A 56,562-nucleotide genomic window follows, 5' to 3' on the forward strand; every position below is an offset into this window, starting at 1 on the left:
TCGGCGCGCTGCCGCTGGTGCATGCCGAAAACGGCGACGTCGTTGCCTCCATGTCGGCAAAGCTGCTGGCTGAGGGAAATAACGGCCCCGAGGCGCATGCCTACTCCCGCCCCGCCGAAGTGGAGGGCGAGGCCACCAACCGCGCCATCATGATCGCCGACATGGCCGGCTGCCCGGTCTATATCGTCCATACCTCCTGCGAGCAGGCACACGAAGCGATCCGCCGCGCCCGCGCCAAGGGCATGCGCGTCTATGGCGAGCCGCTGATCCAGCACCTGACGCTCGACGAGAGCGAATATTCCAACCCAGACTGGGATCACGCCGCCCGCCGCGTCATGTCACCGCCCTTCCGCAACAAGCAGCATCAGGATAGCCTCTGGGCCGGCCTTGCCTCCGGCTCGCTGCAGGTGGTCGCGACCGACCATTGCGCCTTCACGACGGCGCAGAAACGTTCTGGCGTAGGCGACTTCACCAAGATCCCGAATGGCACCGGCGGCCTCGAAGACCGCATGCCGATGCTCTGGACGCATGGCGTCAATACCGGCCGGCTGACGATGAACGAATTCGTCGCGGTCACCTCGACCAACATCGCCAAGATTCTCAACATCTACCCGAAGAAGGGCGCGATCCTGGTCGGCGCCGATGCGGATATCGTCGTCTGGGATCCGAAGCGTTCCAAGATCATCTCGTCCAAGGCACAGCAGTCGGCGATCGACTACAACGTCTTCGAAGGCAAGGAAGTTACCGGCCTGCCGCGCTACACGCTGACGCGCGGTGTGGTCGCAATCGAGGAAAGCACGGTCAAGACCCGCGAGGGCCATGGTGAATTCGTCCGGCGCGAACCGGTGACGGCCGTCAGCAAGGCGCTGTCCACCTGGAAGGAGATTACCTCTCCGCGCAGGGTGGAACGCACGGGCATCCCGGCAAGCGGCGTGTGACGATGGCTCCTGACGATACGGCCATCAACTACGGACCGATGCCCCCATGCGGATGACGTCACGCAGGCACCAGCGCGTCCAAATCAGGCAGAAGCACGACGCTTTCCTGCTCGTGCGGATCGGTGCGGGCGATGACCGCCGTGCATGGAGTGCTGCTGAGGTTCGCCGGCATATGCGGCACGCCGGCCGGGATATAGAACAGTTCGCCGGCATGAGTGATGGCGTGATGCTCCAGCCGGTCGCCATACCATGTATGGGCCTCGCCGGAGAGCACGTAGATCGCCGTTTCGTGCGCCTCGTGCAAATGCGCCTTCGCGCGCACGCCGGGCGGGATCGTCAGGAGGTGCATGCAGATGCCCTTGGCGCCGACCGTCTCGGCCGCGATCCCTTCGAAATAGCTGAGCCCCTGCTTGCCGTTATAGGCGTGATTGGGGCGAACGATGTGGCAGGTGGGCTGTGATGTCGCGTCCATTCTTTTCCTCCATGAATTGTGCCGCCGGCAGGGCCTGCGGCGATGGTAGCACGCAAACCGCCTTCCGGCGGCGAAAACAAGATCGGTCGCATTGATGCAAGCACCCTCCGTCGTATCCGCCAAGGAACTCTGTCTTACCTACCAGGCGAATGACGCCCCGGTGCGTGCACTGAGCGATGTCAATCTCGATGTTCGCAAGGGCGATTTCGTCTCTTTCATCGGCCCGTCCGGCTGCGGCAAGACGACCTTCCTGCGCGTCATCGCCGATCTCGAAAAGAGCACCTCGGGCGAGATCCTGATCAACGGTATGACACCAGAGGAAGCCCGCAAGGCCCGCGCCTACGGCTATGTCTTCCAGGCGCCGGCGCTCTATCCCTGGCGCACCATCGAAAACAATATCGCCCTGCCGCTGGAGATCATGGGCTATTCCAGCGCCGACCGCACGAGGCGTATCGCCGAAGCCCTCGATCTCGTCAGCCTTTCCGGTTTCGAGAAGAAATTTCCCTGGCAGCTTTCCGGCGGCATGCAGCAGCGCGCCTCGATCGCCCGCGCGCTTGCCTTCGACGCCGACCTGCTGCTGATGGACGAGCCCTTCGGCGCGCTCGACGAGATCGTCCGCGACCATCTGAACGAAGAACTGCTGAAGCTCTGGGCGCGCACCAACAAGACGATCTGTTTCGTCACTCATTCCATCCCGGAAGCGGTCTATCTCTCCACCAAGATCGTGGTCATGTCGCCGCGCCCGGGCCGCGTCACCGACGTGATCGACTCGCCCCTGCCGGCCGAACGCCCGCTCGACATCCGGGACACCCCGGAATTCCTGGAAATCGCCCATCGCGTCCGCGAGGGGCTGAGGACGGGGCATAGTCATGAGGTTTAGGCGGTTGAGTTCCAAGGCCACCCCCCTCTGCGCTGCCGGGCATCTCCCCCACAAAGGGGGAGATCAGCAGGTGGCGAAGGCTCCTGCAAACAAGATCAAGGGAGCAACTCCCTACAGAGACAACCGGGAACGACCCGCCATCCTCTTGCCGATCTCCCCCCTTGTGGGGGAGATGCCCGGCAGGGCAGAGGGGGGTAACCGCCCACTCGGCGCCGATACATGGGAGCAATCCCTTTGAAACCAGACACCTTCAAAGGCAAGATCATCCCCGTTACCACGATCCTGCTGGCCCTTATCGCCATCTGGTATGCCGCCGCCGTCCTGATGAACGCGCCGTTTCAGCGTGACATGGACAGCCGCGCCGGCGTCGCGCCCACAACGATGGAATTCATCGGCAAAACGCTCGCGCAGCCGAAGCCGATCCTGCCGGCGCCGCATCAGGTGGCGCAGAACGTCTATGAGAACACATTTCTGCGCAGCCTTTCGAGCAATCGCAGCCTCGTCTATCACAGCTGGGTGACGCTCTCCTCGACCCTGCTCGGCTTTGGCTTCGGCATGCTGCTCGGCATCCTTCTTGCGGTGCTGATCGTGCACAACCGTGCCATGGACCGCTCGCTGATGCCCTGGCTCGTGGCGAGCCAGACCATACCGATCCTCGCGATCGCCCCGATGATCGTCATTATCTCCTACAATGTGCTGACCGGCGACAATGCGATCGCCCATTTGCTGAACCTCGATTCCGACGCTTCCCGTCTCGTCTCCAAGGCACTGATCTCCACCTACCTCTCCTTCTTTCCCGTTGCCGTCGGCATGGTGAAGGGATTGCGGTCGCCTGAGATCATGCATCTCGACCTGATGCGCACATACTATGCAAGCCCGACGCAGACTTTCTGGAAGCTGCGTGTTCCGGCCTCGATCCCCTTTCTCTTCACCTCGATGAAGGTCGCGATCGCCGCCAGCCTCGTCGGCGCCATCGTTGGCGAGTTGCCGACAGGCGCCGTTGCCGGCATCGGCTCGAAGCTGCTTGCCGGCTCCTATTACAGCCAGACCATCGATATCTGGGCAGCCCTCGTCGCCGGATCGTTGCTGGCGGGCATCCTGGTTGCGATTGTCGGCATTGCCGCAAAGATCGTCGACCGTGCCATGGGCGGGAGGCCGGCATGAGACATCTGAGCTCTTCCTGGCAGGGCCTGACCGCTCTCCTCCTCTGCCTGGCGGCGCGGATCAGCCTGCCGCTGCTGGCCGAGGGGGCTTCACGGCCGCTCACCGACGGCACGGCCAGCCTCGTCTTCATCATCGTCATCGCGGCCGCCCTGCTGTCTTTCGCGCCGCAACCGCCGGCCTACCGCGCCACCGTGCTGTTCATCGGCGCGCATGGCGCCGCTTGGATGCTGCTTTCCGCTCTCTCCGGCAACGAGGGCATGGCGACACGGGCTTTCTTCCTGCTGCTCTTTGCCTGCTGGCTGCTGGCCTGGCGATGCGTGACGGAGCTCTCAAAACTGCAGCCCGTCACTACCTTCGGCAAATCGATACTCCAGCTGCTGATCCCGGCAATCTTCGGTGCCTGGATCCTCATCCTTTGGGAAGCGGTCACGCGCGGCGGCGGCATCCCGTTCATCATCTTGCCGCCGCCGAGCGCCATCGGCACCCGCATCATGGCCTCCCTGCCGATCCTCGGCGCGGACGTCAGGCAGACGATCTTCAAGGCGGTGCTGATCGGTTACATCGTCGGCTGCCTCAGCGGCTTTGTCGTCGCGGTGCTGGCCGACCGCGTCGTCTTCCTGCGCCGAGGCCTGCTGCCGATCGGCAACATGGTGTCGGCCCTGCCGATCATCGGTGTCGCCCCCGTGATGGTCATGTGGTTCGGCTTCGACTGGCCGTCCAAGGCCGCCGTCGTCATCATCATGACCTTCTTCCCGATGCTGGTGAACACCGTCGCCGGCCTTGCCGCCTCCGGCAGCATGGAGCGCGATCTGATGCGCACCTATGCCTCAAGCGACTGGCAGACGCTGCTGAAGCTCAAGCTTCCGGCAGCCATGCCCTTCATCTTCAACGCACTGAAGATCAACTCGACGCTGGCGCTGATTGGTGCCATCGTTGCCGAATTCTTCGGAACGCCGATCGTCGGCATGGGCTTCCGCATCTCTACCGAGATCGGCCGCATGAATGTCGACATGGTCTGGGCGGAAATTGCCGTCGCAGCGCTGGCCGGCTCGATTTTTTATGGCATCATCGCCCTGACCGAACGGGCGGTGACGTTCTGGCATCCGTCTATCCGTGGTGGCTAGGCGCGCACGGGGTTCGGAAATGAGCCCGGGCATAACTTCAGAGGGTAAGGATAAGAAAATGAGAAAGTTGATGGTTGCAATGATGGCAAGCGCGATGTCGCTTGCAGCAGCCCATGCGATGGCCGCCGATAAGGTCGTGCTGCAGCTGAAATGGGTCACGCAGGGCCAGTTCGGCGGTTATTACGTCGCCAAGGACAAGGGCTTCTACAAGGAAGAAGGCCTCGACGTCGACATCAAGCCGGGCGGCCCCGATATCGCTCCCGAGCAGGTGATCGCCGGCGGCGGCGCCGATGTCATCGTCGACTGGATGGGCGGCGCGCTGGTTGCCCGCGAAAAGGGCGTTCCGCTCGTCAACATCGCCCAGCCCTACCAGAAGTCGGGCCTGGAAATGATTTGCCGCAAGGATGGCCCGGTCAAGACCGAAGCCGACTTCAAGGGTCACACGCTCGGCGTCTGGTTCTTCGGCAACGAATATCCTTTCTTCGCCTGGATGAACAAGCTGGGCCTGTCCACTGAAGGCGGCGCCAACGGCGTCACCGTGCTGAAGCAGAGCTTCGACGTGCAGCCGCTCGTACAGAAGCAGGCCGACTGCATCTCGGTGATGACCTACAATGAATACTGGCAGGCGATCGATGCCGGCTTCAAGCCGGAAGAACTGACGGTGTTCAACTACACCGAGATGGGCAATGACCTTCTCGAAGACGGCCTCTATGCGATGCAAGACAAGCTGAAGGATCCGGCCTTCAAGGAGAAGATGGTCAAATTCGTCCGCGCTTCGATGAAGGGCTGGAAATATGCGACCGAAAACCCCGACGAAGCCGCCGAGATCGTCATGGACAACGGCGGCCAGGACGAGAACCACCAGAAGCGAATGATGGGCGAAGTCGCAAAGCTGGTCGGCGACGGCTCGGGCAAGCTTGACGAGGCGCTCTATGCCCGCACGGCAAAGGCGTTGCTCGACCAGAAGATCATCAGCAAGGAGCCCTCGGGCGCCTGGACGCATGACATCACGGACGCGGCGGCCAAGTAATCGCCGCGATATTCCAAACCGAAACGCGCGGAAGATTTTCCGCGCGTTTCTTTTTTCAAGTCGATGAAAAAAATGCCTTGCAACTGTCGCATTTATCGGGCGTCAAACGTCATTGGGGTAGAAGCGCAATCAATCATCGTCATGTTCACATAACCTTGCGGTGATTGATTCAGGTTCTGATGGTAATTATTATCGGCTCATGGGGAATTGTTTTCTGCCGGGCTTGCATATCGAGCAAATCGATACCAACTAGAAGCCGATTTGCCGGCGAGGGACAAGACGGCAATGATGTGTGGATACCCCTGAGAATGCAGGAAAGGCAGTGGCCTGGTCGCGAGCTGAGTGGCAGACGCGCGAGTTCGGCTAAGCTTGTTACAAGATTGGACGAAAACGCATGGCACGCAAGCCGATTGGAATTCTAGGCGCCGCTACTCTTTTTGCCGCGGCTCTTGCCGCATCCACTGCATTTTCGCAGGAAAAGCCGGTTGAAAAGCCGCAACAAAATCTGCCGGCAATCGTCGTCACCAAGGCTGTCAACCGCACCCTCGTCGACCGTGTCATCGGTACGGGAACGGTCAAGCCCGTCGAGGAAGTCTATATCCAGCCGCAGGTCGAGGGCCTGTCGATCCGCGCGCTGAAGGCCGATATCGGCGACAGGGTTCAGGCGGAAAGCACTTTGGCGACGCTCAACGATGATGCGCTGGTGCTGGAGAAAAGCCAGATGATGGCGACGAAAGCCAAGGGCGAGGCAAGCCTGGCCCAGTTGCGCGCCCAGCTCATCGAGGCGCAGGCCAATGCTGAACAGGCCAGGCAGCAGCAGGCCCGCTCCCAGGAAATGGGCAAGAAGGGCACGGTTTCCACTGCCCAGGTCGAACAGGCCGATGCGACCGCCGCCGCCGCCAATGCTCGCGTCGTCTCAGCCGAACAGGCGATCGAGGTCGCCGAAGCCGATCTCAAGGTCTTCGACAGCCAGATCGCCGATGCGGATCTGAAGCTGGCGCGCACCGATGTGAAGACGCCAGTGGCCGGCACGGTCTCGGCAAAGAACGCCAAGGTCGGCGCCATTGCCGCCGGCAACGGCGACCCGCTGTTCACCCTCATCCGCGACGGCGATGTCGAGCTTGTCGCAGAGGTCGCCGAAAGCGACATTGTCAGGGTCGTGGCCGGCCAGAAGGCGGCGATCTCGCTTTCCGGCAGCCGCGAGAAGCTTTCCGGCGCCGTGCGCCTGGTATCGCCGACCGTCGATCCCACCACCCGCCTCGGTCTCGTCCATATTTCGATCGACGATGACAGCAAGGCGCGTTCGGGCATGTATGGCAGCGCCGAGATCATCGTCCGCGAGACCGAAGGCGTATCGCTTCCGCTGACCGCCGTGCTCACCGGCAACGAAGGCTCGTCCGCCCGCAAGGTCGAGGATGGCGTGGTGAAATTCGCCAAGGTCGAGACCGGCATCCAGGACGGCGCCTATGTCGAGATCGTCGATGGATTGAAGACCGGCGACGAGGTCGTGGCCAAGGCGGGCGCTTATGTCCGTGACGGCGACCACATCACGCCGGTGCGTGAACAGCCCCCGGCTTCCAACTAAAGAGACCATCCGATGAATTTTTCAGCCTGGTCCATTCGAAACCCAATCGCGCCGCTCCTGGCCTTCTGCCTGTTGATCTTCATCGGCATGCAGTCCTTCAACAAGCTGCCGATCACGCGCTTCCCGAACATCGACGTGCCGCTGGTTTCGATCAGCGTGACGCAGAGCGGTGCTTCGCCGGCCGAACTCGAAATGCAGGTGACCAAGGAGATCGAAGATGCGATCGCCTCCATCACCGGCATCGACGAAATCCAGTCGACGGTGACCGACGGCAGCTCGCAGACCAACGTCATGTTCCGAATGGAAGTGCCGACGGAACAGGCGGTACAGGACGTCAAGGACGCGATCGATCGCATCCGCAGCGATTTGCCGGCAACCGCCGAAGCACCGATTGTCACCAAGGTCGATGTCGAAGGCCAAGCGATCCAGACCTTCGCCGTTTCCTCGCCTGATATGTCGCTGGAAGAGCTTTCCTGGTTTGTCGACGATACGGTCAAGCGGGCGCTCCAGGGCCAGGCCGGCATCGGCCGCGTCGACCGCTACGGCGGCGCGGAACGCGAAGTGCGTATCGAACTCACTCCCGGCAAGCTCGATGCCTATGGCATCACCGCCGCAAGCGTGAACCAGCAGCTGCGCGGCACCAACATCGACCTCGGCTCGGGCCGCGGCCAGGTGGCCGGCAGCGAACAGGCGATCCGCGTTCTGGGCGACGCCCGAAATGTCGCCGAACTCGCCGACACCACGATCGCGCTGCCGAATGGCCGCTTCGTCAAGCTGTCCGATCTCGGTGTCATCAAGGACACCTATGAGGAGCCCAAATCCTTCTCGCGCTTCGACGCCACGCCCGTTGTCACCTTCGGCGTCTTCCGCTCGAAGGGCGCCAGCGAAGTGAGCGTCGCCGAGACCGTGGCTCAGAGTCTGGACAAGGTCCGGACTGAAAACCCGAACGTGAAGATCGAACTCATCGACGATTCGGTCTATTTCACCTATGGCAACTACGAAGCCGCCATCCACACGCTGCTTGAAGGCGCCTTGCTCGCAGTCATCGTCGTCTTCCTGTTCCTGAGGAATTGGCGCGCGACGCTGATTTCTGCAATCGCCCTTCCGCTGTCTGCGATCCCGACCTTCTGGATCATGGACATGATGGGCTTCTCGCTGAACCTCGTCAGCTTCCTTGCCTTGACGCTCGCGACCGGCATCCTCGTCGACGATGCGATCGTCGAAATCGAAAACATCGCCCGTCACATCAAGATGGGCAAGACGCCTTATCGGGCGGCGATCGAGGCGGCGGATGAAATCGGCCTTGCCGTCATCGCCACCACCTTCACCATCATCGCCGTCTTCGTGCCGGTTTCTTTCATGCCGGGCATTCCGGGCCAATACTTCATCCAGTTCGGCCTGACCGTCGCCTTCTCGGTCTTCTTCTCGTTGATGGTCGCGCGCCTCATCACCCCGATGATGGCCGCCTATCTCATGCGTGCAGAAGACGGCGTCGACGATCATCACGACAATGATAGCCTGCTGATGCGTGGATACACACGCCTCATACGCGGCACGACCGGGCGCTGGTACACGCGTTACGCGACGCTGCTTGTCGCGTTCGGCTTTTTGGCCGGCTCCATTATGCTGCTGATGCAGGTTCCGGGCAGCTTCCTGCCGCCCGAAGACGCCTCGCGCATCGTGCTCTCCGTCGAACTGCCGCCGAATGCACGGCTTGACGATACCGAAAAGACGACGGATGCGATCTATGACAGGGTCAAGGATATCAACGGTGTTGAAAGCGTCTTCGTGCTCGGCGGCGCATCGCCGAAGGGCGATCTCGAATTGCGCCGCGCGACCATCACGTTGGCACTTCACAAGCTGGACCAATCACTGATTAAGAAGATGGTCAATGACGGGCTCGGCCGTATCCCGGTCATCGGTCCGATGCTGCCGAAGGTGGAAGTCCACGGACGTGAACGTCCGCAATGGGATATCGAAAAGGAAGTCTTCGCCAAGCTGCGCGACATTCCGGACGTCCGTATCCTGAAGCTCAACGACCGCGGCGAACGCGACCTCGCCTTCAACTTCCTCTCCAAGAACGAGAAGGATCTGAACGACGCTGTCGGCGTTCTGGAATCCAAGCTCCGCGCCGATCCGCTACTGGCCAATGTCAGCGCAGACGGCGCCCTGCCCCGTCCGGAACTGCAGGTTTATCCGCGCAAGGACGAAGCCGCACGCCTCGGCATCACGCCGCAGCAGATCTCCGAGACGATCCGTGTCGCCACTATCGGCGATGTCGATGCGGCACTTGCGAAGATCTCGCTCGACGATCGCCAGATCCCGATCCGCGTCCAGGCGGCGGTCGACATGCGCCGAGATCTCTCAGCCATCCGCGCACTGAAGATCCAAACCGCCAGCGGCGGCACCGTTCCGCTCGCAAGCGTCGCCAATATCGACTATTCGGAAGGCGTAAGCTCGATCAAGCGCAACAACCGTTACCGCGTCGTCTCGATCGGCTCCGACCTGCCGCAGGGCGTGGCGCTCGACACGGCTTCGGCGCGCTTCCGCGAGATCGTCAAGGAGGCCAACATTCCGGCTTCGGTGCACCTTGCCGAAAGCGGCGACACCAAGGTGCAAAGCGAGATGCAGCAGAGCTTCGTCAACGCCATGCTGATGGGCCTGCTGCTGGTGCTGACAGTTCTGATCCTGCTCTTCAAGGACGTGATCCAGCCCTTCACCATCCTGTTCTCGCTGCCGCTCGCCATCGGCGGCGTCGCGGCGGCTCTGATCATCACTAGCAATCCGCTGTCGATGCCTGTGATGATCGGCATCCTGATGCTGATGGGTGTCGTCACCAAGAACGCCATCCTGCTCGTCGATTTCGCCATCGAGATGCGCCACCAGGGCATGGCTCGCGTCGAAGCCATGGTCGAAGCCGGCCGCAAGCGCGCCCGGCCGATCATCATGACCTCGATCGCCATGTCGGCGGGCATGCTGCCCTCGGCGCTCGGCGTCGGCGAAGGCGGCTCGTTCCGCGCGCCGATGGCAATCGCGGTGATCGGCGGCATTATCGTCTCGACGGTACTCTCGCTTGTCGTCGTGCCCTCCTTCTTCCTGATCATGGACGACCTGTCGCGCCTGATCGGCTGGGCGTTCGGTCGCCTGGTCGGCAAGAAGGACGAGGAGGAACTGCCGCTGTCGCGTGAGGATCTCACCCGCGTTAGCCGCGAAAACCGCAACGATATCGACTCGCTGGACGAGCGCCTGACGGCGATCGAAAAGCCGGCAGACAAACGCAAGAAGGCCAACGACACCAACGTGCTCCGCCTGCCGCCTTTTGCGGCGGAGTGAGCAATGGCTCACGAAATCAAAAGGGCCGGGAGCGATCTCCCGGCCCTTTTTGCTTTACCGATTGTCGCCCAGCCGTGAGCGACTTCAGCTGCGGCGGGCTGCCCCTCAAAGCCCGCCCTGTTCTCTCAGAAAACTGACGATCGAGTTGACGCCGTCGCCGCGTTTCATGTCGGAGAAGACGAAGGGACGTTGGGCGCGCATACGCGTGGCATCCCGGTCCATCACCTCGAGATCGGCGCCGACATAGGGCGCCAGATCCTTCTTGTTGATGACCAGCAGGTCCGACCGGGTGATGCCGGGCCCGCCCTTGCGCGGGATTTCCTCGCCCTGACAGACGGAGATGACATAGATAGTGATATCGGCAAGATCGGGCGAAAAGGTCGCCGCCAGATTGTCGCCGCCAGACTCGATGAAGACCACGTCGAGATCGGGAATCCGCGCGTTGAGGCCGGCGATCGCCTGAAGATTGATGGTCGCATCCTCGCGAATGGCGGTATGCGGGCAGCCGCCGGTCTCCACACCTACGATACGGTCGGAAGGCAGTGCCTGCATGCGCACCAGCGCTTCGGCATCCTCTGTCGTGTAGATGTCGTTGGTAACGACCGCGACAGAATAGTCATCGCGCATCGCCTTGCAGAGCTTTTCGGTCAGCGCCGTTTTGCCCGAGCCGACCGGCCCGCCGATGCCGACGCGCAGAGGTCCGTTTCTTGACTTCATCTGTTTTACTCCAATCGAAGGGCGATGATAGCGACCTGACCGGCGCGCGCCACCGTCAAATGACGCAGTTCCCGCCGATAATTTTTCACGAGCGGAACAGCCGCGTCGCCTGCGTTTCATGACGCAGACTGGCAATATCGGCTTGCACCGTCGCCGAACCCAGATCGTCGAGCGTCGAGGCCGCCGCCCGCCGGGCGACCTCCGTGAGGCTCTGCTCCAGGCCGGCAAGCACGGCAACGCCATCCTTCTGGCCGGCGACACCGAGACGGATGCCGGATGACACCGCTTGCGAGGCATAAGCATGCAGGAAGGCGGCGAGCGCCTTTTCGAGCCCTATGCCATGCGCACCGGTTACTGCCCCGACCGCGATGGGATAGGCGGCCTGCTTAGGCAGCCTCTCGAACACATCGTCCGGCCAGGCCCGCGCCGCGGCCAGGAAGGCCTCGCCGAGCAACATGGTCTCCTGGTGGCGCTCGCGCGATCCGGCAAGTGCAGCGGCAAGTGCAGCGATCTCAGCAAGCTGCGCAGCATCCGCCTGGTGCCTGTAACTTTGAGCCAGAAGCACCGCATCGTTCCAGACCGAACCATCGCCGGTCAGTGTGCCGATCCAGGCCGCAAGCGAACTCGCATCCGTGACGAGCCCGTCGGCCACGGCCCGCTCCAGCCCGCCCGAATAGGCAAAGCTGCCGATCGGAAAGGCCGGCGAGAGCCATGCCGTCAGGCGCAGCAATGCCTGCAGCTCAGGGTCCCCAGTCATCGCGCCTCAGTCGTGCTTGTGGCCGTGATGGCCGTGGTCATGGTCGTGTTCATGGTTGCATCCTGGCCCATGCACGTGCTCGTGGCCGTGATCATGTTTGTGTCCATGGTCATGATGGTGATCGTGGTCGTGTCCACGGTCGTGAGCCGCATGTCCATGATCATGCGAATGTCCACCATGGGAATGATAGGCTCCGCGCGCCGGCTGGAAGGGCTCGTCGATATCGAGGACGGTGGCGCCGAGCCCCTGCAGCATCGTGCGGATAACGTGATCGCGCAGGATAACGATGCGGTCTTCCTCGATCTGGGCCGCGAGATGACGGTTGCCGAGATGCCAGGCTAGCTCGACGAGATGTGTGCGGTCACGGCCGCGAATCTCGAAGAGCTTCTCATCGGCCGCGAGGATCTCGATCAGTTCGCCGTCGTCGCGCACCAGCAGGTCACCATTGGCGAAAAGCACCGGGTCCTTGAGATCGAGCATGACCATCTCGCCATTTTCCAGATGCAGCAGCTTGCGGCGCAGATGGCGCAGGTCATGCGGCAGCTTGACCTGGGCGGTCGGATGGGAGGAAGGGGTTCCGGCGGGCAGATAGGAGGTAACGCGCTGCATGATATGTCCGTTTTGCTGAGGCGACGACCATGCAAAATAGCCTCTCCCGATGCAAGCACCAATGGCCTTTTGCTCGGAACGGGGCTTTATATTCCGTATGCCTGCATCACGTTGTCGCTCTCAACTCCCCGGCCCTTAGCATCGAGGCCATTGTCGACGAGCCCGTGCCAGGCGTGATGCAAACCTTCCCGCTCATGTACGACGCGATTGCGCCCGAGTGCCTTGGCTAGATAGAGCGCCCGGTCCGCCGAAGCATAGACCGCCTGCTTGCCGCGCCCGGCGGCGAGATCGGCAACACCGCCGGAAACGGTAATGCGGATATCGTGTTCCTCGGCCGCGATGGCGCCGCTTGCGATCCGGGCCCGGACAGCTTCGATGCGCTCCATCCGCGCTTCCAGCGGCTCGCCGGAGATGATGACGCCGAACTCCTCCCCACCCAGCCGTGCAACGACGGACATTTCGTCGAAGGCGGATGTGAGCATGGCGGAGACCGCGGTGATGACGGCATCGCCGCAGGCATGGCCGAAGCGATCGTTGATCGCCTTGAAGCGGTCGACATCGAATATAACAAGCGAGGCGTTGCCCTCGGTATTCTCGAGCGCCTCTGCGAAGGCACGCCGGTTCAACAGGCCCGAAAGCGTGTCGGTGCGGCTGAGCTTTTCGAACTCCGCTCGCGACAGTGTCAATTCGTGCAGGGCAAAACCGGCTGCCAGCGACAGCATACCGGAAACCGTGCCGCCGACGAGCCAGGAAAAAATGGCGCCGAAACCGATCGCATGCGCAAGCGTCACCGGCAGCAGCCCGAAAAAGCCGAGCGGCGGTATCGTCAGCGCCATGATGACGCCGGAGAAAAGGACTGCAAGAAAGCTCATCTTCAACGCAAAGAGATAGACGTTCCTGCGATATTGAAAATTGCCGAAATCGGCCTGCAGCGACATCCAGCTTCTCATGAGAATCGACCTTCCTGCCCGGCGTTTCAAGGCATTGATAGGAGCCCAATTGCTGCGGGTGTCTTAATCGACTCGTTAAAATTGAACGGTTTCCGACGATTCGATGGACAGATTTTTTCTAGCAGGAGATGCAGCATCGCAATCCCTGAATCGCACACCACAGAGGGACACCTAGGCGATTGATTTAAAACGGCTTTGTCAGACAAGATAGTAGGGCTGTTCCAGAATGGTCTAACTGGAAAAAATACCAGCTTCTCCACTGATTTTTACAACCGAATGGAGAGTGTCGTTCACAATTCACAGGAAGAGCTGCCCGGCGTGCGGCTGCTTCAATTGTAGACACTCATGGACAATCGCAATGATTGTGGAAACGGGTTCCATAAGCCGGTCCGAAGCCCCGCCGAGCGGAGCGCAGCGGCCGTCCAGGTGTTGCAGCCGAAGAGGGCGTTGAAATATCCCTTGGCCTCGAAGAACCGATCGATCTCGCCGTAACCGGCATCGGAAATCGGCGCCACCACGCCCGTGTCGCGAACGAAGCTGTCCGAGATAAAATTGCGCAGCCGCCTCATTTGATCGCCGCCGATATCGAATGCCGCAATGCTGGGCTGCGGCTCGGTGATGTGACCGGCAAGGTCCACATGCATCACCGAACGGTCGATCGTGAGTGCCCGCAGCACCGGCAGCGGCTTCAGTTCCCCCCAGGTCGGAGTTTCCAAATAGAAAGAGCGGCCGCCCCAGCCGACGATGAGCCATTCAGCATTCGGATGGCCGAGCGGAAAACCAGGATCGTCGAGAAACGAAAAAGCAGCCCGCGTCTCCTCGTCCAGCGGAATGGCAATATCGGTATGGATCGGGCCCGACAGCAGGAGAATCCGATGTGTTGCCGCCGCAGACGACGCCTTGACCGGGGCAATCAGCGGCCGGGGAATGAAGGTCCCGAATGCCACTGAAAGCACCAGCAGAACCAAAACCCGCAAGAGCCAGCGGAAACCTGTCCTCATCGAAACGACCAGTGACGCATCGAACGAAGCGGGCTTAGAACAGGAAATAGCGCTGCGCCATCGGCAGCACCGTCGCCGGCTCGCATGTCAGTAATTCGCCGTTCGCCCTGACCTCATAGGTTTCCGGGTCGACCTCGATCTCGGGTGTCAGATCGTTGTGGATCATCGACGCCTTGGAGATGCCGCCGCGCGTATTCTTCACCGCCACCAGTTCCTTGGCGACGCCGAGCCGGCCCTTCAACCCGGCATCGAGTGAAGCCTGGCTGACGAAGGTGACGGAGGAATTGGTGAGGCTCCTGCCATAGGAGGCAAACATCGGCCGGTAATGCACCGGCTGCGGTGTCGGGATCGAGGCATTAGGGTCGCCCATCGGGGCCGCCGCGATCGAGCCGCCGAGCAGCACCATGTCGGGTTTCACGCCGAAGAAGGCCGGGTTCCAGAGCACGAGGTCGGCGCGCTTGCCGATCTCCACCGAGCCGATCTCGTGGCTGAGACCATGAGCGATCGCCGGATTGATCGTGTATTTGGCGATATAGCGGCGGACTCGGAAATTGTCGTTGTCGCCTTTTTCCTCCTTCAGCCGGCCGCGCTGGCGTTTCATCTTGTCGGCCGTCTGCCAGGTGCGGATCGCCACCTCGCCGACGCGGCCCATTGCCTGGCTGTCGGACGAGATGATCGAGAAGGCGCCGATATCGTGCAGAATGTCTTCCGCTGCGATCGTCTCCTTGCGGATGCGACTTTCGGCAAAGGCGATATCCTCGGGGATCGACGGCGACAGGTGATGGCAGACCATCAGCATGTCCAGATGCTCGGCGATGGTGTTGACCGTATAGGGCCGCGTCGGATTGGTCGACGACGGGATGACGTTCGGCTGGCCGCAGATCTTGATGATATCGGGCGCATGCCCGCCGCCCGCCCCTTCCGTGTGGAAGGCGTGGATGGTGCGGCCCTTGATGGCGCCGATCGTATCCTCGACGAAGCCGCTTTCGTTCAGCGTATCGGTGTGGATCATCACCTGCACGTCGTATTCGTCGGCGACCGACAGGCAGCAGTCGATGGCGCCGGGTGTCGTACCCCAGTCCTCGTGCAGCTTCAGCGAGGTGGCGCCGGCCAGCACCATTTCGGTCAGCGCCCCCGGCAGCGAGGCATTGCCCTTGCCGGCGAAGGCGAGGTTCATCGGGAAGGCATCGGCCGCTTCGATCATGCGCGCGAGATGCCAGGGACCGGGCGTGCAGGTGGTGGCAAGCGTGCCGTGCGCCGGCCCCGTGCCGCCGCCGAGCATGCAGGTCATGCCTGACATCAGCGCCTCTTCGATCTGCTGCGGCGCGATGAAGTGGATATGGCTGTCCATGCCGCCAGCAGTGACGATCTTGCCTTCGGCGGCGATCGCCTCCGTGCCCGGGCCGACGATGATATTGACGCCGGGCTGCATATCGGGGTTACCGGCCTTGCCAATCGCAACGATGCGCCCGTTCTTCAGGCCGATATCGGCCTTGTAGATCCCCGAATGGTCGACGATCACCGCATTGGTGATGACGGTATCGACCGCGCCGTCCGCCCGCGTCACCTGGCTCTGGCCCATGCCGTCGCGGATCACCTTGCCGCCGCCGAACTTCACCTCCTCGCCATAGGTGGTGAAATCCTTCTCGATCTCGATGAAGAGCTCCGTATCGGCAAGGCGTACCTTGTCGCCGGTGGTCGGTCCGAACATGCCGGCATAGGCGGCGCGCGAGATCTTATAGGGCATCCATCAGGCTCCGTGGGAGGAAGAGACAAGTGTTTTTCCGCCGAGCCGCCTGAGGCGGCCGGCGGCAATATAGCGATCGACAAGCTGTCGTTCGGCTGCAAACGGGTGCCATTCCCAGCCGACGTGACCAAAGCCGGCCAGCATCACCTCGGCATCGGCATATGCGTTCAGCACCTTGGCAATGACGATCATACCGCTGCTTGGCACGACATAGGGCGGAGGCGCAAAGGCCGAAAGCGCGGCATCGACCGCCTCATGAATCGACTTGTCGATCACGACATGCGTCTTGCCGGTATCAGCGCAGAAGGCGATGAACGCGTCCGTGTAGTCGTCGCAGAAATCATCGAGATCAGGATGCGAGACGGCAAGCGGCGCCCGCATCGCGGCGAATTTCTCCGGATCGCGCACGCTCCAGATTTCGCCGGTCGAAACGACGCCGGGATGAACGCGCCACTCAGGCGAACCGAGCATCGCCTTTGCCGGCCGGCCGGTGTTGCAAACCGCGACGGCATCCGTCCGGCTGCCGCTGGCGCCATAGGAGCGGCAATCGTTGAAGCGGATGACGAAATCGGCGGCATCGATGATGCCTGCCTCCGCGTCTGCGACCTCGCCATTGCCGACGATCACGATCTTCACCTTAGTTGCTCATCGTGTCTTCGAGCTCTTTCAGCTCTTTGGTGCGTTTGTCGGTGATATTGGCGAGGCACCCGGCGACCAGCATCGGCTCCATCGTGCCGCCACGGGCCTGGAAGCCGAAAGCGTCGCACTCGGCGTCGCGATAATCGATCCAGGCGCGTTGCGCCTTGACCAGCGCCTGCTCCGCGCCCTTCATGTCGCCATCCAAGTCCTTGTCGACCGCCGCAAGAGCCGCGCGAGTCTTCTTATATTGCACATTCAGAGCCTTGTCGGCGGTCTCGTGGCGCGCCGCCTCGCAGGACGTCATATCCGACTGCGTCTTGGGATTGTTGCAATCGACATCCTGAGCGGAGGCAGCACCTGCCGTCAGCAATATCGCCGCCCCGATCAGGGAGACATTCAAACGCATCCATCTCTCCTGTTATTCTAAAGCTTGCCCATCACCAGCTGACGGAAGCCATAAACTTCGCGCTTGCCGGAAAGCGGGATCAGCGTCACCGAGCGCGTCTGCCCCGGCTCGAAGCGCACCGCCGTTCCCGCCGGAATATCGAGCCGCTTGCCATGCGCCGCTGCGCGGTCGAAGGAAAGCCCGGCATTGGTCTCGGCGAAATGATAGTGGCTGCCGACCTGCACCGGCCGGTCGCCGGTATTGGACACTTCCAGCGTCACCGTCGGTGCGCCGGCATTCAGTTCGATGTCGCCGCTTGCGGCAATGATTTCGCCCGGAATCATAGAGTTCTCCTCAAGCCGCCTTGGGCGCGCAGCCCTCGGCCTTCAGCACACGTTTCGTCGATGCCGGATTTTTGATGAGCATGGCGGCTGGCCGGATGGGCCTGACGACGAGATTGCCCCCGCAGTTCGGGCAGCGACCTCTCAGCACGCCATCGACGCAATCAGCGCAGAAGGTGCATTCATAGGTGCAGATCCGTGCCTCCGCACTCTCCGGCGGCAGATCCTTGTCGCAGCATTCGCAATTAGGCCTGAGCTCGAGCATGTTCTCTCCTCACCGGATCGGTTCGTGCACGGTGACGAGCTTGGTTCCATCCGGGAAGGTCGCCTCCACCTGCACGTCGTGGATCATCTCGGCAATGCCCTCCATCACCTGGTCCCGGCCGATCACATGGGCGCCGGCTTCCATCAACTCGGCGACCGGACGGCCGTCGCGGGCGCCTTCGACGACGAAATCGCTGATCAGCGCGATCGCCTCGGGATAGTTCAGTTTGACGCCGCGCTCCAACCGCCGCCGCGCCACCATCGCCGCCATCGATATCAGCAGCTTGTCTTTTTCTCTCGGAGTGAGGTTCATCATCTACCTGCTTATTGAACTTATAGATTCCAGACTTTCGGCACGGGCGCACCATTGCGCAAGGCGGAAATGACCGGGATCAGGATTTTTCTGAGTGAGAAGCCGTCGGTCGCCGCAAGGCGAACTACGAGTTTGCCATCCCAGGCGCTGGCACCGCCCATCGAATCTTCGACGAGCGGCCGCACCTTGCCGAGATAGGCTTCCGAAAGCGGCCCGGCATAAAGCAGCGTCGCAAAGGCAACCTGTCCGCCAAGCACCGCCTGGCGCGCCGCCAGCGCCGCCACTCCTTCTGAGAGCCTCAGTTCCTCCGCATGGATTAGCCGGCCCGAGCGGCGGATGCGCCAACGGTCGCGGAAAAGCCCCGTCTCCACCGTCTCGCCCATCGCCTTGCGGCCAAGCAGCACGGCCTCGACGGCCAGGAATTCGGCACTCTCGTCGAGATTGACATCGAGCCGGCGGAAAAGTGAAGCGCGGTCGAAGAGGATCGTTTCCTGCGGCAGCCAGTCGACGCGCGCTCCCGCTCCGACTTCAATGCGCGTCGTCACTTCGGCAGTGCCCGCCGATGCCTTGTAGATCTTCTCGCAGGCCTGGGTGGTGACGTCGATCTTCGTGCCGGCGCCGGCGACGACGCTCCAGTCCATCCGGTCGCCGCCGGTCAGCCCGCCTGCGGTGTTGATGATGACGGCTTCCATCGACGCATCGAAAGTTTCGGGCAGGCGGATCTTCGCCGCACCCTCCTGATAGAGTTCACGCAGACGCGTGCGGCCATCGAACAGCTTTGCCGCCAGATGCCCGCGCCCTTCCGCTCTTTGCGGTCTCGTGCTCGCCGCCGCAATCGTCATATCATGCCTTTCGGTCGCGCCACCGTTTCTCCATGCAATCGCGCGGATGACGGAAGGCAAGCAATTCCCATGCCGTCCAGGGATGCCCGAAGCCGACGCGCGAGATTTGCGAGTATGACGCCCCCTGCTGAAAAATGCAGCATTTGCCGGTCAGATGGTCAGATGGCGACGAGCCTCCGGCGTATCCAGGGTTTCGGCAAGGCCCTCATGCACGATCTCGCCGCGGTCCATGATATAGACGTAGTCGGCAAGCTCCCGGCAGAAATCCAGATATTGCTCGACGAGCAGGATCGCCATGCCGGTGGAATCGCGGAGATAACGGATCGCCCGGCCGATGTCCTTGATGATCGACGGCTGGATACCCTCGGTCGGCTCGTCGAGCACGAGAATCCTGGGTCGCGTCACCATGGCGCGTCCGATCGCCAACTGCTGCTGCTGCCCGCCGGAAAGATCGCCGCCGCGACGCGACAGCATCGACTTCAGCACCGGGAAGAGACGGAAGATATCGTCGGGAATGTTGCGGTCTCGGCGGCTAAGCGGGGCAAAACCGGTTTCGAGATTTTCCTTGACGGTGAGTAGCGGAAAGATTTCACGGCCCTGCGGCACATAGCCGATGCCCTGCTTGGCGCGGGCAAAGGGCGGCAGGTCGTTCAGCTTGGTTTCGTTGAAGGTGACGGTGCCGGCCGACAGCGGATGCTGGCCGGTCACGGCGCGCAGAAGCGAACTCTTGCCGACGCCGTTGCGCCCCAGCACGCAGGTAATCTTGCCCATCTCGGCTTTGATCGAGATGCCGCGCAACGCCTGGGCGGCGCCATAATGCAGATTTGCGTTTTCGACTGTCAGCATCCGTTCACCCGTTCCCATCAGTTCATCAGCGAGCGCCTCAGCACCTGCAAGGCGTGCTCCTGTTCTTTCGTTCTTTCGCCGCCGGCCGTGGCCACGTCCTCGGCAATGCCGATCAGTTGCTGCCGCTCTTGCGTGTCGAGCGCCTTTAACCACATATCCCGGAACCGGCGGATCGGGTCTTCGGGACTGGTGACGTTCTTGGACGCCCACTCGCCGAAAACCAGCACCTCTTCCATGTCGGCGGGCCGGATGATGCCTTTCATGCGGCTGCGCACGACCTCCTTTGCAGCGTCGACATACATCGGCTTCTCCTTGGCAAGGCAGAAGAAGAAGGCCACCGCCGCAATCGCCGGATCGGCGATCGAAGCCAGCGGCGCTACTTCCGCCTGCTTGCGGCGCTTTCCACGCTTATAGGCGCCGCGCATGCGCTCGACGGAATCGATGATCTCGCTTCCTGCCTCACGCACCATTTTAAAACGCCAGTACCAGATGACCGCGCCGCTGATCGCCGCGACCAGAATGCCGAGAAAAGCCATGATGAAACCCCACAATAAACCCCGCCCGTTTTAGAGCGTTTTCTTTTGTCAGGTTCAAGCCTATAAGTTGCATCGGTCACCGTCCGAGATAGTTCTCGATCACCTTCGGATCGGAGCTGACAAAATCGATCGATCCCTCAGCCAGCACCGAGCCCTCCGCAAGGCATGTGACTTTGACGCCGAGGTCGCGGATGAAGCCCATGTCGTGCTCGACGACGATGACCGATCGGGTCCTGGCGATATCCTTGAGCAGGATCGCCGTTTCCGCCGTTTCCGCATCGGTCATGCCGGCCACCGGTTCGTCGACGAGCAGCAGCTTCGGCTCCTGCGCCAAGAGCATGCCGATCTCCAGCCACTGCTTCTGCCCGTGCGAGAGGTTGGCGGCCAGTTCATCGCGGCGGTGGGTCAGCCGCACCGTATCGAGGATTTCCTCGATACGTGCCTTGTCTTCGCCCGAAAGCCGATAGAACAGCGTCGAGAATACGCCGCGGCGGCGGTTGAGCGCCAGCTCCAGATTATCCCACACAGTATGGCTTTCGAAGACGGTCGGCTTCTGGAATTTGCGGCCGATGCCGAGCTGGGCAATGTCGGCCTCGTCCTTCTTGGTGAGATCAACAGTGCCGTTGAAGAACACTTCGCCTTCATCGGGCCTGGTCTTGCCGGTGATGATATCCATCATCGTCGTCTTGCCGGCACCGTTCGGACCGATGATGGCGCGAAGCTCGCCGGGCTCGATGACGATCGACAGCGAATTCAACGCCTTGAAGCCGTCGAAGGAAACCGAGACGCCGTTAAGATAAAGCACGCTGCTGGGTTTGACGTCAGGAATCACCGTGTTCACTCCGCTGCCTGGATTTTCGGTTCGATGTCGTCTTCCTGCACGGCGGGCGGAACTGCAGCGGAAACGGCTTTCCGTTTGCCGAGATATCGCGCGACTGTGCCGACGACGCCCTTCGGTAGAAACAGGGTGACGGCAACGAAGAGACCGCCGAGCGCAAACAGCCAGAACTCAGGGAAGAGACCCGTGAAGATCGTCTTGCCGCCGTTGACGAGGATCGCACCGATGATCGGCCCGATCAGCGTCGCGCGCCCGCCGACTGCCGTCCAGATGACGACTTCGATCGAGTTGGCGGGCGCGAATTCGCCGGGATTGATGATGCCGACCTGCGGCACGTAGAGCGCGCCGGCAATGCCCGCCATCATCGCAGAGACGACGAAGGTGAAAAGTTTGAAATGCTCGACACGGTAGCCGAGGAAGCGCGTGCGGCTTTCGGCATCACGTACGCCGACCAGCACCTTGCCGAACTTCGAACGAACGATCGCCGAGGCAAGCAGCAGCGACAGTGCCAGGAGGATCGCGGTTGCCGCAAACAGGGCTGCACGCGTGCCGTCGGCCTGGACGTTGAAGCCGAGAATGTCCTTGAAATCGGTCAGGCCGTTATTGCCGCCAAACCCCATGTCGTTGCGGAAGAAGGCGAGCAGCAGTGCATAGGTCATCGCCTGGGTGATGATCGAGAGATAGACGCCGTTGACGCGTGAGCGGAAGGCGAACCAGCCGAAAACGAAGGCAAGCAGGCCGGGCACGACGAGAACCATCAGCGCCGCAAACCAGAAGTGGTTGAAGCCGTACCAGAACCAGGGCAGATCCTTCCAGTTCAGGAACACCATGAAGTCGGGCAGAACGGGGTTGCCGTAGCTGCCGCGGGTGCCGATCTGGCGCATCAGATACATGCCCATCGCATAACCGCCGAGCGCGAAAAAGGCGCCGTGGCCAAGCGAAAGGATGCCGCAGAAGCCCCAGACGAGATCGAGCGCAAGCGCCAGCAGCGCATAGGTCAGGTACTTGCCGAACAGCGCCATGACATAGGTCGGGATATGCAGCGGGTTGGTCGGCCCCGTCATCAGGTTCAGGACGGGAACGAGAATGGCGACCAGAAGCAACAGGGCGATGGCAATGACGATCTTGCGATCGAGAGACCGGAGAAGGAAGGCCGTAATCATGCTTCCACCGCCCTTCCTTTGAGTGCGAAGAGCCCGCGCGGACGCTTCTGGATGAAGAGGATGATGAGGACAAGCACCAGGATCTTGCCGAGCACGGCGCCAGCGAAGGGCTCGAGGAACTTGTTGACGACGCCGAGCGACAGCGCCCCGACCAGCGTGCCCCAGAGATTGCCGACACCGCCGAACACGACGACCATGAAGCTGTCGATAATGTAGTTCTGGCCGAGGTTCGGCGAGACGTTGTCGATCTGGCTGAGCGCCACGCCGGCAATGCCAGCAATGCCGGAACCGAGCGCGAAGGTGAAGGCATCGACCCAGCCGGTGCGGATCCCCATCGAGGAGGCCATCCGCCGGTTCTGCGTAACGGCGCGCATCTGCAAGCCGAAGGCGGACCGCTTGAGCAGCAACAGCAGCGTCACGAAGACGACCATCGAGAAGATGATGATCCACATGCGGTTCCAGGTGATGGAGAGTCCACCGAGATCGAAGACGCCCGACATCCAGCTCGGATTGCGCACTTCGCGGTTGGTCGGGCCGAAATAGCTGCGGATTGCCTGCTGCAAGATCAGCGACACGCCCCAGGTGGCGAGCAGCGTTTCCAGCGGCCGGCCATAGAGATAGCGGATGACGGCGCGCTCGATGATGAGACCGACGAAGCCGGTAAAGACGAAAGCGGCAGGCACCGCGAAGGCCAGGGAATAATCGGCCAGCTCGGGAAAGGCCGCAGCGATGTATTCCTGCACGACATAGGTCGTATAGGCGCCGATCATCACCATTTCGCCATGCGCCATGTTGATGACACCCATGACGCCGAAGGTGATGGCAAGGCCGATTGCCGCCAGCAGCAGCACCGAACCGAGGGACAGGCCATACCAGACGTTCTGAGCGACGTCCCATAGTGCCAGGTCGCGATTGATGGAGCTGATGTTCGACTGGATTGCCGGCTTCAAATCATCGGGAGCGGTTTCGAGCGTGGTCGTCAGAATGGTCAGCGCGTCGCGATTGCCGCGCGCTGCGATCGTATCGATTGCAGCCTTCTTGTCCTCGACGCTCGCATCGGTCTTCAACAGCAGCACAGCGCGCGCCGCTTCCATCGTATTCTTGATCTCCGCGTCCTTTTCGGTCGCAAGCGCCGAATTCAGCAGCTCGAGATTGGCGGGATCGGCGTCCTTCAGCAGGCCCTGTGCGGCTGCAAGCCGCGCGGAACGCTCCGGGCTCATCAGCGTCAGCTGGCTGTTGGCGGCGCCGATGACACCGCGAAGCGCGTTGTTGATCTTGACCTTGCTCATCATGTCAGGATCGACATCGTCAGCGGGTTCACCGGTGATCGGATCGGAATAGGTCGGCTCGTCATCGGTACCGCCCTGGAGGAGAACGGGGCCGCCATCGGAGTTGACGTAGAGCAGGCCGCCGCTCAATTGCTGCAATATCTGGCTGACATGCGGGTCCTTGGAGGCGACCAGCGCCTTGATCGCCGCTTCACGGTCCGAGAAGTCGCCGACGCCGAGTGCGTCGATGAGGACATGGATATCGCCCTCGGCCCGAACTTCGCCCGAAATTGATAGACTTGAAAATGACAGGCCCGAAAACGTCAGGCAGAGCGTAACGAGGAAAATCTTTATGGCGCGATACATCGGCTTTTTCGCCCTTGATATCGTTGGCGTTGCGGCGCAATCGCTGGGACGGAGCTTCCGCCCGGGACCAACCCCGGACGGAAGCCACTCGGCATCGATCGTTCGACGGATCTATCAGGAGCCCTTGCCGCCACACTTGCCGGTTGCAACGTTGAAGTTGCCGCAGGACATCGGCTTGCGCCAATCGGAGATCAGATCCTTGGAGTCCGGCAGATAATCTGACCATTCGTCGCCGACGACGGCAGGTGTCTGCTGGACAATTTCGAACTGGCCGTCGGCCTGGATTTCACCGATCAGCACCGGCTTGGTGATGTGGTGGTTCGGCATGACGGTGGCATAGCCGCCGGAGAGGTTCGGAACGCTGACGCCGATGATGGAGTCGAGAACCTTGTCGGTATCGGTCGTGCCGGCAGCCTGGACGGCCTTAACCCATGCGTTGAAGCCGATATAGGCAGCTTCCATCGGGTCGTTGGTCACGCGCTTGTCGTTCTTGGTGAAGGCGTGCCAATCCTTGATGAACTTCTTGTTGGCCGGGCTTTCCACGGATTCGAAGTAGTTCCAGGCGGCGAGATGGCCGACGAGCGGCTTGGTATCGAGACCGGCAAGCTCTTCTTCACCGACCGAGAAGGCGACGACGGGAATGTCGGTTGCCTTGATGCCCTTGTTGCCCAGTTCCTTGTAGAACGGAACGTTGGCATCGCCGTTGATCGTCGAGACGACGGCGGTCTTCTTGCCGGCCGAACCGAATTCCTTGATCTTGGAAACTTCGGTCTGCCAGTCGGAGAAGCCGAACGGCGTATAGTTGGTCATGATGTCTTCTTTCGGAATACCCTTGGAAATCAGGTATGCCTCGAGAATCTTGTTGGTCGTGCGCGGATAGACGTAGTCGGTACCTTCGAGCACGAAGCGCTTGACGCCTTCTTTTTCCATCAGGTAGTCGACGGCCGGAATTGCCTGCTGGTTCGGCGCCGCACCGGTGTAGAAAATGTTGCGCGAGGATTCTTCGCCTTCGTACTGCACCGGATAGAAGAGCAGCGAATTCAGCTCTTCGAAAACAGGCAGGACGGATTTGCGCGAGGATGAGGTCCAGCAGCCGAAGACGGCGGCGACCTTGTCCTTTTCGATCAGCTCGCGTGCCTTTTCGGCAAACAACGGCCAGTCGGAAGCCGGATCGACAACGACGGCCTCGAGCTTCTTGCCAAGCAGACCGCCCTTCTTGTTCTGCTCGTCGATGAGCATCAACATGGCGTCTTTCAGTGTGGTTTCGGAAATCGCCATCGTGCCCGAGAGCGAATGCAGCACGCCGACCTTGATCGTGTCGTCGGCGGCCACCGCGCCGTGGAAGGCGGCCGAGGCCGCCATGACGGCACCGAGCGCGGCACCGGTGATCGTGGATTTGAGATTCATCTTGGTTGAGCCCCTCTTCTTGTTCCGCAACAGGCCGGAAACGGATTAACTGTTGCCAAGGGACTATCGGGTGCTGCAACGCAAAAACACATACGCAAAATGACGTAGGCGCAGGGGTCAAACGGGTCGGAAACAAAGGGCATCCCCACAGCTGGGGATGCCCTTCTGGTTCGGAGACGGAGGATTAGCCGTCGATCGTCAAGGTCACGACTGTCGGGCCGTAGGAAAGGCTGGCCTTATGGCCGGAAATGGTGATCTTTCCGAAGGCACCGGAAATGGCACTCGCCTTCAGGATTTCGATCTTTGTTCCGGGCGCCGGGGCATAGCCATCGGCAAGGGTCACGTCGAGATCACCGGCCAGCGCTGCTTTGCCTTCGACGGCCAGCGTGCCTGCGCCGTTCGCACCGAGCGCCAGTTTCGCCGCAGCATCGGCGGACTGCTGATAATCGCCGCCCACGGTCAGCGGCTTGCCAGCCGCCACAACGAGAAAACCGCCATTGATCGTCAGCCCGCCGGTGCCGAAGGCAGACGGCGAGCCGGCCACCAGCGCACCTTCTTCCAGCACGGTGCCGCCGGCATAGCTGTTGGCGCCTGATAGCCCGAGGATGCCGTCGCCGCGCTTCACCAGCCGGCCCTTGCCGCCGATGTCGTTGCGCCAGCTATCGATCGCATTGAAGCCGCCCTTGGCCGTGTCCATCGTCACGGTGACATCCTGCTCGAAAGCACCGTAACCATCGGCAGCGGCAAACAGGTTGAGACGGCCGTAGCCTTCCGCGTCGTCGATGAGCGGATAGCCCGAGGCGATCGCCGTCGTCTTCAACACGTCGCGGCGCTGCGCGCCGTCGAGATAGGGCAGACGCGTTTCGAGAAGCGCTTCGGCGCCCTGCGGCACGCGCGCCGGCTGGTCGGTCGCATGGATCGTCGGCAGGCCGTAGCTCAGGCGCTGCAGCACGTAAGCGCGATTGGCGTCATGATCGGCAAAGCGGTCCACCGCGATCGGCGCCGCATGCGCAGCGACTTCGAGCGCGCCCGCATCCGCAACGCCGGATTTGGCGATCAGCCACGACTGCGCCTGTGCGAAGGCATCGCTCTTCAGCGCTGCGTTGTCGGCTTTGTTCAGGTTATAGACCACCGTCGCGGTGCCGAGCATACGGCCGCCCATCACGTCGAGAGGGGAATGCATGCCGGCAAGAATACGGTCTTCGCCCAGTTCGCTGGCACGCGTGATCATTTCCTGGAAGCGCTGCGGCACAAGGTAAGCCATCGCGAGTGCATCACGCCAGGCTTCCGCCGTATGGCCGCTCGGGAAACCGCCGTCTTCGACCGGTTTGCCGCTCTTGGCAGGCACCAGCGTCGGTACGACAGATACGTCCTGGCTCCAGCGGTAGGGTCGGCCATATTTGAAATAGCGTTTGGCAGGCTCCGTCGAACCGTCACCGCTTGCAGCGTTGATGAAGTCGATCGCGAAGCCCATATCCGGGTTGGCATCGGTCTTGTTTTCCGTGTCCGGCTTGCTGCCGGCGCCGCGATTGTTGCCCTTGTCGTCATATTTGACCGTCGTTGCATCAGCCGCCACCTCCGTGATCGTGGTGGTCTGCTTGGAGCCGGCCTTCCAGGCAGCAGTCAGCGGACCGAAGCCGTCGACGATGCTGGCATTCTTGCCGCGCCGGTCGTCGAGATAGGCGGCAACAGCCTGATCGGCCGTCCGCGCCTTCGTCGCCCTGACGACATAAGCGATGTTGGCGTCATGCACCGCTTGATTGACGATCTGGCCGTCGGTCTTGCTGGCGGGAATGCCATCCCAATCCGTCTTGGCGACCGCCGGGCAATTGTCCTTGGCCGCGGCTTCGACGCCCGCGTCGACGAAAGGCGTGCGCGGGGTCCAGACTTCGAGGAAGCCGGAGAGAAGGTGAACGGCGGCATTGGTGTCCACCGTCGAGAAGCAGGCGTCACCGCGCTTATTGGTGTTTCCGATCTCGACATAAGGCGCTTCCGCCACTGTCGCCTGCTCGGCGCCGGCAAGCGATGGCACGATCGAAACAAGGCAGACGAGCGCGGTGCTCAGGCGGAAAAGGCTTGAAACAGACATGGGTGATACCTGAAATAGTTGAACGAACGGCTGAGAGTTAGAAGGCTTTTGTGACAGACCGGCTTCAAAAATATGGCGGTTCCGTGAATCTGCCAGTGCTCCGCCCTTGCCTTTCTCAGCCATCCCGCCAAAACTGTTTCGAGACGTTTAGCCCCACCGGAATGCCGGAAGGAAGACATGGCAGCGCGCCAACGCATCATTCCGGTAAGACGCGAATATAATCGCTGGGTCGCCAACCAGACGCTGGAAGATTATGCGCTGCGTTTCACCGCAAAGAGCGCCCGCCACTTCTCCTCCCAGCGCATCGCCCAGACGGCGATCGGCGCGATCTCCTTCCTCGCGCTCGAGGCGATCGGCGGCGCCATTACCCTGTCCTACGGCACTACCAATGCCTTCTATGCCATTATCGTCGCTTCGCTCGCCATGTTGGCGATTGGTCTACCGATCAGCCGCTATGCCATCCGCCACGGCGTCGACATCGATCTTCTGACCCGCGGCGCCGGCTTCGGTTATATCGGCTCGACCATTACCTCGCTGATCTATGCGAGCTTCACCTTCATGCTGTTTGCGATCGAGGCCTCGATCATGTCCGGGGCGCTGGAGCTCACCCTCGGCATTCCGCTCTGGATCGGCTATATCCTCAGCGCCGTCATGGTCATCCCGCTGGTGACGCACGGCGTGCGGCTGATCAGTAAATTCCAGCTGATGACCCAGCCTTTCTGGATCGTGCTGAATATCCTGCCCTTCATCTTCATCGCCTTCATGGACTGGGAGAAATTCGATCTCTGGCGCGCCTTTGCCGGCATCCGTCATGCCTCAGGCCCGCCCGGCACTGTCGCCGATTTCGATCTGGTCGAGTTCGGCGCAGCCTCTGCCGTCATCCTGGCCCTGATGTCGCAGATCGGCGAACAGGCCGACTTCCTGCGCTTCCTGCCGCCGGAGCCGCGGCGCAAGTGGCGCCATCGCCTTGCCGTATTCCTCGCCGGACCTGGCTGGGTCGTCATCGGCGCACCGAAGCTGCTTGCCGGTTCCTTCCTGGTCGTGCTGACCTTCGCCTCGGGCGTGCCTGTCGATCGCGCCGCCGATCCGGCGCAGATGTATCTGACCGCCTTCGGCTATATGGTCCCCTGGCACAATGCTGCGCTGTTGCTGATGGCGGCCTTCGTCGTCGTCTCGCAGCTGAAGATCAACGTGATGAATGCCTATGCCGGTTCGCTCGCCTGGTCGAACTTCTTTTCGCGGCTGACCCACAGCCATCCCGGCCGCGTCATCTGGCTGGTCTTCAACGTCGCGATCGCCCTGCTGCTTATGGAACTCGGCATCTACCGGCTGCTGGAGGAGACGCTCGGGATATTCTCGATCATCGCCATGGCCTGGCTCTGCACGATCTTCGCCGACCTCTTCATCAACAAGCCGCTGGGGCTCGCTCCCCCCGGCATCGAGTTCAAACGCGCCCACCTCTACGACATCAACCCGGTCGGGCTCGGCGCCATGACGCTGTCGGCAACGGTGTCGCTGATCGCCCATTTCGGCGCCTTCGGCGCGATCGCCGCCTCGCTCGCCCCCTATATCACCCTCGTCGTCACGCTCATCGCCGCGCCGGCGCTCGCCTGGGCGACGAAAGGCAGATTCTATCTCGCCCGCAAACCGCGCCGGAGCTGGAAGAATCTGACGAGCATCACCTGCTCCGTCTGCGAGCATCCCTTCGAGCCGGAGGATATGGCCTGGTGTCCGGCCTATGCCGCGCCGATCTGTTCGCTGTGCTGCTCGCTTGACAGCCGCTGCCACGACATGTGCAAGCCGGCCGCCCGCCTCAACGCCCAGGTCGGCACTGTCGCCAAGGCGCTGCTGCCGGAAACGGTTTTAGGCAAGCTGACGACGCGCCTCGGCCGCTACGGCATCGCCGTCGTGCTGGCCTTGACCGCCATCGGCGCAATCCTGGCGATGATCGCCCATCAGGTCGCCGCCGCCTCGCCCGAGACGGCCGAGGTCGTCAACCGCACCATTCTCATCGTCTTCTTCGTCTTCTCGGTGATATCAGGCGTTGTCTGCTGGTTCTATGTGCTCGCCCATGACAGCCGCGTCGTCGCCGAGGAGGAATCTTCGCGCCAGAACACCCTGCTGCTCAAGGAAATAGCCGCTCACAAGAAGACCGACACTGCCTTGCAGAACGCCAAGGAGACGGCCGAGGCCGCCAATCGTGCCAAGAGCCGCTACGTTGTCGGCCTCAGCCACGAACTGCGCACGCCGCTCAACGCCGTGCTCGGTTATGCCCAGATCCTCGAGCGCGACGAGACCATCCCGCCGCCGCGCCAATCCTCGATCAAGGTCATCCGCCGCAGCGCCGAACATCTCTCCGGGCTGATCGACGGCCTGCTGGATATTTCCAAGATCGAGGCAGGCCGCCTGCAGGTCTATTCCAACGAGATCAACATCCAGGATTTCCTCGACCAGATCGTCGATATGTTCCGCCCGCAGGCGCAGGCCAAAGGGCTCGCCTTCGTCCATCAGCGCTCGTCGGCCCTGCCGCAATTCGTCCGCACCGACGAAAAGCGGCTGCGTCAGATCCTCGTCAACCTGCTCTCCAATGCCATCAAATTCACCGATGAAGGCAGGGTCACCTTCGATGTCGGCTATCGCAACCAGGTGGCGACTTTCACCGTCACTGACACCGGCCGCGGCATCGCCGAGAAAGACCTGAGCCGCATCTACGAGCCCTTCCAGCGCGGCGAGGCCGAAAGCGTCCGGCCAATGCCGGGCCTCGGCCTCGGCCTCACCATCACCCGGCTTCTGACCAACACGCTTGGCGGCGAGATTTCGGTTTCGAGTATCAAGGATGAAGGTTCGACCTTCCGTGTCCGCCTCATGCTGTCCGCCGTCATGCGCGCCGTGGCCGCCGCACCGCAGGAGAAACGCGTTGTCGGTTACGACGGACCGCGCCGCACGATCGTTGTCGTCGACGACAATGAAGACCATCGCGAGATGATGCGTGAAATCCTGGCACCGCTCGATTTCATCGTCCTGACGGCGGCAGGTGGCGCCGAATGCCTGACGCTGATCGATGGAATTATACCAGACCTCTTCCTTGTCGACATCCTGATGCCCGGCATGAACGGCTGGCAGCTCGTCTCGCGCCTGCGCGAGGCCGGCCAGACGGCGCCGATGCTGATGCTTTCTGCGAATATCGGCGATGCGGCGGTTCTCGGCGACAGTGACGACAGCCACAATGATGCGATCGGCAAGCCGGTCGACATCCGCCAGCTCCGCGATAAGCTCGCTTTGCATCTTGGCGTGAAGTGGATCTATGCCGACGTAGCAGCAGCCATTTCTGTCAAGACTGTAACGCCGATGCTGAGCCCCGGTGCTGCGCATGTGCAGGAATTGCTGCGGCTCGGCGAGATCGGCTATATCAGAGGCATCGAAGCCAAACTTTCCGATCTTGCCAAGGTGGAGGCAAATCAGCCATTCACCGAGAAACTCTACGCCTATGTCGCCGCCTTCGATCTCGCCGGCTTCATGACCTTCCTGCACGACTTCGACGAAAAGGTGGAATCCATTGGCTGAGCCGGCCCTCCCCCGCGACATCGTTCTGCTCGTTGACGACTCGCCCGAAGCATTGGGCTTCCTGACCGACGCGCTCGAACAATCCGGCTTTTCCGTGCTGATCGCCACGTCAGGCACTGCAGCACTCGGCATCGTCGAGCGTATCACACCCGATCTCATTCTGCTCGACGCCGTCATGCCCGCCATGGATGGCTTCGAGACCTGCCGCAGGCTGAAGGCGAATGCTGCGGTGGCGCAGGTTCCCGTCATCTTCATGACCGGTCTGACCGAGACCGAGCATGTGGTGCACGCGCTGGAATCCGGCGGCGTCGATTATCTCGCCAAGCCGATCAATATCGACGAATTGCGCGCCCGCATCCGTGTCCATCTGCGCAACGCCCGCTCGGCCCAAAGCGCCCGCGTCGCGCTCGATGCCGCCGGTCGCCATCTGCTGGCGGTCAAAGGTGACGGCGCCATCCATTGGTCGACGCCGCAGGCAACACGGCTGGTCAATGCCGCCATGGGCAGCGATGACGGCATGGAAATCGTCGTCCGCCATATTTCCGGCTGGATGGGCGAGCGCGCAGGCGCAGCGCGAGACGGCATCATCTCGATCGCCCATGCCGGCCAGGCGGCGCTGCAGCTCGCCTTCCTCGGCGCGATCGGCCCGGACGAATACCTCTTCCGCCTCACCGCCGCCAATCAGCGCAGCGACGACGAGATGCTGCGCCAGCGCTTCTCGCTCACCCAGCGCGAATCCGAAGTGTTGCTCTGGATCTCCAAGGGCAAGGCCAACCGCGACATTGGCGAAATACTGGGACTGTCGGCGCGCACCGTGAACAAGCACCTCGAACAGATCTATGTGAAGCTCGGCGTCGAGAACCGGGCATCGGCCGCCGTGAAGGCGACGCATGTGCTGCACGAGATGTGAGGGATTTGGGCGGCGTCACCGCCGGGATTGCCGAGGGCGTTCGTGACGGCCGGCAATTGACGGAAATCGTCGGCGGCAGATAAGCGGCACGGAGACCGACGGAAATTCAATTCTCCCCAGAACGAAAGAAGCCCGGCCGGAACCGGGCTTCGATCAGATCATCGTGCCAATAGGCAAGCTGAACTTACTTTGCGTCCTGCGGGACGTAGGTGTACTTGCCGTCCGCGCCCTTCTTCCATTCGTACATGATGTAGCCGGGGATCTTCGGGTCGCCCTTTTCGTCGAACGAAATGTCGCCGAGAACCGTCGGGAACGGACCCTTTTCCTTCATGGCCGTGGCAACGGCTTCAGGATCCACCGAACCGGCAGCCTTGGCCGCTCCCGCAATCGCCTGCATCGCGGCGTAGGAGTAAAGCGTGTAGGCTTCCGGGTTGAAACCGGCGGCCTTGAACTTTTCGACGAGCTCCTTGTTCGCCGGGTTCAGCGTCGGGTCGGGGCCGAAGGTGTTCAGCGTACCGGCGACAGCGTCACCAGCGATCGAGGCGAGTTCGTTCGAAACGATACCGTCGCCCGAAACCAGCGTTGCCTTCAGGCCCTGGTCTGCCGCCTGACGGATGATGAGACCGGCTTCGGTGTGCAGACCGCCCCAATAGATGATCGAGACGCCGGCTTCCTTCATCTTGGCGATGAGGGCGGAGAAGTCCTTGTCGCCGACGTTGATGCCTTCGTACATGACTTCCGTCAGACCGGCGGCATTCATCGCCTTCTTGGTTTCGTCGGCAAGACCCTGACCGTAGGGGGTCTTGTCGTGAACGACGGCGATCTTGGCATCCTTGAAGTGGTCGGCAAGATACTTGCCGGCGATGGCGCCCTGCTGGTCGTCACGGCCGCAGGTGCGGAACGTGTTCCAGAGACCGCGCTCAGTGAACTTCGGGTTGGTAGCGGCCGGGGTGATTTCGAGAATGCCGTTTTCGGCATAGACTTCCGAAGCCGGGATGGAAACGCCCGAGTTGAAGTGGCCGATGACGAACTTGACGCCGTCAGCAACGAATTTGTTGGCGACCGAGATGCCCTGCTTCGGGTCGGAGACGTCGTCGCCGAGCTCAATCTTGATCTGCTCGCCGTTGATGCCGCCAGCAGCGTTGATGTCGGCAGCCGCCTGCTCGGCGCCCTTCTGGAGCTGAGCGCCGAACGCAGCGTTCGGGCCGGTCAGCGGACCAGCGACAGCGATGAGAACGTCGGCCCACGCATTGCCGCTGAAGGCGACCATCGCCGTCAGAGCCACTGCCGACAGAAGAGACTTCTTCATATTGTTACTCCCAATTTTTGGGCGGGTTCCGGTCCAAGGCCCGGCGCACTACCCACCATTGACTGCGCCAGGAAAGCTGTTCCACTCTGAAGGCAATTCATGCCTAGTTTCAACGGACTGTCAATGTTTCTCCTTCCACGAAAACGCGGAAGTTTTTTCGTACAGCCAGTAATAGTTGTTGACCATCTGATTGGTGCGGCGAAAGCGGAAGCCCGCCGTCGAGAAGACCAGCAGCGTCACGAAATCGATGCCGTAGTAGACGGCGTCGAGCATCGGCCCGTTGAACAAGGCGTGGTGCAGAAACTGCATCGCCCAGGCCAGCAGGAAGGTGTAGATCACGGCTAGCGGATAATTGTTCCAGCCGTCAGCAACCGCCTTGCCGGCTCGCCAGGCCGTCCAAAAGCCGATCAGCACGACGAGGACACGAATGACCACTCGGACACCGACATCGCTTTCGAAGAAAAGTCCCTGCATATCAAACTCTCCTTTCGACTAGTGTCTTCCGCCTTCGAGATAGGCGGCGCGGACCTCGGGATTGGCGAGCAGTTCCTTGCCGGAGCCGCTCATCGTCACCTTGCCGTTCACCATCACGTAAGCGCGGTGCGAAAGCCTGAGGGCCGCGAATGCGTTCTGCTCGACGAGGAATACGGTCAGCCCTTCCTGTTCATTGAGCTTGCGGATCGCCTCGAAGATGCCCTTGACGATCAGCGGCGCAAGGCCGAGTGAAGGTTCGTCGAGCAACAGCAGCTTCGGCCGCGCCATCAGCGCCCGGCCAATCGACAGCATCTGCTGCTCGCCGCCCGAAAGCGTGCCGCCGCGCTGGGCGTGACGTTCTTTCAGACGCGGGAAGAGCGCAAAGATCTTCTCGACGTCTTCGGCAAAATATTTGAGGTTGTCGAGACCGGCGCCCATCTGGAGATTTTCCAGAACCGTCATGCGCGGAAAGATGCGGCGTCCCTCAGGCGACTGCGCAATGCGCAGGCGAGCGATTTCGTGGGTCGGCATGCGGGTGATGTCGCGGCCCTCGAAGACCACCGAGCCGGTGCGGGCTTGCGGGCTGCCGCAGATCGTCATCATCAGCGTCGACTTGCCGGCGCCGTTGGCGCCGATCAGGCTGACGATTTCACCTTTGTTGACATTCACGTCGACGCCGGCCAGCGCACGGATATTGCCATAATAGGTTTCTACGCCGTTGACCTGAAGGAGCGGTTGACCCGTCATTACTTCGTCGCCCATCAGTTTGCGCCTCCTTCGAGCTGCTCGACGGTTGCGATCACCTCTTCCACTTCTTCATCCTCGACGCCGAGATAGGCTGCGATGACCTTCGGATCGTTCTTCACGTGCTCAGGCGTGCCATCGGAAATCTTCTGGCCGTATTCGAGCACCACGACGTGGTCGGAGATTTCCATGACCACCGACATGTCGTGCTCGATGAGCAGGATAGATGTTCCGGTTTCGGCGCGGATGCTCTGCAGCAGCGCATTGAGCGTTGCCGACTCCCGCGGGTTCAGGCCTGCGGCCGGTTCGTCCAGGCAAAGCAGCTCGGGGCCGGTACACATGGCGCGGGCGATCTCGAGACGCCGCTGAGCGCCATAGGGCAGATCGCCCGCCGGATCGTCGGCACGGTCGATCAGATCGGCCTTCTCAAGCCAATGGCGCGCCAGCTCGATCGATGCGGCCGCCTCTCGCTTGTAGGGACCGATGCCGATGAGGCCGAGGATCGTATAACCCGACGCCTTCATCAGCTTGTTGTGCTGGGCGACGAGCAGGTTTTCGAGAACCGTCAGGCCGGAGAACAGCCGGATGTTCTGGAAGGTTCGCGCCACCTTGGCTTCTTTGGTGATGCGAAAGTCCGGGAGACGCTCCAGCAGATACTGCTTGCCGCTTCTCTGGTTGAGCGTGATCATCCCCATCGTCGGCTTATAGAAGCCGGTGATGCAGTTGAAGACGGTGGTCTTGCCGGCGCCGTTCGGCCCGATCAGCGCGGTGATGTCGCCGCGCTTGGCTTCGAAAGAGAAGTCGTTGATGGCCATCAGGCCGCCGAACTTCATCGACAGGTGCTCGACCTTGAGCAGCGTATCGCTTGATATTGTGTTGGTAACGGGGCTCATCAACCGTGGCCCTCCTTGGTAAAGCTTCCGGATATTGCCTTACTTTCTTTAAGAAAGGCAGTCGGCTGACGTGAGCCCACGAAACCGCGCGGTTTGAACAGCATGACGACGACCATGGCGAGGCCGAAGAGCAGCATGCGGTACAGTTCCGGCGTGAAATCAGGCCCGAAGACCGCTTTCAGGAAGTCCATTTCGCGCAGCGCTTCGGTACCGCCGACCATGACGATCGCAGCGATCGCGATGCCGGTCAGCGAGCCCATGCCGCCGAGAACGACAATGGCAAGAACGACCGCCGATTCCAGGAAGATGAAGGATTCCGGCGAGACAAAACCCTGGCGCGCCGCAAAGAACGAGCCTGCGAAGCCCCCGAACATCGCACCCGTTGCAAAGGCCGTAAGTTTGGTCGTCACCGTGTTGATCCCCAGCGAACGGCAGGCGATCTCGTCTTCGCGAAGCGCCTCCCAGGCACGCCCGATCGGCATACGGCGCAGCCGGATGGTGACGTAGGCCGTCAGCATGCAGAGCATCAGGATGAGATAGAAGAGAAAGATCTTGTAGTAGGCGGAAGACATCGGCAGATGGAAGAGCTTGGCAAAGCCGCCGGCCGTCGCATCGAAGGGAATGCCGAAGAGGGTCGCCTTCGGAATGCTCGAGATACCGAACGTTCCTCTGGTCACGTCGGTCCAGTTGATGAGGACCAGGCGGATGATTTCACCGAAGGCGAGCGTTACGATGGCGAGGTAATCGCCCCGCAGGCGCAGCACCGGGAAGCCGAGGATGACGCCCCAGAGTGCGGCGAAGATGCCGGAAAGCGGCAGCAGCACCCAGAAGGACAGGCCGAAATAACTCGACAGTAGCGCGTAGGAATAAGCGCCGACCGCGTAGAAGGCGACGTAGCCGAGATCGAGCAGGCCGGCGAGCCCGACGACGATGTTCAGCCCCCAGGCAAGCATCACGTAGATCAGGATCTGGATGCCAAAATTGTCGACCCATTTCAGTGAGCCCTGAGCGCCGACAAGCGCCACGACCACCACCGGATAGAGCACCAGCGCAAGCAACGCGATCTTCAGGAAATGCCGATGGAAGAAGCTCTTTTCCGTCGAGATGTCGAGATCGCCCTGGCGCGCCTTGCTGAGCTTGCGGCGGTCGATATTCGGCTTGATGAAAACGACCATCGCGAAGCGGCCGATCGCGGCAACCGCGACGAAGATCGCAAGCAGTCCCCAGCGCTGGACGATGATCAGCTCGTTGTTGATGTTCTGGTCGGTCTTCAGGCCGACATAGAGAACGAACATGCCGAACGACAGGACGGCGGCGAAAAGGGCTTCGGTAAGGCCTTTGCGGACAAGTCCGGCATCGGGCTTGCCTGCAGAATTTTCAATGTTTGCCATGACGTTATACCTTCTCGACTTCCGGCCGTCCGAGGATACCCGTCGGCTTGAAGATCAGCACGAAAGCGAGGATGGCGAAGGTCGCGACATCCTTGTACGCGATGGTGAAATAGGCCGACCACAGCGATTCGATCAGGCCGATCATCAGCCCGCCGAGAACGGCTCCCGGCAATGAGCCGATGCCGCCGAGAACGGCTGCGGTAAAGGCCTTCACACCCGGCGTGAAGCCGTCGGCGAACGAAGCGACGCCATAATACATCAGATACATCGTGCCGGCGACGGCAGCCAGCGCCGCGCCCATGACGAAGGTGATCGAAATCGTCTGGTCGACATTGACGCCGAGCAGCGCCGCCATCTTGCGGTCCTGCTCCGTCGCGCGCTGGGCGCGGCCAAGCGCCGTATGATTGACGATGTACCAAAAGATCGTCAGCAGCACCGCCGTGATCACGATAATGATGATCTGCTTCAGCGACACCGAGATGTTGCCGAACTGATAGACCGTGCTGACCATCGGCGGGATCGGCTTGTTGCGCGGACCCTGCGTCACCTGGATGAAGTTGGACAGCACGATCGACATGCCGATCGCCGTGATCAACGGCGCCAGGCGGAAGGAACCACGTAGCGGCCGATAGGCGACGCGCTCGATCGTCCAATTCCACAAACTCGTCATCAGCATCGCAACGACAAGCATCGCCAGCAGCAGAACTGCCACCGGAAGACCTGCGAAGATCGATGTGAGAACGAGAAAGACGATAAGAGCGGCAAAACCACCGAGCATGAAGATATCGCCATGGGCGAAATTGATCATGCCGATAATGCCGTAAACCATCGTATAACCAATAGCCACAAGGCCATAGATGGATCCGAGCGTCAGCCCATTGAAGAGCTGCTGGACGAAATACTCCATATGTCGTTTTCCCCTGGATGCGAACCGAGTAGGCTGCATCTCTTTTTGGTTCTTTGGTTCCCCGTTTCAGAGAACCTCATAGGCCGAATGCATACCGGTTTCGTTGGAAATGTGAAGACAAAAAGGATTTACTCCGACAAATTCTTGTCCGAACAGGCCTAAGTGGCGCATTTTGAACCAAAATCCACAGAAAATCGGCAAAGAACGGCCTGTTTTTAGTCAGAAACCGCCACTGCTTTAACGATTCGCAGATATCGCCGGCGATTTCCCTCTTCCGCTTGTGGCGCAAGCTATTCCATAGAATTGGAAGATGGCGCAAATTCAGACCCTAAGTTATCGACTTTCGCGAATACCATTTCACGCCCGGACGCCCTTCTTCGTCTGACAAGGCTGAAAACTTATGGTAGCCTCGTGGAACTGCGTTAGGGGGATGCAGAGCGCGATGGGTAACACCATATCAAGTATCTGGTGATAGGGATGGTTTGCGGATGAGCGACAGTGGGGTGCTCGGTCCGCGTGGCGAACGGCAAAAGGACAATGCTGAGGACATTTGAAAGGGCGGCCCTCGAAGCCGGCAAGGCCATTATCACGGTCCTGCGCGAAGGCTTCCCGGTCGCCATGAAAGCGGATGCAAGTCCGGTCACGGTCGCCGACGAGGAGGCCGAACGCATCATCCTCGCTCATCTCGCCAAGGATTATCCCGATATACCCGTCGTGGCGGAAGAATCGGTCGCCGCCGGAAAAGTTCCCGACATCGCCGGCCGCGGCTTCTTCCTGGTCGATCCTCTCGACGGCACGCGCGAATTCGTCGACGGCCGACAGGAATTCACCGTCAACATCGCTTATATCGAGAACGGCGTGCCGGTGGCCGGCATTGTCTACGCCCCGGCGCTCGGGCTTGCCTTCTCGGGCGAACGCGGCCACGCCGAACGGCTCGTCGTCACCGACAATTTTACGGTCGGCGCGCGCAGCGCAATTACCGTGCGCGAACAGCCGGACGACAGGCTGGCGCTCGCCAGCCTTCGCCACAACAGCCCCGAGACCGGAAGCTTCCTTGCCCACCACGCCATCTCCAAATGCACCAATATCGGCTCCTCGCTGAAATTCTGCCTGCTGGCCGAAGGCAAGGCCGACGTCTATCCGCGCTTCACCCGCACGATGGAATGGGACACGGCGGCCGGTGATGCGGTGCTGCGCGCCGCTGGCGGTTCGACGGTGACACTCGACGGAGCGTTGCTGACCTACGGCAAAACGGGCGCTGCCGCCGATTTCGACTTCGCGAACCCGAACTTCATCTCCTGGGGCGGCACGAAACGCGTCCTCGAACCGGCATAGCCGCAGCAAACCCCTGAGACAGCTATCCAGCGATCGGGCCTCGTCAGAACCCAAGAGTGATTCGCAAACGGCCGGCCGGATCGGGTGATTCTCGGTTTGAACCCCGTTTTTTCCATATTCCCGTGCCGGATCTCCACCGATCGCGCCTTGATTTTGTCATATTGTGACACAGTTTGGGAACGATCGGGCGTCCTCGCTCGAAAAATTTCGTGCTGGAATTCGTTAAAAATACCGGCTGACGAGTGTTGGTCGCGTGCCGAAACAACACGTCGGATCACCCCCGGAAGCCCTCGTCAAAGGCCTAAAAACCTTGATGAAATTCCAATTATTAACGAAATATCATGAGGTTGCCTCAACTTAACGCACCTGCGAAAGATTTATTGCGATGCGATATTTCTCTGGACACCATTACACAATTGTCGCATTTTTCCGTTTTAGTAGGGTTACCAAGACCTGAGTGCAGCCCTGGTGACAGGGTAAACCATTGATCGCCTATTGCCGCCGCACCCCTCGAAGACAACAGAGTACGATCCTTGAGCATCACGGAACTAAACAACAGCATTTCGACTGAGTCCTTCCGGCCGAACCGCCGCCAGCAGCCGAGCCTGAAGATTCAGACCCCTGTTATCCATAGCGATGCGCCGCAGGCGCCGTGGATGGATCTCGTCCTGAAGCGGGCGTTCGACATCGTTTCGTCGTTGAGCGCCCTCCTCGTCCTTGCCCCATTCCTTCTGTTCGTCGCCTTGCTGATCAAGCTCGACAGCCCGGGACCGGTGCTCTTCAAGCAGACCCGCTGGGGCAAGAACTGCAAGACCATCAAGGTCTACAAGTTCCGCTCGATGCGCACCGATCTCTGCGATGTCTCCGGCGTTGCCCAGACGGTGAGGAACGACCCGCGCGTTACCCGCGTCGGCGCTATCCTGCGCCGCACGAACGTCGATGAGCTACCGCAGTTGCTGAACGTGCTGATGGGCCATATGTCCGTGGTCGGTCCGCGCTGCCATGCAATCGGCATGCGCGCCGGCGGCATGCTCTACGAAGAACTCGTCCCGGAATACCATCAGCGCCACGCCATGCGTCCCGGCATGACCGGTCTTGCCCAGATGCGCGGCCTGCGCGGCCCGACCGATCGTCCGGCCAAGGCGCGTGCCCGCATCGTCAGCGATCTCTATTACGTCGCAAATTTCTCGATCGGCATGGATATCCGCATCATTGCTGGCACCGTCGTTTCCGAGCTGACCCGCGGAAAAGGCTTCTAAGCTTCTGAGAGGGGCCGGCAGCTTAAGCAGCCGGCACCCGAGCGTTCCGGCGACCGCAACCTGCGGCTGACCGAATCGAGCTTGCGCATCGCGCCCCTCAACACCCCAACGCCATATGCGACGAGAAACCGAGAGTGCTCGCAATCTCGTCGCTGCTTTGCTGGCCACAGGCCAGCGGAGGATTCGCACCGGGCGCCCTATCGCCTGCGCCCTTGGGACGTCGGCCCGTGAAGGCGAAGATGTATTGTTTCAGGTCAGGGTCGCGCGGGCGCGAAGGCGAAAATATTCTTCAGCACGTGCATCTGAAAAATGGGGAAGGTTGCTTTTTTGGCGCCGCCGCCCGCCTCGCTAAACGTCTGCCCCGATCCTCCGCTTCCTCGCGGTCACATCTGCCGCAAGAAAAGAAAACTCGACTGCCCGGTTAAAAGTCGAGAAGGCTTTCCGGACAGTCAGCTGGTTTTCCGTGAAAGCCATGCGGCAGCCTCTAGGGAAAGCTGAGAGCAGACAAAAATTGAAGTCCCGCAAACTTTGCCATCTTGCCTCGCCGCTCCTTTCCGACGCTCGGCGAAATCTCATCGCCGCCTGTCTGCGAAGGCGAAAAATCCAGCATCCGCAATCGTCGCGCGCATGCTCGGTTGTTTTCATCTTCATATGACGTATGGCTTGCCTCAGCCGAGCCCCGCCGCCGGCAGCGAGAGGCTCGCTCGTCAGACACGGCTTTGCCCCCAATCACGAGGACGCCAAGCATCAAAAGCGCGAGTTGGACTAAGACATTGGCAGGAACCAAGACGGTGTCTGGCGCCTATGCCTATGCCCGGCGCTACAAAGTTCATCCTGGAAAATCAGTCCTGTCTATTCAGCGGGCTCCCATTGCAGGTCGCACCAAGCAGACGTGGCGGCAGATGGCCGCCCCGGGGTCGCCGACCGGCCTGGGGCGGCTAAATTTGTTATCAAAGTCTTACGATGGGCTTAGGCAATTTTTAAATGTGGCAGGCTAGAGTGGCGTCCGTGGTCTTGCGTTGTGTAGAGAGTCCAATGACCGAAATGATACGTCCCCGAGTAAAATATGTCATCGGCCCCGATGGCAGCCCCCTGACGATCGCGGATCTTCCGCCGCCCAATACGCGGCGCTGGGTGATCCGTCGGAAGGCAGAGGTTGTCGCGGCTGTTCGCGGTGGCCTGTTAAGCTTGGAAGAGGCCTGCGAGCGTTACACGCTCACGGTCGAAGAGTTCCTCTCCTGGCAATCGTCGATCAACAGCCACGGTCTCGCCGGCCTGCGCACCACGCGCATCCAGCAATATCGCCACTGATCGCACGACATCACGGATATTTATTTCGGGCCGGACGCATTTCCCATAAGGGAATGAAGAAGGCCCGAAATCATTGACGAGGCCGCGTAGCACCAAAGGCCCGGCTGTGTGAAGGCATCCGCCAACCCCGTTGTCTTCGCCGCAGCAATGACGATCGCGACCAGCAGCACGTCCATCATTGACCACTTGGACAGATGCGGCACGACGCGACGATAGAACAGGCTGCCGGCCCCGCCCCCGGCAGCCGTCGCTTCCGCAGCGATCCCGATCATCTTCAGAAACGGCAGCACGATCGAAACCAGCGCGACGATCGCTGCCAGCAGCCCATTGCCGCCTTGCCAGAGCGAGACGACGATTTCGATGAGCGACGGCGTCTGATCGAAGAAATAAAGCGTTTCGAACCGGACCAGCGGCAGGATGAGGCCGAGCGCCAGGAGGAACGGCGCTGCCACGAGAAGAGCGGGGCGGATGATCGAAAGCGCGCTCATTGCTGCGAAGCTCGCGCCGATCCGACATTATTCATGAACACTCCGTCTCCTCCAGCAATAGCCTCGCGGCTTGGCATGATCGCATCCGCATGTCACGGTCGCCGACGACAATATCCCCATCTGCTGCGAGGAAAGACAAATGGACATTCGAAACGAGGAAGGCGCTTCCGGCGGCCGTTATGCGGCCGAGGTCGAAGGGCATGAGGCCGAGATGACCTATTCGCGCACATCGGCGAAACTCGTCATCGTCGATCACACCGCGGTTCCCGATGCGCTGCGCGGCAAGGGCGTCGGCCAGGCACTGGCGCTGCACGCGGTGGAGGCGGCCCGCACCGGCGGCTGGAAGATCATCCCGCTCTGCCCTTTTTTCAAGGCGCAGGCGCAGCGCCATCCGGAATGGCAGGATGTCGTGAATTGATTGTTGTCGTTGTAAGCGACGCGCCGTTGAGTGGCGCCAAGAGGCGAAAACACCAAAAGCCATGTATGACGGACAGCGTGCCCATCATACATGGCTTCTCAGTGGCGATCCCAGGGCGCCGTAGCCGGCGCCCGCCGTTTCTCTACGCCCTTGCGCGGGCGCTGGTGTCACGTTCTTCCAGCGCCGTCGCCCTTGCATATTCCGCCTGCATCTCCTCGAGCGCCATTTCCAGCGACTCTTCCTGCATCTTCAGTTCCTTGATCGAAACCTGCAGGTTGTCGGCCCGCTGACGCGCGGCCTTGGCGAAGGTCGGATACGCAAAGTGATTCGGATCTGAGATACCGGACTTCTTTTCCTCGACGACGATCTGGCTCTCCAGATCCTTCGTCATCCGTTCGAATTCGGACATCATCATCTGCAATTGCTGCAACTGACGTCGTTTTTCGTTCACCTGAAACTCTTTCAGGCGAACGAGACTCTCTCGCGACTTCATACGCATTACTCCCGTGATGCGAGACCCCGGCTCAACTTTGAAACCGCCCTGCGCGCCGCTTTGACACGGTTTGCTAAAAAATTTCCTGCGATATTAACAAATACCTACCGCTGGTAACCTTTCGTTTACGGGCATCGTTAATGATAGGCCCGATGATTTAAGGGTCGGTAAATGCCGCGGCATTAAGTTCGAACCTTTTCATTGGCGAGTCGGATGAATCACTTAGCGCTTTTTCCTAATGTTGAAGATTAAGAGCGCTATTTGAGATTCCTATTGGAAAACAGAGAAATGGAAAAAATATTTAATAAATTCGATACTCCTTGCCAGAGTGAATTAGAATTTGTTAACCATTTTGTGGCAGCTTCCAAATCACGTAGCGTGTTCGGTATCGTGTAGGGGGCCAGACCACCTTTCGGCGGCGGTAAAGGGGATAATTATGCGGGTACTTCTCATCGAGGATGATAGCGCGACGGCGCAGAGCATCGAGTTGATGCTGAAATCAGAAAGTTTTAATGTTTATACCACCGATCTCGGTGAAGAAGGCGTCGATCTGGGCAAGCTGTATGATTATGATATCATCCTTCTCGATCTGAACCTGCCGGACATGTCCGGATATGAAGTGCTTCGCACGCTCCGGCTGTCCAAGGTCAAGACACCGATCCTCATCCTGTCGGGCATGGCCGGCATCGAAGACAAGGTTCGCGGCCTCGGCTTCGGCGCAGACGACTACATGACCAAGCCCTTCCACAAGGACGAGCTCGTCGCCCGCATCCATGCCATCGTCCGCCGCTCCAAGGGCCACGCCCAGTCGGTCATCATGACCGGCGAACTGATCGTCAACCTCGACGCCAAGACTGTCGAAGTCGGCGGCCAGCGTGTCCACCTGACGGGCAAGGAATACCAGATGCTGGAGCTGCTTTCGCTCCGCAAGGGCACAACGCTCACCAAGGAAATGTTCCTGAACCACCTTTACGGCGGCATGGATGAACCGGAACTGAAGATCATCGACGTCTTCATCTGCAAGCTCCGCAAGAAGCTCGCCAACGCTGCCGGCGGCGCCAACTATATCGAGACCGTCTGGGGCCGTGGCTACGTTCTGCGCGAGCCGGATGGCGCCGAATACGCCGAAACCGCCTGATTTTTCCGATCCCCCTTATCGGATGACGAAGATCCCGCCCTTCCGGCGGGATTTTTCGTTTCTGCCCGGCATTCAGAAGCCGTCCCGACGTGAGGATCTCTGGCTGGATCGGTTCAAAATCCTCTCCATCTCGATCAAGGAAACAAGGTGTCGGCGGCCGAAAGCGCTTGCACTCTCGGCATCATGCTGCAGGGAGGAGATCTGCCGTCAGGCAGCGATCGCGCGGTTTCCGAAGACGGCGGTCAGGATCTTGCGATCGAACGGCTTCAGCAGGAAATCGGTGGCGCCGGCTCGTTTGCCCGCCATCAGCTTCTTCAGATCCGCCTCGACGACGCAGTAATAGATCTTGACCTCTTTACCACCGTCCATGGCACGGATGGCGGCGATGAGGTCGAGGGCGCCTTCCATGCCGGAATCGACGATCAGATATTCCGGCAGCTCCGTTTGGCAGCGCTGTAGCGCCTCGCCGGCGTTGGAGGCCTCGCTGACGAGAAAATCGAGTTCGGAGAGAATGCGCTTGCCGACCTTGCGGACGATATCCGAATTATCGGTGATCATGAACCTTTGCATGGGCGCTCCTTTGCCCCCGCATTCGTCGCAGCAAGAGGCCTCTTACAACCCTGGAGGATAGGTCCATCAGGCTAAGGAATCGTTACCGGACGGACACCGACACCCGCCCAAGCTCGAAATCAGGCAGCCGCTGCCACTGCCGTGAACACCAGTTCTTCGGCGCTGGCGCTGTGATCAAGCGTCATTCCGCACTCCTGAGCCAGAAGCACGGCGTAATAGGGCTGGATCGAATGCGCGTCGATTGCTTCCTCGATCGTGCCGGTCGCGATCTCGACGAATTTCGGCGGCAGGCGCATCAATTTGCCTTTGGCCGTGAGCTTGAACTTTGCATCGAACTCGGGATTCTCAAGCGTTACCTCGAGCACGCCGCCGCGCGGGATAGCGGAATAGGCGACGAGGAAGAGGTTGAGCAGCAGCTTGACGCGGTTCTTGGCGACGATGGCGCGCGGTCCGTTCCAGATCACCTCGGTTTTCTTTTCAGCGATGGCGAAATCCTTGGCCGCACGCTCGGCCTCGCCAGTATCGATCGAAGCGCCGACGGAACCCGACGCGCCGAAGGCGAGGCGTGCGAATTTCAGTCGGACGGAAGCGTTCAGCGCGCTGGTGCGGATTAGATCCATCGCATCGGCATCGGCACCACCCTCATCCAGGAGTTCCAGCCCGTTATTGATCGCGCCGACCGGTGAGATGACATCGTGGCAAACGCGACTGCAAAGAAGCGCGGCCAGATCCGGGCCGGACAAGGTGAGATTGGGGTTCTTGGACATCATCGTCTCCTGAGGGGCGGCAATTTTATCGCGCCCGGCAATATGCTTCATCAAAATTGCGCGAAGTTTGCGATCGTACTCGGTGCCATAATGACACCATATTTGGTAAACCGATTGTTAAGATCATCGGCGCAAAATGCACCAATCGCCGCGAGCGCTTGCCCGCTCCCAGCCAAACGACGAACGGATGACACCATGCGCACTCTACTTCCGCACCGATTCATCGGCTTCTGCAGGTTGCTTTCGGCCCTCGTTTTTTCCTCGCTGATGGTCGCCGGACCTGCCTCCGCCCAGGACAACGGCCAATACACGATGCAGGAAATCGTCGATGCCGGCCACTCCTTCTTCGGCTCCGCCAGCGGCGGACTTGCCAAAGTCGTCGAGAGTGCGTTCCAGAAATACGGCCTGCCGAATGGCTACATTCTCGGACAGGAAGGCGGCGGCGCCTTCATCGCCGGCCTTACCTACGGCGAAGGCCAGCTGAACACCAAGAATGCCGGCGAACATAATCTCTACTGGCAAGGCCCCTCGCTCGGCCTCGATTACGGCGGCCAAGGCTCACGCGTGATGATGTTGGTTTACGACCTGCCTTCCGTCAACGGCATCTATGCCCGCTTCGGCGGCGTCAGCGGCTCGGCCTATGTGATCGCCGGCTTCGGCATGACGCTGCTCAAGAACAATGACGTGCTGGTTGTGCCGATCCGCACCGGCGTCGGCGCTCGCCTGGGTATCAATGTCGGTTATCTCAAGATCACCCAGGCGCCGACCTGGAACCCCTTCTGAGGCCGAAAAGCCGCTGCAAAGCGCCGCCGTCCGCATCGGCGGCCTTGCCCATATGCGTCATGCGTGCTTAATCATCGCGGCTGACCTCTTATCAACCTTCGAATCGATGGCCGCGCCGTGATCGAATACGCTCTCTTGTTCGGATTGGGCTTCCTGACCGCGGCCTTCCTCGTCTTTCTGGTTTCGCCCGCCGTTCACCGACGTATCGTCTGGTATACCGAGAACCGGCTGAAGGCGACCATGCCGCTCAGCCCGCAGGAGGTTCGCGCCCAGAAGGATATGGTGCGCGCGCTCTATGCCGCCGAAAACGCCCGGACCACCCAGGACCTGCTGCGTGAGCGCGAGAAATCCCTGTCGCTCCAACTTCGCCACGACGCGCTCGCCGTCGATGCCGGCAGGCTTGCAGCCGAGATCAGCGACTTGCAGGCCCAGATCGGCGAGATGCATGTCGAGGCCGCCGAGCAGCGCTCGCGTTTGCGCAAGGATGAGAATTATATCAGCCAGCTGAAGACCAATCTGCATATTGCCGAACAGTCCGCGGCCAACAAGGAGAGCGAACTGGCGGCGATGAGGACGCGGCTGAGGAAGCTCGGTGAACAGACCGATGGGCTGAGGATCGATCTTGCCGCACGCGACACTGAGGCGGAGAGCCTCAAATTCCGCGCCAACGCGCTGCGCGACGAACGAGACACGTTGCGCCAGGACGTCAACCTCTTGCAGAAGCGCGCAAGGGATGCAGAACAGAAACTGACGCAGCAGCAGCACATGGTGATCCGCCTGGAGGACAAGGCCGCGCGCGACAACGCTTTCGCCGCCGAAAAGGAAACCCTGGTCACTCGCCGCCAGCAGGAGATCGCCAAGTTGAAGGAGCAGTTGAAAGCCGCCAATGCCGAGATCCGCAAGGTTAACCGCGTGCTGCGCGACGCCGGCCTAGCCGGGATGGCGGCGGAATTGACGGCTGAAGACACGACAACACTTACGCACGACAGCGCCGTCATGACGGCTGAGATCGGCGAGGATGTCCGCAAGCGCAGCGTCGCCCTTGCCGAGCGCCTGGAGAAGGCAAAGACCGTGACCGGAAGCGATGGTGCAATCCGTGAGGAGATCGCCTCGATCGCCGCCAACATGGTGGCGCTGACCGCACTCAACGAGGGTCCCTCCTCGCCGATCCGCGCACTTCTGCCGGATGCGGCGGAAACGTCCCCGAGTGATCGCGTCAGCCTTGCCGACAGGGCGACCGCCGTCATTGCCCATTCCCAGCGCTAACGCATGTCGCCCGGAAGCGTCCCACGGTTCCGGAATGACGATAGGCATCAAAACAAAGTACTGCGCGTTGCATCATTTAAATCGATGCGACGCGCTTTAAGATCGTAATTTAGATCCGACCCATCGCCGACGCCATGGAAAACAGCGCGATGCCCGTTGCCGTCGCGGCATTGAGGCTGTCGAGTTCCTCCGATTGCGGGATGTGCGCGCTCTGGAAGCGCGCCAGCAGCGCCTCCGGCAATCCCGCCCCCTCCGTACCGATGACGAGCGCCATGCGCGTTGAAGCCGGAATGGCACGGATATCGATCTTGCCGTGCGGCGAAAGCGTCCAGATGGCAAAGCCGCGTTCGGCAAGCGAAAGCAGCACATCCAGCGCCTTGCCGCCGCGCCGGTGCGGAACGCTCAGCACCGAACCGACCGAGACGCGCAGCGCCTTGCGATAGAGCGGATCACAGCAGGTTTCGTCGAGCAGCACCGCATCCGCCCGGAAGGCGGCCGCATTGCGGAACATTGAACCGGCATTGTCATGATTGGAAATGCCGCAGCCGACAAGCACCAGCGCCCGTTCCGGCAGCGCCCCGAGAAGGGCCGCCTCTCCGCGGGCCTCCCGCCGGCCGAGCGCCAGAACGCCGCGATGCAGATGGAATCCGACGACGCCGTCAAGCACACCGGCTTCGGCGACATAGACCGGCACATCGGCCGGGAACCGCTCCAGGATCGGCAGGACGCCGTCGACGCGGTTGCGCAGCAGCAGGATCTTCTCGGCAAAAAAGCCGCGGCTTTGCGCATGCGCCTCCGCCAGCATGCGCAGCACGACGGTGCCTTCGGCGATGAAGCGGTTTTCGCGGCCCGTTAGGTCGCGCTCTCTTATATCGCGGAATTCAGCGATGCGCGGATCGTCGGCGCTGTCGATGGCGATCGGGACGGCAGCCATGCCGGCCTCAATTGCCCGCGACGCTGACGTCGGCGACGGTGCGGCCGGTCACGAGGTCGAAGACCAGCGCCTTGCTCTTGCCATCGACCGTTTCGCCGTAAAACAGGATCTGCCCTGCCGAAAACGAGGTGGACTGCACCTTGAAGCCGAGCGGCAGGGAAACTGTTGCCGCAAGCGGCGCATCCGAGGGCACCCCGGAGGCGGAAACGGCCGCCGTCTCCTTCGGTTCGCTGTGCATCGCCTTGTAGACAACCGCGCCGAAGACCGCCATAAGGCTCACGAACATGATGGCGCCGGAAACGATCTGCAGGCGGACCATCTTGCGCCGGACACTTTCCATCGCCGGATCAAGGGGCTTCTCTTCCTGGTCTTCTGGCTCGATTGCTGTCATCTGTGCGTCCCGTTCTAAAAAAATGCGTCGGAGAAGAAGCGTCTTGAGCGACCCCTTTAAACAAGCCGCCGGCAATAGAAAAGTCCTGACCGCCGATGAAACCGCCGAAGGCCGGCTCGACGCCTGGCTGACGGCGCAACTCGGCGAGGAATTTTCACGCAGCCGCATCAAGGCGCTGATCAAGGACGGCCAGGTTTTCCTGCGCGGCGAACCCGTCACCGACCCGCAGCGTAAGGTGCGCAACGGCGACAGTTTCGAGATCACCCTGCCCGAGCCGGAAGACCCGACGCCGCAGGGCGAGGATATCCCGCTCGATATCCTCCATGAGGATGAAGACGTGATCGTCATTTCCAAGCCTTCCGGTCTCGTCGTCCATCCCGGCGCCGGCAACTGGACGGGGACGCTGGTCAACGCGCTGATCTATCATTGCGGTGATACCCTCTCCGGCATCGGCGGCGTGCGCCGCCCCGGCATCGTCCACCGTCTCGACAAGGACACGACGGGGGTCATGGTCGTCGCCAAGAACGACATTGCCCATCGACATCTCTCGCTGCAATTTGCCGATCATGGCCGCACCATGCCGCTGGAGCGGGCCTATCAGGCGGTCGTCTGGGGCCGGCCCCGCTCGCTGACCGGCACGGTCGACGCACCGCTCGGCCGCGCCACCGGCGATCGCACCCGTCGCGCCGTCAAACGTCCCGACAGTCATGATGCCGACGAGGCGATCACCCATTACGAGGTGATCGAGCGTTTCCAGGAAAATCCGGACGCGACGGCGCTTGCTTCCTTGGTCGAGTGCCATCTCGAAACCGGCCGCACCCACCAGATCCGTGTGCATATGGCCCATATCGGCCATCCGCTGCTCGGCGACACGGTTTATGGCGCGGGCTTCAAGACCAAGGCCAACCGCCTGCCCGAAGACATCCGCAAGGTCGTCAACGGTTTCAACCGCCAGGCGCTGCATGCCTTCATGCTGCAGTTCGAGCATCCCCGCACCGGCGAAATCATGCATTTCGAAGTGCCGCTGCCGGAGGATATGGTGGAACTGGTCGCGGCATTGCGGGGGTAGAGGCGTCGTCTCCGACCCCTCTCACACTGACGTGAGCGCCACCTTGAACCGCCGTTTCGCCACACTTATCTGTATATTGACTTAGTGCGGGCTCGCAATCAGAGCCGCATGTCCCGGTCTGCCATTTTTAACGCGAACGCGTTTCCAACGGGGGCCGGAATTCACTTTAGGAGGGTGCACTATGGCCCGAAATACCTTGCCGTCCATTACCGCCGGCGAAGCCGGTCTCAATCGTTACCTCGACGAAATCCGCAAGTTCCCGATGCTCGAGCCGCAGCAGGAATACATGCTTGCCAAGCGTTATGCCGAGCATGGCGATCGCGACGCCGCACATAAGCTCGTCACCAGCCATCTTCGCCTCGTCGCCAAGATCGCGATGGGTTATCGCGGTTACGGCCTGCCGATCGGCGAAGTCGTCTCCGAGGGCAATGTCGGCCTGATGCAGGCCGTCAAGAAGTTCGATGCCGAGCGCGGCTTCCGCCTTGCCACCTATGCCATGTGGTGGATCAAGGCCTCGATCCAGGAATATATCCTGCGTTCGTGGTCACTGGTGAAGATGGGCACGACCGCCAACCAGAAGCGCCTGTTCTTCAACCTGCGCCGGCTGAAAGGCCGCATCCAGGCGATCGATGACGGCGACCTGAAGCCGGAACACGTCTCCGAAATCGCCACCAAGCTGAAAGTCTCGGAGGAGGAGGTCATTTCGATGAACCGCCGCCTGTCCGGCGACGCCTCGCTGAACGCGCCGATCAAGGCGGCCGAAGGCGACAGCGGCCAATGGCAGGACTGGCTGGTGGACGACCATGACAGCCAGGAAGACGTGCTGATCGAACAGGACGAGCTCGACACCCGCCGGCGGATGCTGGCGAAAGCGATGAGCGTGCTGAACGAGCGCGAACGCCGTATCTTCGAAGCTCGCCGCCTCGCCGAGGATCCGGTGACGCTGGAAGACCTGTCGACGGAATTCGACATCAGCCGCGAACGCGTCCGCCAGATCGAGGTTCGCGCTTTCGAAAAGGTGCAGGACGCCGTTCGCAAGGAAGCCCAGGAACGCGCCAAGGCCGTGCGCGTCGTCGAAGCGACGGCCTGACAAGGCTGCCTCCTGTGAAAATTGAAAAGGCGGGTCCTTGCGGCCCGCCTTTCTGTTTCTTTACTTTCGCAACGTCGTCCCCGTCGAAGGTCGGGAGTGCCGGTATTGCGGTTCATCGTCACTGGCTCGTCGACACATCCCCGAGCGCGGTCCATTCCTTGATCGCAGTATTGAAGGCATCCGTTCCCGTATTGCCCTTCTCCATCGTCAGCAGGGCGCGGCGACCGTTGCGGTAGGTGACCGGGATATCGATCCAGCTGCGGGTCGACATCAGGTCGAGATTAGCCTTGCGCGCATCGGGATAGTCATTGAGCGCGATCATATGGAAATCGTCAGTGATCTTGGCAGGAACCGCGATCAGCGCGTCACCGCGGTCCTGCTCGGTGCGCTTCATCGAGATGCGCTGGACGCTGTCGATACTTCCGCCTTCGAAATTCGGCGGCAGCGAGAAGACGATCTCGACGAGATGGCTTGCCGGCAGCGACGGATCGGAATTGCGTTTGAAGGTGACGAGAGCCGAGAGATTGCGCTCCGGCACGGTGACGTTGCCCTGCACCGTCGCCTCCTGCCGGCCGTTCTGGCCAGCCTCGTGCTGCACGCTCCAGACGACCGATCCCTCGATCGCCGTCGGCGAGCTTTGGCCGATGCGCTCCTCATAGAGGAACATCTTTTGCGACGAGCCGACGGGAGCGGCCTGCTGCGGCGATGCCGCCGGGCTGTTCGGCGTTGGCGTTTCGGCTGGTGCGACATCGCCCTGCGCGGCCGCCGGCGGCGTATCCGCTGCCGCGACATTCTGCTCGGCGACCGATTTTCCTTCCGCGGTCAGCGTTCCCGGCACCGTCGCCGGTCCGCTGTCGACCTCGGTGCCATCGGTCAGCAGCCGCTGGGTGAATTTCGAATTGGCCGCGGCGCCGTCATTGTTCATTGACGCCACCTGCGGGTTCGGCTGCGCCGGTGCCGCTGGCGTATTCTGCGCTTCCGGCGTGGTCGGCTGGGCCGGCGTTGCCGCGTCCGGCTCGGCAGGCGTCGCGGAGCCGGCCGGCGGCGTCGCCGCCTCGTTCCTGGTCGCCTGCGACGGTGCCGAACTGACGAGCCCGTCGACCATCGCCACCAGCGCCTCTCTGTTCATCCAGCCGGCATAGGCGCCGCCGCCGATCAAGATGAGCGCGAAGATGAGCGTGATCACGGTACCGATGCCGAAGCGGCGACGCTTCGGCTCCATTCGGAAACTCTTGCCCTGCAGCTTGGAAGCGACCATCTGATCGATATCCATCGCCGGATTGGCGTCATCGTCGTCAGCCGCAACCGAGCCGCGGCGGTCGTAGCCGCGTAGCGCCTTCGCCTCGCGCCAGTCCTCGCTCGGCGCGCCGCTGGCAGCCGCCGGCTTACCGTTGTGCACTTCCGCGAAGATATCGACATCGTCGAAATGCGAGGCGACCGGCGCCTTCTTGTTGCTGCCGGCCTCGATCGGCGGCAGATCGTCGAAGGCTGCGGTCTCCCAGGAGAAACTTTCCTTGGCCGCCGGCATGACGGCCGCCGGCGCCGCTTTTTCGAGGCTGGATATCACCTCCTCGAAGGCGCGCGCCGAGGTATCCGGGGTGATCGGCGCCGTCTGCGAATACTGCCGGAGTTCCTCTTCGGCCCATTCAGTCTCCGCATCCTTCGGCGCCGGAGCCGGCGTTTCGGCGGCAGGCTCGGCCCAGACGGGATCGAAATGCGCCGCCCCTTCGGCCTGTAGCGGCTCCTCGCGGCTGTGCTCGACGAATTCCTGCGGACGATCGAAATCGGCGACCGGCTCCACCAGCCGGTTGGATGCGTGCTCTATGCCACGTGTGATCGGCTCGAGCGGCGCGACGGGCTCGTAGGCCTCTTCGGCCTCTGGCTCTTCGCTTTCTACTGCCGCCGGCTCGGCGGCGGTCTCATCCACCGGATGCTCGTCAGCATGATATTCGTCGGCTTCTTCGCTGCGATGCCCCGCAATCGGCTGCCAGCCGTCATGCTCGGTTGTCGCCTCTTCGGTAACGGCGCGCGCCTCGCTGGCATGCCATTCCTCGGCCGGCGCTTCCTCCTCATGCGAGGGATGCCAGTATGTCTCGACGGAAGCGGCTGCCTCCGGCAAAGCCGATGCCTCGGCGGAAACAGCTGTTTCCGGTGAAACAAGTGTGTCTTCGGCGGGGGGCTCCTCGGCGGCGACCTCTTCCGCGGCGTCCTCGGGCGCGGCAGCGACTTCAGCGTGATCGGGCTCGCCGGCGGCCTCGGCCGCCTGCGGTTCCGCATCGGCTTCGTAGGCCGGCTCCTCGACCGGCGGCTCCTCGACGGCCGTCTCCGGCGCAGGCGCCGGTTCGACTTCGTCGTGAACCGCTTGTTCTTCCACGGCTTCCGACGCGACGACGGCGGCAACCGGCTCATCGAGCGGCAGCGCCTCGGAGTGTTCGCCTTCCACTTCGCGGATGGCGGCCTCGAGCTTTTCGAGCTGGCGTTGCAGCATGGCTTCCGGCGGACGCGGCTTCATGTTCTCGAGCTGCCGCTGCACTGCGCCGCGGGCACGTTCGTAGACCTTCACCCGCATCTCGGGGGTATTTTCAGCCAGGCCGTCGACGGCCCGCCGAATAACTGCAATAAAATCCGCCATCAGTACTTTCTCAAGAAGTCCGGCACCCTACCGAACTGTCCTCCACAGTGACCCGTGAGCTTAATCCTCAAACGGATCGGTCACAAGTATGGTGTCATCCCGCTCCGGGCTGGTGGAAAGGAGCGCGACAGGCGCCCCGATCAGCTCCTCGACCTGGCGAACATATTTGATCGCCTGTGCCGGCAGGTCCGCCCAACTGCGGGCGCCGACAGTCGATTCCTTCCAGCCTTCCAGCGTGATGTAGACCGGTTCGACCCTAGCTTGCGCTCCCTGGCTTGCCGGAAGATGATCAATCTGTTCGCCGTCCAGCATGTAACCGACGCAGATCTTCAGTTCCTCGAGGCCGTCGAGGACGTCGAGCTTGGTGAGTGCGATGCCGGTGATGCCGTTGGTGGCGATCGATTGGCGCACGAGTGCGGCGTCGAACCAGCCGCAGCGGCGCTTACGCCCGGTCACCACCCCGAACTCATGACCTTTTTCGCCTAGGAACTCACCGATCGCATCCTTCAGCTCCGTCGGGAACGGGCCTTCGCCGACACGTGTCGTATAGGCCTTGGTGATGCCGAGGATGTAGCCGAGCGAGCCTGGCCCCATGCCGGAACCGGCCGCGGCCTGACCGGCCACGGTGTTCGACGAGGTCACGAACGGATAGGTGCCGTGGTCGATGTCGAGCAGGCTGCCCTGGGCCCCTTCGAAGAGGATGCGGGAGCCCTTGCGGCGCTCCTTGTCGAGGAACAGCCAGACGGTGTCACGGAACGGCAGCACCCGATCGGCGATCGAGGTCAGTTCGTCCATGATCGTCTGGTGGCTGACTTCGGCGACGCCGAGGCCGCGGCGAAGCGCATTGTGATGGGTCAGAATACGGTCGACCTTGCCGGCAAGGCTGTCGAGATCGGCCAGATCCATCACCCGGATGGCGCGGCGGCCGACCTTGTCTTCATAGGCCGGACCGATGCCGCGGCGTGTCGTGCCAATCTTGGTACCGCTGTTCGACGCCGCATCCTCGCGCATCGCGTCGAGCTCGCGGTGCAGCGACAGAATGAGCGTCGCATTGTCGGCGATGCGCAGATTTTCAGGCGTCACCGTCACGCCCTGCGCCTCCAGCCGGCCGATCTCGGCGATCAGCGCATGCGGATCGACAACGACGCCGTTGCCGATCACCGCCATTTTGCCCGGGCGCACGACGCCGGACGGCAGCAGCGACAGCTTGTAGCTGGTGCCGTCGATGACGAGCGTATGGCCGGCATTATGTCCGCCCTGATAGCGCACAACGATATCCGCGCGCTCCGAAAGCCAGTCGACAATCTTGCCCTTGCCTTCGTCACCCCATTGCGAACCGACCACGACTACGTTCGTCATCCAACTCTTCCTGTTACCGGCGGAAAACCGCGCACCTGCTCAAACCCGCGCATCTATAAAGCTTTGTTTTTGGGAAAGCGACCCTGTTGTCACAGTAGATTGGGCTTTTTACGTGACAAATCAGCAGCCGGCAGGCTATTGCCCGTCACAAAACGCCGCTTGGCGGTCGCGGAAAGACGGGAAGAACGCTCTTGCAAGCCACGGCCTACATCTGCCTCGTTATCGCCACCCTCTGCTGGGGCGGCAACTCCGTCGCCGGCAAGCTCGCAGTCGGGCATATCAGCCCGATGATGCTGACCTTCCTGCGCTGGTTCATCGCCGTGGCACTGATCGCCCTGATCTCGGTACCGCAACTCAGGAGGGACTGGCCGGTTGTCCGGAAGAACCTGCCGCTGCTGTTCTTCTACGGCGTCATCGGCTACACGCTTTTCAACGCCATGCTTTATTCGGCCGTGCAATATACGACGGCGATCAATGTCGCCATCGAGCAGGCCGGCATCCCGATGCTGATCTTCCTGTTGAATTTCATGTTCTTCCGCACCGGCATCTCCCTGGCGCAATGTCTCGGCTTCGGCATGACGCTGATCGGCGTCGCGCTAACCGCCGCTCACGGCGACCTGACAACGCTGTTGCAACTAAGCCTCAACCGCGGCGACGGGCTGATGCTGATCGCCATTGCCGCCTACTCGGTCTACACGATTTTCCTGCGCTGGAAGCCGCCGCTCGACTGGCGCACGCTGATGGCGTTCCCAGCGCTCGGCGCCATGCTGACCTCGGTGCCTCTGCTCCTTTGGGAAGCCAGCCGCGGTGCCGCGCTATGGCCGGACCAGGCCGGCTGGGTCATCACGTTCTACACGGCGACCTTCCCGTCGCTGCTGGCGCAGATCCTCTATATCAAAGGTGTCGAGGCGATCGGCGCCAATCGGGCCGGCCTGTTCATCAATCTCGTGCCGGTGTTCGGAACTTTGCTTTCCGTCGCCCTCATCGGCGAGAGGTTGCAATCGTTCCACGTGATCGCGTTGGCACTGACCTTGGGCGGCATTGCCATCGCCGAAAAAGGCCGGCCGAAAGCTTCGACTCCTGCCGTTCCGGCCTCACCTGTGGATTAGAACTTTCCTGGTCAGGAAAGCCTCTAACCAAGCTCCAGCGTCGTCACGCCGAAGACGTGCTTCAGCGGAATGGCCGGCGCCGGCCCACGATACATGCGCGTCGTCTCGAACACCTGCCGAAGGCCGAGGCCCTCGGCAAGCGCCACCGCCTCATGATTGTCGACGGGGATATCGATGAAAACAGCCGCCCCTTTGGCTTCGGGGATCAATTCGGCAAGCAGTGCTGCGGCGCTGTCGGCATCGTTGGCAAAGAGCGGCCCGACCTTGTAACCCTCGTAGCAGCGGCGAATCGTGCCGTAACCGCGGATCTTGCCGCTCTTGCGCACCACAGCCGAGCGGCGGCCCTTGCGACTG

Annotated in this window: 54 protein-coding genes (2 of these 54 only partly in view); 19 read left to right on the forward strand and 35 right to left on the reverse strand. The window is 61.3% G+C overall.

The window, feature by feature from the left end; genetic code table 11:
• Positions 1 to 938 carry the 3' portion of a dihydropyrimidinase gene (gene hydA, locus ATY29_RS32485; RefSeq protein ID WP_003565957.1) on the forward strand. It extends 517 nt beyond the left edge of the window, so only the last 938 of its 1,455 coding nucleotides appear in the window; its start codon lies beyond the left edge, outside the window; it ends in the stop codon at positions 936 to 938.
• Between the two features lie 58 nt (positions 939 to 996).
• On the opposite strand, the gene ATY29_RS32490 is transcribed toward hydA, so the two are convergent.
• Positions 997 to 1,410, reverse strand: a complete 414-nt coding sequence (locus ATY29_RS32490; protein ID WP_003565959.1) for a cupin domain-containing protein — start codon at positions 1,408 to 1,410, stop codon at positions 997 to 999.
• Between the two features lie 94 nt (positions 1,411 to 1,504).
• On the opposite strand from ATY29_RS32490, the gene ATY29_RS32495 reads away from it, so the two are divergent.
• The 6 genes from ATY29_RS32495 to ATY29_RS32525 all read left to right on the forward strand — a co-directional run bounded on the left by ATY29_RS32495 (position 1,505) and on the right by ATY29_RS32525 (position 10,526).
• A complete protein-coding gene (locus ATY29_RS32495; protein WP_003565961.1) occupies positions 1,505 to 2,290 on the forward strand; it encodes an ABC transporter ATP-binding protein in 786 nt (261 codons plus the stop codon).
• Positions 2,291 to 2,524: 234 nt separating this feature from the next.
• On the forward strand, positions 2,525 to 3,454 hold the full coding sequence (locus tag ATY29_RS32505; RefSeq protein ID WP_003565963.1) for an ABC transporter permease: 930 nt from the start codon (positions 2,525 to 2,527) through the stop codon (positions 3,452 to 3,454).
• Positions 3,451 to 4,578: an ABC transporter permease gene (locus tag ATY29_RS32510; RefSeq protein ID WP_003565965.1), complete on the forward strand. Its 1,128-nt coding sequence runs from the start codon at positions 3,451 to 3,453 to the stop codon at positions 4,576 to 4,578. Before ATY29_RS32505 ends, ATY29_RS32510 begins: the two co-directional genes overlap by 4 nt.
• A 58-nt stretch (positions 4,579 to 4,636) precedes the next feature.
• Positions 4,637 to 5,608, forward strand: a complete 972-nt coding sequence (locus ATY29_RS32515; protein WP_003565968.1) for an ABC transporter substrate-binding protein — start codon at positions 4,637 to 4,639, stop codon at positions 5,606 to 5,608.
• 394 nt (positions 5,609 to 6,002) lie between these two features.
• Positions 6,003 to 7,193 (forward strand): efflux RND transporter periplasmic adaptor subunit, encoded by a 1,191-nt coding sequence (locus ATY29_RS32520; RefSeq protein WP_025416889.1) that lies wholly within the window; start codon positions 6,003 to 6,005, stop codon positions 7,191 to 7,193.
• A gap of 12 nt (positions 7,194 to 7,205) precedes the next feature.
• Entirely contained in the window at positions 7,206 to 10,526 is a 3,321-nt protein-coding gene (locus tag ATY29_RS32525; RefSeq protein WP_097533923.1) for an efflux RND transporter permease subunit, read from the forward strand.
• Between the two features lie 105 nt (positions 10,527 to 10,631).
• Here the strand turns inward: ATY29_RS32525 and ureG are convergent, their stop codons facing one another.
• The 19 genes from ureG to ATY29_RS32620 all read right to left on the reverse strand — a co-directional run bounded on the left by ureG (position 10,632) and on the right by ATY29_RS32620 (position 27,604).
• On the reverse strand, positions 10,632 to 11,243 hold the full coding sequence (gene ureG, locus ATY29_RS32530) for an urease accessory protein UreG (RefSeq protein ID WP_003565974.1): 612 nt from the start codon (positions 11,241 to 11,243) through the stop codon (positions 10,632 to 10,634).
• A gap of 85 nt (positions 11,244 to 11,328) precedes the next feature.
• Entirely contained in the window at positions 11,329 to 12,000 is a 672-nt protein-coding gene (locus ATY29_RS32535; RefSeq protein ID WP_097533924.1) for an urease accessory protein UreF, read from the reverse strand.
• Positions 12,001 to 12,006: 6 nt separating this feature from the next.
• Positions 12,007 to 12,609, reverse strand: a complete 603-nt coding sequence (gene ureE, locus ATY29_RS32540) for an urease accessory protein UreE (protein ID WP_097533925.1) — start codon at positions 12,607 to 12,609, stop codon at positions 12,007 to 12,009.
• 86 nt (positions 12,610 to 12,695) lie between these two features.
• Entirely contained in the window at positions 12,696 to 13,559 is an 864-nt protein-coding gene (locus ATY29_RS32545) for a GGDEF domain-containing protein (RefSeq protein WP_003565980.1), read from the reverse strand.
• Positions 13,560 to 13,888: 329 nt separating this feature from the next.
• The gene (locus tag ATY29_RS32550; protein ID WP_097533926.1) at positions 13,889 to 14,560 is read right to left on the reverse strand and encodes a TIGR02117 family protein; all 672 of its coding nucleotides are present in this window, start codon (positions 14,558 to 14,560) and stop codon (positions 13,889 to 13,891) included.
• Positions 14,561 to 14,594: 34 nt separating this feature from the next.
• Positions 14,595 to 16,307 carry an urease subunit alpha gene (gene ureC, locus ATY29_RS32555; RefSeq protein WP_003565983.1) on the reverse strand — a complete coding sequence of 571 codons (1,713 nt, stop codon included), beginning with the start codon at positions 16,305 to 16,307 and terminating at the stop codon, positions 14,595 to 14,597.
• Positions 16,308 to 16,310: 3 nt separating this feature from the next.
• Complete coding sequence (locus ATY29_RS32560; protein ID WP_097534040.1) at positions 16,311 to 16,934, reverse strand: glycosyltransferase family 29 protein; 624 nt, start codon at positions 16,932 to 16,934, stop codon at positions 16,311 to 16,313.
• Between the two features lie 10 nt (positions 16,935 to 16,944).
• Positions 16,945 to 17,352, reverse strand: a complete 408-nt coding sequence (locus ATY29_RS32565; RefSeq protein ID WP_003565987.1) for a lysozyme inhibitor LprI family protein — start codon at positions 17,350 to 17,352, stop codon at positions 16,945 to 16,947.
• Positions 17,353 to 17,369: 17 nt separating this feature from the next.
• Positions 17,370 to 17,675 (reverse strand): urease subunit beta, encoded by a 306-nt coding sequence (locus ATY29_RS32570; RefSeq protein ID WP_003542314.1) that lies wholly within the window; start codon positions 17,673 to 17,675, stop codon positions 17,370 to 17,372.
• A 10-nt stretch (positions 17,676 to 17,685) separates the two neighbouring features.
• Positions 17,686 to 17,937 carry a DUF1272 domain-containing protein gene (locus tag ATY29_RS32575; RefSeq protein WP_025416894.1) on the reverse strand — a complete coding sequence of 84 codons (252 nt, stop codon included), beginning with the start codon at positions 17,935 to 17,937 and terminating at the stop codon, positions 17,686 to 17,688.
• Between the two features lie 9 nt (positions 17,938 to 17,946).
• Positions 17,947 to 18,249 (reverse strand): urease subunit gamma, encoded by a 303-nt coding sequence (locus ATY29_RS32580; RefSeq protein WP_003561955.1) that lies wholly within the window; start codon positions 18,247 to 18,249, stop codon positions 17,947 to 17,949.
• 20 nt (positions 18,250 to 18,269) lie between these two features.
• On the reverse strand, positions 18,270 to 19,091 hold the full coding sequence (locus ATY29_RS32585) for an urease accessory protein UreD (RefSeq protein ID WP_097533927.1): 822 nt from the start codon (positions 19,089 to 19,091) through the stop codon (positions 18,270 to 18,272).
• Positions 19,092 to 19,241: 150 nt separating this feature from the next.
• On the reverse strand, positions 19,242 to 19,937 hold the full coding sequence (gene urtE, locus ATY29_RS32590) for an urea ABC transporter ATP-binding subunit UrtE (RefSeq protein ID WP_097534042.1): 696 nt from the start codon (positions 19,935 to 19,937) through the stop codon (positions 19,242 to 19,244).
• A gap of 17 nt (positions 19,938 to 19,954) precedes the next feature.
• Positions 19,955 to 20,473, reverse strand: coding sequence for a hypothetical protein (locus ATY29_RS32595; RefSeq protein ID WP_003565994.1), 519 nt, complete (start codon positions 20,471 to 20,473; stop codon positions 19,955 to 19,957).
• Positions 20,474 to 20,549: 76 nt separating this feature from the next.
• Positions 20,550 to 21,305, reverse strand: coding sequence for an urea ABC transporter ATP-binding protein UrtD (gene urtD / locus ATY29_RS32600; protein ID WP_003565995.1), 756 nt, complete (start codon positions 21,303 to 21,305; stop codon positions 20,550 to 20,552).
• 5 nt (positions 21,306 to 21,310) lie between these two features.
• Positions 21,311 to 22,474 (reverse strand): urea ABC transporter permease subunit UrtC, encoded by a 1,164-nt coding sequence (gene urtC / locus ATY29_RS32605; RefSeq protein ID WP_003565996.1) that lies wholly within the window; start codon positions 22,472 to 22,474, stop codon positions 21,311 to 21,313.
• Entirely contained in the window at positions 22,471 to 24,108 is a 1,638-nt protein-coding gene (gene urtB, locus ATY29_RS32610) for an urea ABC transporter permease subunit UrtB (protein ID WP_003565998.1), read from the reverse strand. The genes urtC and urtB overlap by 4 nt, the downstream gene beginning before the upstream one ends.
• A gap of 114 nt (positions 24,109 to 24,222) precedes the next feature.
• Positions 24,223 to 25,515 carry an urea ABC transporter substrate-binding protein gene (gene urtA / locus ATY29_RS32615; protein ID WP_003566000.1) on the reverse strand — a complete coding sequence of 431 codons (1,293 nt, stop codon included), beginning with the start codon at positions 25,513 to 25,515 and terminating at the stop codon, positions 24,223 to 24,225.
• Between the two features lie 184 nt (positions 25,516 to 25,699).
• The gene (locus ATY29_RS32620; protein ID WP_097533928.1) at positions 25,700 to 27,604 is read right to left on the reverse strand and encodes an acid phosphatase; all 1,905 of its coding nucleotides are present in this window, start codon (positions 27,602 to 27,604) and stop codon (positions 25,700 to 25,702) included.
• Between the two features lie 177 nt (positions 27,605 to 27,781).
• On the opposite strand from ATY29_RS32620, the gene ATY29_RS32625 reads away from it, so the two are divergent.
• Both ATY29_RS32625 and ATY29_RS32630 read left to right on the forward strand, forming a co-directional pair.
• Positions 27,782 to 31,168: a hybrid sensor histidine kinase/response regulator gene (locus ATY29_RS32625; RefSeq protein WP_025416898.1), complete on the forward strand. Its 3,387-nt coding sequence runs from the start codon at positions 27,782 to 27,784 to the stop codon at positions 31,166 to 31,168.
• Positions 31,161 to 32,078: a response regulator transcription factor gene (locus ATY29_RS32630; protein ID WP_097533929.1), complete on the forward strand. Its 918-nt coding sequence runs from the start codon at positions 31,161 to 31,163 to the stop codon at positions 32,076 to 32,078. Before ATY29_RS32625 ends, ATY29_RS32630 begins: the two co-directional genes overlap by 8 nt.
• Positions 32,079 to 32,262: 184 nt before the next feature.
• On the opposite strand, the gene ATY29_RS32635 is transcribed toward ATY29_RS32630, so the two are convergent.
• The 6 genes from ATY29_RS32635 to ATY29_RS32660 form a co-directional block, all read right to left on the reverse strand.
• Positions 32,263 to 33,387 carry a branched-chain amino acid ABC transporter substrate-binding protein gene (locus ATY29_RS32635; protein ID WP_003566004.1) on the reverse strand — a complete coding sequence of 375 codons (1,125 nt, stop codon included), beginning with the start codon at positions 33,385 to 33,387 and terminating at the stop codon, positions 32,263 to 32,265.
• Between the two features lie 120 nt (positions 33,388 to 33,507).
• Positions 33,508 to 33,861: a DUF6867 family protein gene (locus ATY29_RS32640; protein ID WP_003566005.1), complete on the reverse strand. Its 354-nt coding sequence runs from the start codon at positions 33,859 to 33,861 to the stop codon at positions 33,508 to 33,510.
• Between the two features lie 18 nt (positions 33,862 to 33,879).
• Positions 33,880 to 34,623 carry an ABC transporter ATP-binding protein gene (locus ATY29_RS32645; protein WP_003566006.1) on the reverse strand — a complete coding sequence of 248 codons (744 nt, stop codon included), beginning with the start codon at positions 34,621 to 34,623 and terminating at the stop codon, positions 33,880 to 33,882.
• Positions 34,623 to 35,498, reverse strand: coding sequence for an ABC transporter ATP-binding protein (locus tag ATY29_RS32650; RefSeq protein WP_003566009.1), 876 nt, complete (start codon positions 35,496 to 35,498; stop codon positions 34,623 to 34,625). Before ATY29_RS32650 ends, ATY29_RS32645 begins: the two co-directional genes overlap by 1 nt.
• The gene (gene livM / locus ATY29_RS32655) at positions 35,498 to 36,889 is read right to left on the reverse strand and encodes a high-affinity branched-chain amino acid ABC transporter permease LivM (RefSeq protein WP_003566011.1); all 1,392 of its coding nucleotides are present in this window, start codon (positions 36,887 to 36,889) and stop codon (positions 35,498 to 35,500) included. Before livM ends, ATY29_RS32650 begins: the two co-directional genes overlap by 1 nt.
• A 4-nt stretch (positions 36,890 to 36,893) precedes the next feature.
• A complete protein-coding gene (locus tag ATY29_RS32660; RefSeq protein WP_003566013.1) occupies positions 36,894 to 37,796 on the reverse strand; it encodes a branched-chain amino acid ABC transporter permease in 903 nt (300 codons plus the stop codon).
• A gap of 537 nt (positions 37,797 to 38,333) precedes the next feature.
• Between ATY29_RS32660 and cysQ the strand changes: the two genes are divergently transcribed.
• From cysQ to sciP, 3 genes are all read left to right on the forward strand, one after another.
• Positions 38,334 to 39,131 (forward strand): 3'(2'),5'-bisphosphate nucleotidase CysQ, encoded by a 798-nt coding sequence (cysQ, locus tag ATY29_RS32670; RefSeq protein WP_025416899.1) that lies wholly within the window; start codon positions 38,334 to 38,336, stop codon positions 39,129 to 39,131.
• Between the two features lie 533 nt (positions 39,132 to 39,664).
• Positions 39,665 to 40,390, forward strand: a complete 726-nt coding sequence (locus tag ATY29_RS32675) for a sugar transferase (RefSeq protein WP_097533931.1) — start codon at positions 39,665 to 39,667, stop codon at positions 40,388 to 40,390.
• A 1,035-nt stretch (positions 40,391 to 41,425) separates the two neighbouring features.
• Positions 41,426 to 41,701 carry a CtrA inhibitor SciP gene (gene sciP / locus ATY29_RS32680; RefSeq protein WP_007533628.1) on the forward strand — a complete coding sequence of 92 codons (276 nt, stop codon included), beginning with the start codon at positions 41,426 to 41,428 and terminating at the stop codon, positions 41,699 to 41,701.
• 20 nt (positions 41,702 to 41,721) lie between these two features.
• Here the strand turns inward: sciP and ATY29_RS32685 are convergent, their stop codons facing one another.
• Complete coding sequence (locus tag ATY29_RS32685) at positions 41,722 to 42,189, reverse strand: paraquat-inducible protein A (RefSeq protein ID WP_097533932.1); 468 nt, start codon at positions 42,187 to 42,189, stop codon at positions 41,722 to 41,724.
• A 139-nt stretch (positions 42,190 to 42,328) separates the two neighbouring features.
• On the opposite strand from ATY29_RS32685, the gene ATY29_RS32690 reads away from it, so the two are divergent.
• Positions 42,329 to 42,607 (forward strand): GNAT family N-acetyltransferase, encoded by a 279-nt coding sequence (locus ATY29_RS32690; protein ID WP_003566022.1) that lies wholly within the window; start codon positions 42,329 to 42,331, stop codon positions 42,605 to 42,607.
• Between the two features lie 142 nt (positions 42,608 to 42,749).
• Here the strand turns inward: ATY29_RS32690 and ATY29_RS32695 are convergent, their stop codons facing one another.
• On the reverse strand, positions 42,750 to 43,100 hold the full coding sequence (locus ATY29_RS32695; protein WP_003566024.1) for a hypothetical protein: 351 nt from the start codon (positions 43,098 to 43,100) through the stop codon (positions 42,750 to 42,752).
• Positions 43,101 to 43,536: 436 nt separating this feature from the next.
• Here ATY29_RS32695 and ctrA point away from each other — a divergent pair, with 436 nt between their 5' ends.
• Positions 43,537 to 44,238 carry a response regulator transcription factor CtrA gene (gene ctrA / locus ATY29_RS32700; RefSeq protein WP_003542362.1) on the forward strand — a complete coding sequence of 234 codons (702 nt, stop codon included), beginning with the start codon at positions 43,537 to 43,539 and terminating at the stop codon, positions 44,236 to 44,238.
• Between the two features lie 207 nt (positions 44,239 to 44,445).
• Here ctrA and ATY29_RS32705 read toward each other — a convergent pair whose 3' ends face one another.
• Both ATY29_RS32705 and chpT read right to left on the reverse strand, forming a co-directional pair.
• A complete protein-coding gene (locus ATY29_RS32705; RefSeq protein ID WP_003566026.1) occupies positions 44,446 to 44,808 on the reverse strand; it encodes a response regulator in 363 nt (120 codons plus the stop codon).
• A gap of 119 nt (positions 44,809 to 44,927) precedes the next feature.
• On the reverse strand, positions 44,928 to 45,575 hold the full coding sequence (chpT, locus tag ATY29_RS32710; protein WP_097534044.1) for a histidine phosphotransferase ChpT: 648 nt from the start codon (positions 45,573 to 45,575) through the stop codon (positions 44,928 to 44,930).
• A 195-nt stretch (positions 45,576 to 45,770) separates the two neighbouring features.
• Between chpT and ATY29_RS32715 the strand changes: the two genes are divergently transcribed.
• Both ATY29_RS32715 and ATY29_RS32720 read left to right on the forward strand, forming a co-directional pair.
• On the forward strand, positions 45,771 to 46,358 hold the full coding sequence (locus tag ATY29_RS32715; RefSeq protein WP_097533933.1) for a DUF1134 domain-containing protein: 588 nt from the start codon (positions 45,771 to 45,773) through the stop codon (positions 46,356 to 46,358).
• 117 nt (positions 46,359 to 46,475) lie between these two features.
• The gene (locus tag ATY29_RS32720; protein WP_097533935.1) at positions 46,476 to 47,624 is read left to right on the forward strand and encodes a coiled-coil domain-containing protein; all 1,149 of its coding nucleotides are present in this window, start codon (positions 46,476 to 46,478) and stop codon (positions 47,622 to 47,624) included.
• Positions 47,625 to 47,733: 109 nt separating this feature from the next.
• Here the strand turns inward: ATY29_RS32720 and ATY29_RS32725 are convergent, their stop codons facing one another.
• Together ATY29_RS32725 and ATY29_RS32730 are read right to left on the reverse strand one after the other, a co-directional pair.
• The gene (locus ATY29_RS32725) at positions 47,734 to 48,558 is read right to left on the reverse strand and encodes a TrmH family RNA methyltransferase (RefSeq protein ID WP_003566034.1); all 825 of its coding nucleotides are present in this window, start codon (positions 48,556 to 48,558) and stop codon (positions 47,734 to 47,736) included.
• A gap of 7 nt (positions 48,559 to 48,565) precedes the next feature.
• Positions 48,566 to 48,949, reverse strand: coding sequence for a hypothetical protein (locus ATY29_RS32730; RefSeq protein WP_097533937.1), 384 nt, complete (start codon positions 48,947 to 48,949; stop codon positions 48,566 to 48,568).
• A gap of 43 nt (positions 48,950 to 48,992) precedes the next feature.
• On the opposite strand from ATY29_RS32730, the gene ATY29_RS32735 reads away from it, so the two are divergent.
• Positions 48,993 to 50,018: an RluA family pseudouridine synthase gene (locus ATY29_RS32735; RefSeq protein WP_097533939.1), complete on the forward strand. Its 1,026-nt coding sequence runs from the start codon at positions 48,993 to 48,995 to the stop codon at positions 50,016 to 50,018.
• A 181-nt stretch (positions 50,019 to 50,199) separates the two neighbouring features.
• Positions 50,200 to 51,108: an RNA polymerase sigma factor RpoH gene (gene rpoH, locus ATY29_RS32740; protein WP_003566040.1), complete on the forward strand. Its 909-nt coding sequence runs from the start codon at positions 50,200 to 50,202 to the stop codon at positions 51,106 to 51,108.
• A 118-nt stretch (positions 51,109 to 51,226) separates the two neighbouring features.
• Here rpoH and ATY29_RS32745 read toward each other — a convergent pair whose 3' ends face one another.
• Both ATY29_RS32745 and ATY29_RS32750 read right to left on the reverse strand, forming a co-directional pair.
• Entirely contained in the window at positions 51,227 to 53,740 is a 2,514-nt protein-coding gene (locus ATY29_RS32745) for a RodZ family helix-turn-helix domain-containing protein (protein ID WP_097533941.1), read from the reverse strand.
• A gap of 60 nt (positions 53,741 to 53,800) precedes the next feature.
• Positions 53,801 to 55,099 (reverse strand): adenylosuccinate synthase, encoded by a 1,299-nt coding sequence (locus ATY29_RS32750; protein ID WP_003566044.1) that lies wholly within the window; start codon positions 55,097 to 55,099, stop codon positions 53,801 to 53,803.
• 191 nt (positions 55,100 to 55,290) lie between these two features.
• Between ATY29_RS32750 and ATY29_RS32755 the strand changes: the two genes are divergently transcribed.
• Positions 55,291 to 56,208, forward strand: coding sequence for a DMT family transporter (locus ATY29_RS32755; RefSeq protein ID WP_003566046.1), 918 nt, complete (start codon positions 55,291 to 55,293; stop codon positions 56,206 to 56,208).
• A gap of 23 nt (positions 56,209 to 56,231) precedes the next feature.
• On the opposite strand, the gene ATY29_RS32760 is transcribed toward ATY29_RS32755, so the two are convergent.
• Positions 56,232 to 56,562: the 3' end of a GNAT family N-acetyltransferase gene (locus tag ATY29_RS32760; RefSeq protein WP_003566049.1), read on the reverse strand. Its footprint extends 518 nt past the window's final position; only the last 331 of its 849 coding nucleotides appear in the window; its start codon lies off the right edge, out of view — the gene reads right to left on this strand; its stop codon occupies positions 56,232 to 56,234.

It is taken from the genome of Rhizobium hidalgonense (assembly GCF_002914525.1).
Lineage (GTDB): Bacteria > Pseudomonadota > Alphaproteobacteria > Rhizobiales > Rhizobiaceae > Rhizobium > Rhizobium hidalgonense.

What these genes read in the sequence shown, in the direction of transcription:
- ATY29_RS32660 (WP_003566013.1), bottom strand. Translation starts at nt 37,796, where the DNA reads ATGGAGTATTTCGTCCAGCAGCTCTTCAATGGGCTGACGCTCGGATCC.
- ATY29_RS32640 (WP_003566005.1), bottom strand. Translation starts at nt 33,861, where the DNA reads ATGCAGGGACTTTTCTTCGAAAGCGATGTCGGTGTCCGAGTGGTCATT.
- ATY29_RS32575 (WP_025416894.1), bottom strand. Translation starts at nt 17,937, where the DNA reads ATGCTCGAGCTCAGGCCTAATTGCGAATGCTGCGACAAGGATCTGCCG.
- ATY29_RS32595 (WP_003565994.1), bottom strand. Translation starts at nt 20,473, where the DNA reads ATGGCTTTTCTCGGCATTCTGGTCGCGGCGATCAGCGGCGCGGTCATC.
- ureE (WP_097533925.1), bottom strand. Translation starts at nt 12,609, where the DNA reads ATGCAGCGCGTTACCTCCTATCTGCCCGCCGGAACCCCTTCCTCCCAT.
- ATY29_RS32525 (WP_097533923.1), top strand. Translation starts at nt 7,206, where the DNA reads ATGAATTTTTCAGCCTGGTCCATTCGAAACCCAATCGCGCCGCTCCTG.
- ATY29_RS32635 (WP_003566004.1), bottom strand. Translation starts at nt 33,387, where the DNA reads ATGAAGAAGTCTCTTCTGTCGGCAGTGGCTCTGACGGCGATGGTCGCC.
- ATY29_RS32730 (WP_097533937.1), bottom strand. Translation starts at nt 48,949, where the DNA reads ATGACAGCAATCGAGCCAGAAGACCAGGAAGAGAAGCCCCTTGATCCG.
- urtC (WP_003565996.1), bottom strand. Translation starts at nt 22,474, where the DNA reads ATGATTACGGCCTTCCTTCTCCGGTCTCTCGATCGCAAGATCGTCATT.
- ATY29_RS32695 (WP_003566024.1), bottom strand. Translation starts at nt 43,100, where the DNA reads ATGAAGTCGCGAGAGAGTCTCGTTCGCCTGAAAGAGTTTCAGGTGAAC.
- livM (WP_003566011.1), bottom strand. Translation starts at nt 36,889, where the DNA reads ATGGCAAACATTGAAAATTCTGCAGGCAAGCCCGATGCCGGACTTGTC.
- rpoH (WP_003566040.1), top strand. Translation starts at nt 50,200, where the DNA reads ATGGCCCGAAATACCTTGCCGTCCATTACCGCCGGCGAAGCCGGTCTC.
- ATY29_RS32690 (WP_003566022.1), top strand. Translation starts at nt 42,329, where the DNA reads ATGGACATTCGAAACGAGGAAGGCGCTTCCGGCGGCCGTTATGCGGCC.
- ATY29_RS32565 (WP_003565987.1), bottom strand. Translation starts at nt 17,352, where the DNA reads ATGCGTTTGAATGTCTCCCTGATCGGGGCGGCGATATTGCTGACGGCA.
- ureG (WP_003565974.1), bottom strand. Translation starts at nt 11,243, where the DNA reads ATGAAGTCAAGAAACGGACCTCTGCGCGTCGGCATCGGCGGGCCGGTC.
- ATY29_RS32750 (WP_003566044.1), bottom strand. Translation starts at nt 55,099, where the DNA reads ATGACGAACGTAGTCGTGGTCGGTTCGCAATGGGGTGACGAAGGCAAG.
- ATY29_RS32545 (WP_003565980.1), bottom strand. Translation starts at nt 13,559, where the DNA reads ATGAGAAGCTGGATGTCGCTGCAGGCCGATTTCGGCAATTTTCAATAT.
- ATY29_RS32510 (WP_003565965.1), top strand. Translation starts at nt 3,451, where the DNA reads ATGAGACATCTGAGCTCTTCCTGGCAGGGCCTGACCGCTCTCCTCCTC.
- ureC (WP_003565983.1), bottom strand. Translation starts at nt 16,307, where the DNA reads ATGCCCTATAAGATCTCGCGCGCCGCCTATGCCGGCATGTTCGGACCG.
- ATY29_RS32715 (WP_097533933.1), top strand. Translation starts at nt 45,771, where the DNA reads ATGCGCACTCTACTTCCGCACCGATTCATCGGCTTCTGCAGGTTGCTT.
- urtA (WP_003566000.1), bottom strand. Translation starts at nt 25,515, where the DNA reads ATGAATCTCAAATCCACGATCACCGGTGCCGCGCTCGGTGCCGTCATG.
- ATY29_RS32625 (WP_025416898.1), top strand. Translation starts at nt 27,782, where the DNA reads ATGGCAGCGCGCCAACGCATCATTCCGGTAAGACGCGAATATAATCGC.
- ATY29_RS32585 (WP_097533927.1), bottom strand. Translation starts at nt 19,091, where the DNA reads ATGACGATTGCGGCGGCGAGCACGAGACCGCAAAGAGCGGAAGGGCGC.
- ATY29_RS32570 (WP_003542314.1), bottom strand. Translation starts at nt 17,675, where the DNA reads ATGATTCCGGGCGAAATCATTGCCGCAAGCGGCGACATCGAACTGAAT.
- ctrA (WP_003542362.1), top strand. Translation starts at nt 43,537, where the DNA reads ATGCGGGTACTTCTCATCGAGGATGATAGCGCGACGGCGCAGAGCATC.
- urtE (WP_097534042.1), bottom strand. Translation starts at nt 19,937, where the DNA reads ATGCTGACAGTCGAAAACGCAAATCTGCATTATGGCGCCGCCCAGGCG.
- ATY29_RS32580 (WP_003561955.1), bottom strand. Translation starts at nt 18,249, where the DNA reads ATGAACCTCACTCCGAGAGAAAAAGACAAGCTGCTGATATCGATGGCG.
- ATY29_RS32705 (WP_003566026.1), bottom strand. Translation starts at nt 44,808, where the DNA reads ATGCAAAGGTTCATGATCACCGATAATTCGGATATCGTCCGCAAGGTC.
- urtB (WP_003565998.1), bottom strand. Translation starts at nt 24,108, where the DNA reads ATGTATCGCGCCATAAAGATTTTCCTCGTTACGCTCTGCCTGACGTTT.
- ATY29_RS32550 (WP_097533926.1), bottom strand. Translation starts at nt 14,560, where the DNA reads ATGAGGACAGGTTTCCGCTGGCTCTTGCGGGTTTTGGTTCTGCTGGTG.
- cysQ (WP_025416899.1), top strand. Translation starts at nt 38,334, where the DNA reads ATGCTGAGGACATTTGAAAGGGCGGCCCTCGAAGCCGGCAAGGCCATT.
- ATY29_RS32620 (WP_097533928.1), bottom strand. Translation starts at nt 27,604, where the DNA reads ATGTCTGTTTCAAGCCTTTTCCGCCTGAGCACCGCGCTCGTCTGCCTT.
- ATY29_RS32535 (WP_097533924.1), bottom strand. Translation starts at nt 12,000, where the DNA reads ATGACTGGGGACCCTGAGCTGCAGGCATTGCTGCGCCTGACGGCATGG.
- sciP (WP_007533628.1), top strand. Translation starts at nt 41,426, where the DNA reads ATGACCGAAATGATACGTCCCCGAGTAAAATATGTCATCGGCCCCGAT.
- ATY29_RS32745 (WP_097533941.1), bottom strand. Translation starts at nt 53,740, where the DNA reads ATGGCGGATTTTATTGCAGTTATTCGGCGGGCCGTCGACGGCCTGGCT.
- ATY29_RS32725 (WP_003566034.1), bottom strand. Translation starts at nt 48,558, where the DNA reads ATGGCTGCCGTCCCGATCGCCATCGACAGCGCCGACGATCCGCGCATC.
- ATY29_RS32645 (WP_003566006.1), bottom strand. Translation starts at nt 34,623, where the DNA reads ATGGGCGACGAAGTAATGACGGGTCAACCGCTCCTTCAGGTCAACGGC.
- ATY29_RS32515 (WP_003565968.1), top strand. Translation starts at nt 4,637, where the DNA reads ATGAGAAAGTTGATGGTTGCAATGATGGCAAGCGCGATGTCGCTTGCA.
- ATY29_RS32650 (WP_003566009.1), bottom strand. Translation starts at nt 35,498, where the DNA reads ATGAGCCCCGTTACCAACACAATATCAAGCGATACGCTGCTCAAGGTC.
- chpT (WP_097534044.1), bottom strand. Translation starts at nt 45,575, where the DNA reads ATGTCCAAGAACCCCAATCTCACCTTGTCCGGCCCGGATCTGGCCGCG.
- ATY29_RS32685 (WP_097533932.1), bottom strand. Translation starts at nt 42,189, where the DNA reads ATGAGCGCGCTTTCGATCATCCGCCCCGCTCTTCTCGTGGCAGCGCCG.
- ATY29_RS32495 (WP_003565961.1), top strand. Translation starts at nt 1,505, where the DNA reads ATGCAAGCACCCTCCGTCGTATCCGCCAAGGAACTCTGTCTTACCTAC.
- ATY29_RS32520 (WP_025416889.1), top strand. Translation starts at nt 6,003, where the DNA reads ATGGCACGCAAGCCGATTGGAATTCTAGGCGCCGCTACTCTTTTTGCC.
- ATY29_RS32490 (WP_003565959.1), bottom strand. Translation starts at nt 1,410, where the DNA reads ATGGACGCGACATCACAGCCCACCTGCCACATCGTTCGCCCCAATCAC.